The sequence below is a fragment of the Bradyrhizobium sp. SZCCHNS3016 genome (assembly GCF_032484535.1).
GTDB lineage: Bacteria > Pseudomonadota > Alphaproteobacteria > Rhizobiales > Xanthobacteraceae > Bradyrhizobium.
This window is the reverse complement of the sequence record NZ_JAUETE010000005.1, coordinates 56517-112468: the sequence shown is the minus strand read 5'-3', so window position 1 is coordinate 112468 and position 55952 is coordinate 56517. Positions and strand designations below refer to the sequence as shown.

General features: G+C 66.6%; 55 protein-coding genes (2 of these 55 cut by a window edge). 28 read left to right on the top strand and 27 right to left on the bottom strand.

Annotated elements, in window-relative coordinates:
• On the top strand, positions 1-752 hold the 3' portion of the coding sequence (locus QW881_RS12360) for a low temperature requirement protein A (protein WP_315759025.1). It extends 451 nt beyond the left edge of the window; only the last 752 of its 1203 coding nucleotides appear in the window; the start codon falls outside the window, past its left edge; the stop codon is at positions 750-752.
• On the opposite strand, the gene egtD is transcribed toward QW881_RS12360, so the two are convergent.
• Both egtD and egtB read right to left on the bottom strand, forming a co-directional pair.
• Positions 728-1699 carry an L-histidine N(alpha)-methyltransferase gene (gene egtD / locus QW881_RS12355; protein WP_315759024.1) on the bottom strand — a complete coding sequence of 324 codons (972 nt, stop codon included), beginning with the start codon at positions 1697-1699 and terminating at the stop codon, positions 728-730. The genes QW881_RS12360 and egtD overlap by 25 nt on opposite strands.
• A 54-nt stretch (positions 1700-1753) precedes the next feature.
• Entirely contained in the window at positions 1754-3004 is a 1251-nt protein-coding gene (gene egtB, locus QW881_RS12350; RefSeq protein ID WP_315759023.1) for an ergothioneine biosynthesis protein EgtB, read from the bottom strand.
• A 306-nt stretch (positions 3005-3310) separates the two neighbouring features.
• On the opposite strand from egtB, the gene grxD reads away from it, so the two are divergent.
• Positions 3311-3649, top strand: a complete 339-nt coding sequence (grxD, locus tag QW881_RS12345; protein ID WP_006609190.1) for a Grx4 family monothiol glutaredoxin — start codon at positions 3311-3313, stop codon at positions 3647-3649.
• Positions 3650-3763: 114 nt separating this feature from the next.
• Positions 3764-4984: a serine hydrolase domain-containing protein gene (locus QW881_RS12340; protein WP_315759056.1), complete on the top strand. Its 1221-nt coding sequence runs from the start codon at positions 3764-3766 to the stop codon at positions 4982-4984.
• A gap of 3 nt (positions 4985-4987) precedes the next feature.
• Here the strand turns inward: QW881_RS12340 and QW881_RS12335 are convergent, their stop codons facing one another.
• The 6 genes from QW881_RS12335 to murI form a co-directional block, all read right to left on the bottom strand.
• Entirely contained in the window at positions 4988-6055 is a 1068-nt protein-coding gene (locus QW881_RS12335) for a threonine aldolase family protein (protein WP_315759022.1), read from the bottom strand.
• A 76-nt stretch (positions 6056-6131) separates the two neighbouring features.
• A complete protein-coding gene (locus tag QW881_RS12330) occupies positions 6132-6686 on the bottom strand; it encodes a hypothetical protein (protein WP_315759021.1) in 555 nt (184 codons plus the stop codon).
• 204 nt (positions 6687-6890) lie between these two features.
• A complete protein-coding gene (gene rpsD / locus QW881_RS12325; protein ID WP_011925811.1) occupies positions 6891-7508 on the bottom strand; it encodes a 30S ribosomal protein S4 in 618 nt (205 codons plus the stop codon).
• 213 nt (positions 7509-7721) lie between these two features.
• Positions 7722-8546, bottom strand: coding sequence for an acyltransferase (locus QW881_RS12320; protein WP_315759020.1), 825 nt, complete (start codon positions 8544-8546; stop codon positions 7722-7724).
• Between the two features lie 293 nt (positions 8547-8839).
• Entirely contained in the window at positions 8840-9613 is a 774-nt protein-coding gene (locus QW881_RS12315) for an HpcH/HpaI aldolase family protein (protein ID WP_315759019.1), read from the bottom strand.
• Positions 9614-9625: 12 nt separating this feature from the next.
• Complete coding sequence (murI, locus tag QW881_RS12310) at positions 9626-10423, bottom strand: glutamate racemase (RefSeq protein ID WP_315759018.1); 798 nt, start codon at positions 10421-10423, stop codon at positions 9626-9628.
• A 917-nt stretch (positions 10424-11340) separates the two neighbouring features.
• Between murI and QW881_RS12305 the strand changes: the two genes are divergently transcribed.
• The 12 genes from QW881_RS12305 to QW881_RS12250 all read left to right on the top strand — a co-directional run bounded on the left by QW881_RS12305 (position 11341) and on the right by QW881_RS12250 (position 22511).
• Complete coding sequence (locus tag QW881_RS12305; RefSeq protein WP_315759017.1) at positions 11341-12492, top strand: HlyD family type I secretion periplasmic adaptor subunit; 1152 nt, start codon at positions 11341-11343, stop codon at positions 12490-12492.
• A 77-nt stretch (positions 12493-12569) separates the two neighbouring features.
• The gene (locus tag QW881_RS12300) at positions 12570-13004 is read left to right on the top strand and encodes a hypothetical protein (protein ID WP_315759016.1); all 435 of its coding nucleotides are present in this window, start codon (positions 12570-12572) and stop codon (positions 13002-13004) included.
• 46 nt (positions 13005-13050) lie between these two features.
• Complete coding sequence (locus tag QW881_RS12295) at positions 13051-13722, top strand: transposase (RefSeq protein ID WP_315759015.1); 672 nt, start codon at positions 13051-13053, stop codon at positions 13720-13722.
• 486 nt (positions 13723-14208) lie between these two features.
• Positions 14209-14538, top strand: coding sequence for a metalloregulator ArsR/SmtB family transcription factor (locus QW881_RS12290; protein ID WP_315759014.1), 330 nt, complete (start codon positions 14209-14211; stop codon positions 14536-14538).
• Positions 14535-15014: an SRPBCC domain-containing protein gene (locus QW881_RS12285; RefSeq protein WP_315759012.1), complete on the top strand. Its 480-nt coding sequence runs from the start codon at positions 14535-14537 to the stop codon at positions 15012-15014. Before QW881_RS12290 ends, QW881_RS12285 begins: the two co-directional genes overlap by 4 nt.
• Positions 15015-15029: 15 nt before the next feature.
• Positions 15030-15443, top strand: coding sequence for a GFA family protein (locus QW881_RS12280; RefSeq protein WP_315759011.1), 414 nt, complete (start codon positions 15030-15032; stop codon positions 15441-15443).
• 445 nt (positions 15444-15888) lie between these two features.
• The gene (locus QW881_RS12275) at positions 15889-16320 is read left to right on the top strand and encodes a CopG family transcriptional regulator (RefSeq protein ID WP_409999045.1); all 432 of its coding nucleotides are present in this window, start codon (positions 15889-15891) and stop codon (positions 16318-16320) included.
• A gap of 4 nt (positions 16321-16324) precedes the next feature.
• Entirely contained in the window at positions 16325-17557 is a 1233-nt protein-coding gene (locus tag QW881_RS12270) for a PHB depolymerase family esterase (protein WP_315759009.1), read from the top strand.
• A 190-nt stretch (positions 17558-17747) separates the two neighbouring features.
• Positions 17748-18020 (top strand): hypothetical protein, encoded by a 273-nt coding sequence (locus QW881_RS12265; protein ID WP_315759007.1) that lies wholly within the window; start codon positions 17748-17750, stop codon positions 18018-18020.
• 167 nt (positions 18021-18187) lie between these two features.
• On the top strand, positions 18188-18949 hold the full coding sequence (locus tag QW881_RS12260; protein WP_315737374.1) for an ABC transporter ATP-binding protein: 762 nt from the start codon (positions 18188-18190) through the stop codon (positions 18947-18949).
• Entirely contained in the window at positions 18943-21309 is a 2367-nt protein-coding gene (locus QW881_RS12255; protein WP_315759054.1) for an ABC transporter permease, read from the top strand. Before QW881_RS12260 ends, QW881_RS12255 begins: the two co-directional genes overlap by 7 nt.
• A 2-nt stretch (positions 21310-21311) precedes the next feature.
• Positions 21312-22511 (top strand): efflux RND transporter periplasmic adaptor subunit, encoded by a 1200-nt coding sequence (locus QW881_RS12250; protein ID WP_409999044.1) that lies wholly within the window; start codon positions 21312-21314, stop codon positions 22509-22511.
• A 42-nt stretch (positions 22512-22553) separates the two neighbouring features.
• Here the strand turns inward: QW881_RS12250 and QW881_RS12245 are convergent, their stop codons facing one another.
• The 4 genes from QW881_RS12245 to QW881_RS12230 all read right to left on the bottom strand — a co-directional run bounded on the left by QW881_RS12245 (position 22554) and on the right by QW881_RS12230 (position 25218).
• The gene (locus tag QW881_RS12245) at positions 22554-23651 is read right to left on the bottom strand and encodes a D-alanine--D-alanine ligase family protein (RefSeq protein ID WP_315759005.1); all 1098 of its coding nucleotides are present in this window, start codon (positions 23649-23651) and stop codon (positions 22554-22556) included.
• Between the two features lie 116 nt (positions 23652-23767).
• On the bottom strand, positions 23768-24292 hold the full coding sequence (locus tag QW881_RS12240; RefSeq protein ID WP_409999042.1) for a thermonuclease family protein: 525 nt from the start codon (positions 24290-24292) through the stop codon (positions 23768-23770).
• A gap of 159 nt (positions 24293-24451) precedes the next feature.
• Positions 24452-24637 carry a hypothetical protein gene (locus QW881_RS12235; RefSeq protein ID WP_315737722.1) on the bottom strand — a complete coding sequence of 62 codons (186 nt, stop codon included), beginning with the start codon at positions 24635-24637 and terminating at the stop codon, positions 24452-24454.
• Positions 24638-24804: 167 nt separating this feature from the next.
• Positions 24805-25218 carry a hypothetical protein gene (locus QW881_RS12230; protein WP_315759004.1) on the bottom strand — a complete coding sequence of 138 codons (414 nt, stop codon included), beginning with the start codon at positions 25216-25218 and terminating at the stop codon, positions 24805-24807.
• A gap of 450 nt (positions 25219-25668) precedes the next feature.
• Here QW881_RS12230 and QW881_RS12225 point away from each other — a divergent pair, with 450 nt between their 5' ends.
• Both QW881_RS12225 and QW881_RS12220 read left to right on the top strand, forming a co-directional pair.
• Positions 25669-26523, top strand: coding sequence for an HWE histidine kinase domain-containing protein (locus QW881_RS12225; RefSeq protein ID WP_315737378.1), 855 nt, complete (start codon positions 25669-25671; stop codon positions 26521-26523).
• A 183-nt stretch (positions 26524-26706) separates the two neighbouring features.
• Positions 26707-27720 (top strand): NAD(P)-dependent alcohol dehydrogenase, encoded by a 1014-nt coding sequence (locus QW881_RS12220; protein WP_315759003.1) that lies wholly within the window; start codon positions 26707-26709, stop codon positions 27718-27720.
• Between the two features lie 147 nt (positions 27721-27867).
• Here the strand turns inward: QW881_RS12220 and QW881_RS12215 are convergent, their stop codons facing one another.
• The 6 genes from QW881_RS12215 to QW881_RS12190 form a co-directional block, all read right to left on the bottom strand.
• The gene (locus QW881_RS12215) at positions 27868-28785 is read right to left on the bottom strand and encodes a DMT family transporter (protein WP_315759002.1); all 918 of its coding nucleotides are present in this window, start codon (positions 28783-28785) and stop codon (positions 27868-27870) included.
• A 348-nt stretch (positions 28786-29133) separates the two neighbouring features.
• A complete protein-coding gene (locus QW881_RS12210; protein ID WP_315759001.1) occupies positions 29134-30306 on the bottom strand; it encodes a M20 aminoacylase family protein in 1173 nt (390 codons plus the stop codon).
• Between the two features lie 193 nt (positions 30307-30499).
• The gene (locus tag QW881_RS12205; protein ID WP_315737382.1) at positions 30500-30712 is read right to left on the bottom strand and encodes an MJ0042-type zinc finger domain-containing protein; all 213 of its coding nucleotides are present in this window, start codon (positions 30710-30712) and stop codon (positions 30500-30502) included.
• Between the two features lie 83 nt (positions 30713-30795).
• Positions 30796-32541 carry a CHAD domain-containing protein gene (locus tag QW881_RS12200; protein WP_315759000.1) on the bottom strand — a complete coding sequence of 582 codons (1746 nt, stop codon included), beginning with the start codon at positions 32539-32541 and terminating at the stop codon, positions 30796-30798.
• A 242-nt stretch (positions 32542-32783) separates the two neighbouring features.
• Complete coding sequence (locus QW881_RS12195; protein WP_315758999.1) at positions 32784-33737, bottom strand: exopolysaccharide biosynthesis protein; 954 nt, start codon at positions 33735-33737, stop codon at positions 32784-32786.
• Positions 33738-33765: 28 nt separating this feature from the next.
• On the bottom strand, positions 33766-34743 hold the full coding sequence (locus QW881_RS12190; RefSeq protein WP_315758997.1) for a TerC family protein: 978 nt from the start codon (positions 34741-34743) through the stop codon (positions 33766-33768).
• 595 nt (positions 34744-35338) lie between these two features.
• Here QW881_RS12190 and QW881_RS12185 point away from each other — a divergent pair.
• Both QW881_RS12185 and ftsH read left to right on the top strand, forming a co-directional pair.
• A complete protein-coding gene (locus QW881_RS12185; protein WP_315758996.1) occupies positions 35339-36292 on the top strand; it encodes a lipid kinase in 954 nt (317 codons plus the stop codon).
• 66 nt (positions 36293-36358) lie between these two features.
• Positions 36359-38206, top strand: coding sequence for an ATP-dependent zinc metalloprotease FtsH (gene ftsH, locus QW881_RS12180; RefSeq protein WP_315758995.1), 1848 nt, complete (start codon positions 36359-36361; stop codon positions 38204-38206).
• A 258-nt stretch (positions 38207-38464) separates the two neighbouring features.
• On the opposite strand, the gene QW881_RS12175 is transcribed toward ftsH, so the two are convergent.
• On the bottom strand, positions 38465-38998 hold the full coding sequence (locus tag QW881_RS12175; RefSeq protein WP_315758994.1) for a cytochrome b: 534 nt from the start codon (positions 38996-38998) through the stop codon (positions 38465-38467).
• Between the two features lie 380 nt (positions 38999-39378).
• On the opposite strand from QW881_RS12175, the gene QW881_RS12170 reads away from it, so the two are divergent.
• Complete coding sequence (locus QW881_RS12170; protein ID WP_315758993.1) at positions 39379-41814, top strand: DUF2235 domain-containing protein; 2436 nt, start codon at positions 39379-39381, stop codon at positions 41812-41814.
• A 12-nt stretch (positions 41815-41826) separates the two neighbouring features.
• On the opposite strand, the gene purB is transcribed toward QW881_RS12170, so the two are convergent.
• Positions 41827-43137, bottom strand: a complete 1311-nt coding sequence (purB, locus tag QW881_RS12165) for an adenylosuccinate lyase (protein WP_315758992.1) — start codon at positions 43135-43137, stop codon at positions 41827-41829.
• Positions 43138-43417: 280 nt separating this feature from the next.
• Between purB and QW881_RS12160 the strand changes: the two genes are divergently transcribed.
• Positions 43418-43591: a hypothetical protein gene (locus tag QW881_RS12160; RefSeq protein ID WP_315737391.1), complete on the top strand. Its 174-nt coding sequence runs from the start codon at positions 43418-43420 to the stop codon at positions 43589-43591.
• Positions 43588-44175 (top strand): TetR family transcriptional regulator, encoded by a 588-nt coding sequence (locus tag QW881_RS12155; protein WP_315737392.1) that lies wholly within the window; start codon positions 43588-43590, stop codon positions 44173-44175. The genes QW881_RS12160 and QW881_RS12155 overlap by 4 nt, the downstream gene beginning before the upstream one ends.
• Before the next feature lie 213 nt (positions 44176-44388).
• Here QW881_RS12155 and QW881_RS12150 read toward each other — a convergent pair whose 3' ends face one another.
• Both QW881_RS12150 and QW881_RS12145 read right to left on the bottom strand, forming a co-directional pair.
• Complete coding sequence (locus QW881_RS12150; RefSeq protein WP_315758991.1) at positions 44389-45036, bottom strand: response regulator transcription factor; 648 nt, start codon at positions 45034-45036, stop codon at positions 44389-44391.
• 10 nt (positions 45037-45046) lie between these two features.
• Positions 45047-46405, bottom strand: coding sequence for a histidine kinase (locus QW881_RS12145; protein ID WP_315758989.1), 1359 nt, complete (start codon positions 46403-46405; stop codon positions 45047-45049).
• Positions 46406-46599: 194 nt separating this feature from the next.
• On the opposite strand from QW881_RS12145, the gene QW881_RS12140 reads away from it, so the two are divergent.
• The 3 genes from QW881_RS12140 to QW881_RS12130 are packed head-to-tail and all read left to right on the top strand — an operon-like array spanning position 46600 to position 48652.
• Positions 46600-47379, top strand: a complete 780-nt coding sequence (locus QW881_RS12140) for a MotA/TolQ/ExbB proton channel family protein (protein WP_315758988.1) — start codon at positions 46600-46602, stop codon at positions 47377-47379.
• Entirely contained in the window at positions 47376-48047 is a 672-nt protein-coding gene (locus QW881_RS12135) for a hypothetical protein (protein WP_315737396.1), read from the top strand. The genes QW881_RS12140 and QW881_RS12135 overlap by 4 nt, the downstream gene beginning before the upstream one ends.
• On the top strand, positions 48044-48652 hold the full coding sequence (locus QW881_RS12130) for a hypothetical protein (protein WP_315758986.1): 609 nt from the start codon (positions 48044-48046) through the stop codon (positions 48650-48652). Before QW881_RS12135 ends, QW881_RS12130 begins: the two co-directional genes overlap by 4 nt.
• 104 nt (positions 48653-48756) lie before the next feature.
• Here the strand turns inward: QW881_RS12130 and QW881_RS12125 are convergent, their stop codons facing one another.
• From QW881_RS12125 to QW881_RS12110, 4 genes are all read right to left on the bottom strand, one after another.
• Positions 48757-49674 carry an MBL fold metallo-hydrolase gene (locus tag QW881_RS12125; protein ID WP_315758985.1) on the bottom strand — a complete coding sequence of 306 codons (918 nt, stop codon included), beginning with the start codon at positions 49672-49674 and terminating at the stop codon, positions 48757-48759.
• Positions 49675-49871: 197 nt separating this feature from the next.
• Positions 49872-51077: an NAD(P)/FAD-dependent oxidoreductase gene (locus QW881_RS12120; RefSeq protein ID WP_315758984.1), complete on the bottom strand. Its 1206-nt coding sequence runs from the start codon at positions 51075-51077 to the stop codon at positions 49872-49874.
• Between the two features lie 110 nt (positions 51078-51187).
• Positions 51188-51475 (bottom strand): hypothetical protein, encoded by a 288-nt coding sequence (locus tag QW881_RS12115; RefSeq protein WP_315758983.1) that lies wholly within the window; start codon positions 51473-51475, stop codon positions 51188-51190.
• A 93-nt stretch (positions 51476-51568) separates the two neighbouring features.
• Positions 51569-52507, bottom strand: a complete 939-nt coding sequence (locus QW881_RS12110; protein WP_315758982.1) for an AraC family transcriptional regulator — start codon at positions 52505-52507, stop codon at positions 51569-51571.
• A gap of 377 nt (positions 52508-52884) precedes the next feature.
• On the opposite strand from QW881_RS12110, the gene QW881_RS12105 reads away from it, so the two are divergent.
• Positions 52885-53808, top strand: coding sequence for an AraC family transcriptional regulator (locus QW881_RS12105; RefSeq protein WP_315758981.1), 924 nt, complete (start codon positions 52885-52887; stop codon positions 53806-53808).
• A 76-nt stretch (positions 53809-53884) separates the two neighbouring features.
• On the opposite strand, the gene QW881_RS12100 is transcribed toward QW881_RS12105, so the two are convergent.
• Positions 53885-54136, bottom strand: coding sequence for a hypothetical protein (locus QW881_RS12100; RefSeq protein WP_315758980.1), 252 nt, complete (start codon positions 54134-54136; stop codon positions 53885-53887).
• 362 nt (positions 54137-54498) lie between these two features.
• Between QW881_RS12100 and QW881_RS12095 the strand changes: the two genes are divergently transcribed.
• Together QW881_RS12095 and QW881_RS12090 are read left to right on the top strand one after the other, a co-directional pair.
• On the top strand, positions 54499-55239 hold the full coding sequence (locus QW881_RS12095; protein WP_315737398.1) for a metallophosphoesterase family protein: 741 nt from the start codon (positions 54499-54501) through the stop codon (positions 55237-55239).
• 3 nt (positions 55240-55242) lie between these two features.
• Positions 55243-55952: the 5' end (the start) of a bifunctional serine/threonine-protein kinase/universal stress protein gene (locus QW881_RS12090; RefSeq protein ID WP_316158411.1), read on the top strand. Its footprint extends 748 nt past the window's final position; only the first 710 of its 1458 coding nucleotides appear in the window; the start codon lies at positions 55243-55245; its stop codon lies off the right edge, out of view.

Here is a 55952-nt window from a genome sequence, read left to right as displayed (position 1 = left end):
GTGCCTCCGCCGTGCTCTGGCTGCTCGGCGGCCTTGCCGAGGGCCCGGCGCGGATGGGGCTGTGGGGGGCGGCGCTCACCTTGGAATATGTTTCGCCGGCCGTCCGCTTCTGGATCCCCTGGCTGGGTGCATCCACCGTGGAGGACTGGATGGTCGAAGGCGGCCACATGGCGGAGCGCTGTGCGCTGTTCATCATCATCGCGCTCGGCGAATCCATCGTCGTCACCGGCGCGACCTTTGCCGAGCTCGACTGGACCGGAGCCAACATTGCCGCCTTCGCCAGCGCCTTCATCGGCACGGTGGCGATGTGGGCGGTGTATTTCAACCGCGGCGCCGAGGCGGGATCGGAGGTGATTTCGCAGTCGGCGCAATCCGGGCTGATGGCGCGCTCGGCTTACACCTACTTGCACATGCCGATCGTCGCCGGCATCATCGTGTCGGCCGTGTCGGACGAGATCGTCCTGAAGCACCCGCTCGGGCATGCCGACCTGAATACGGCGGCGACAACGATCGGCGGTCCGTTCGTGTTTCTGCTCGGGACCATCCTCTTCAAGTTCAACATCCGCGGTTTCCTGCAGTTGTCGCACGGCGCTGGACTGCTGGCGCTGATTGGGCTCGGCTGGTTCGCGACCGAACTGTCGCCTCTCGTGCTTTCGGCGCTGACGAGCGCGTTGCTGGCAATCGTCGCCTTGTGGGAGACGCTGTCGCTGCGATCGAAGCCAGAGCCTCACGCCTCGGCGACGAGCGCCTGAACCGAGAACATCTTCTCGGCATCCGTCCACACGGTCCGGACTTTCCAGCCAGACCCACGGGCCAGCGCGCCGAAGCGCTCGATGCTGTATTTGTAGCTGTTCTCGGTGTGGATGCTCTCACCGGCGCGGAACGAGAGGGTGGTGCCGAGCAGCCGTACAGTCTGCGGCTTCCGCGCCACCAGATGCATCTCGATGCGGTGCTGCTCGCGATTGTAGATCGCCCGGTGGACGAAGGCGGACAGGTCGAAATTGCCGCCGAGCTCCCGGTTCATCCGCAACAGCAGATTGAGATTGAAGCGCGCGGTCACGCCGGCCGCGTCGTTGTAGGCGGCATGCAGGACGCGCTCGTCCTTCTCCAGGTCGACACCGACGATCATCAGCGCGCCGACGCCCAGGATCTCGCGCGCCGAGCGCAGGAAGCGGCAGGCCTCGTGCGGCTCGAAATTGCCGATCGTCGATCCCGGAAAGAAGCCGACCTTCGGCTTGCCTTCGATGGCCTCGGGTAGTTTGAACGCCGTCGTGAAGTCGGCGACGACCGGGTGCACGGCGAGCTGCGGGAAGTCGCGGCGCAGGCTGTCGGCCTGTGCGGTCAGGAACTCGCCGGAGATGTCGACCGGCACGTAGGCCGCGAAGCGGCAGCTTTCCAGCAGCAGCCGCACCTTGGTGGTGGCGCCAGCGCCGAACTCGACCAAGGCCGCCTCATCGGGAATGATCGCAGCGATCTCGGCGCCGCGATCCCTGAGAATGCCGAGCTCGGTGCGGGTCGGATAGTACTCCGGCAGCCGCGTGATCTGCTCGAACAGATCCGATCCCGCCGCGTCATAGAAATACTTCGGCGACAGCTGCTTGGGCTGCTGCGCGAGGCCTGCGACCGCATCGCGCGCGAATGCCGACGTCTCGGCGTCGGGAAGGTGAGCGTTGGACAACGTGTTGACGTGCACGTTCATGATACTCTCCTGGACGCGCACGGGCGCGACTGTCGGGAAGCGAATGTGGGTTGATCAGGCGTAGTCGGCGAGCCGGAGCCCGGTGAATTGCCAGCGATGATGCGGATAGAAGAAGTTGCGATAGGTGACGCGGCTGTGGCCTGCCGGCGTCGCGAGCGATGAGCCGCGCAGCACCAGCTGATTGACCATGAATTTGCCGTTGTACTCGCCGAGCGCGCCTTCGATGGCACGATAGCCGGGATAGGGGCTGTAGGCGCTGCGGGTCCATTGCCACACGGTGCCGAAGGCATCGTTGAGCTGGTTGCCACGCACGGCGACCTCCCATTCCATCTCGGTCGGTAGGTGCTTGCCGCGCCAGCGCGCGAACGCATCAGCCTCGTAGTAGCTGACGTGGCAGACGGCTGCGTCAGGATCGACGGTCGTCAATCCGCCCAGCGTCATGATGCGCCACTCGCCCTCGACCTTGTACCAATGACCGGGAGCCTGCCAGCCCTCGCGGCTGGCGGCAGCGAAGCCGTCCATGAGCCAGAGCGTGGCGGTCCGGTAGCCGCCGTCATCCATGAAGGCGAGCCACTCGGCATTGGTGACGAGATTGCGCGCGATCCCGACCGGCCCGACGAGCGCCCGATGCGCCGGCCCCTCATTGTCGAAATGGTAACCATCGCCGGCGTGCCCGACGGTGTGGATGCCTTCGGGGAGGTGGACCCAATCCTTGCCTCGGTCCGTTGGGGACGGAAATGTCCACGATGGATCGTAGGCCGGCGCCGTCGGATTCTGCGCGAACGCATGCAGGATGTCGGTCAGCATCAGCTCTTGGTGCTGCTGCTCGTGATTGAGGCCGACCTCCACGAGCGGCGCCACGGCTGCCAAGGTCGCGGCATCGGCTTGGCCCAGGAAGTCGACCATGGCCGCGTCGACATGCCGGCGGTACGCCGTGATCTCGGCCACCCCCGGGCGGGTGATCAGGCCCCGCTCGCCCCGCGTGTGGCGCGGGCCCGCACTGACGTAATAGGAGTTGAACAGGAAGGCATAATCGGGGTGAAAAGGGGCATATCCTCGGCAGTGCGCGCCGAGCACAAATTGCTCGAAGAACCAAGTGGTATGGGCGCGATGCCATTTGGCCGGACTGGCGTCCGGCATCGACTGGATGACCTGATCTTCCGGGCTCAGCGGGGCCGCCCGGGCTTCGGTCTCGTTTCGGACCGCGAGATACGCCTCGATCAGACTGCCGGCCAGGCGACCCGGCCCAGGGGTTTGCGCAGCGGTGATCTGATGCGGGGCCGGGGCGGACGCTGAACTGGTCACGAGGGTCTCCGTTTGCCGGGAGAAAACGATGTTCGACGGAACAAGTTCCTTTTGGGCGGTTCGTCCTAGATAGGGGCTTGGTTACGGGATGAAACCCTCGTGGCGGCTATAATATTGCTGCCATCAGCCTATGGTCCGGCCGGGTGACTGTGTTGCGGACTGATCCTCGGCATTTTACTTTGGCTGAACAACGGTTTGCGCTACATATAAGACAGTGATGGTCGGCTCTGGACGAAATCCGTCCGGCGGCGACCCGCGCGGCACCGAGCCCCAGGCGTTCCTTGAGGCGCCCTAGAGGAAGCGAAGATGAGCATTGAGCAATTCATTGACAACGAAGTGAAGTCGAACGACGTCGTCCTGTTCATGAAGGGGACACCGCAGTTTCCGCAGTGCGGATTTTCCGGCCAGGTCGTGCAGATCCTGGACCACGTCGGCGTCGGCTATAAGGGCCTCAACGTTCTCGAATCTGCCGAGCTGCGCAACGGCATCAAGACGTTCTCGAACTGGCCGACGATTCCGCAGCTCTATGTGAAGGGCGAGTTCGTCGGCGGCTGCGATATCGTCCGCGAGATGTTCCAGAGCGGCGAACTGCAGCAGCTGTTCACCGACAAGGGCATCCCGGTCGGCACGGCGGCCTCGGCCTGAGCTATCCGCGGACATCCCCCAGCGCAGCGCTGACGGGATTGTCGGCGCCGCGTTGATGGCACGGCGCGGCAGCGTGCGATGTCGAGAGTCAGACTGACGGGCGGGGCTGGCGTCATGGACGGCCTCGTCTCGCGACGCGCGTTGCTCGGCGCATTCTTCGCGGCGCCCATGCTGCTGTGCCTTGCCCGCGCAGGCGCACAGTCGCCGCGCGATCTCGACCGGCGGCGCCTCGAGGCGGTCCCGACCTATTTCCGCGACGAAGTCTCCGCCGGCAACATTCCGGGCGCGGTCGTGCTGATTCGGCAGCACGACAGCCCTGTCCTGCTGCAGAGTTTCGGTGTTCGCGATCCCGCGACGCGCGCGCCGATGACGGAGGATGCGATCTTCCGCATCTACTCGATGTCGAAACCGATCACGTCGGTGGCGGCGATGATGCTGGTCGATGACGGCAGGCTGAAGCTCGATGATGCGCTGGCGAGCTACATTCCCGCCTTCGCTGACGTGAGGGTCGGCGCTGCTCCGGTGGCGCGCCCGATCACCATCCGCGATCTGCTGCGCCATACCTCCGGCATCACCTACGGCTTTTATGGCGAGACGGCCGTGCGCCGGCTCTATGCGAAGGCGCCTCTGTTTGACGGCGACATCGATAACGCCACCTTCGTCGAGCGCCTCGCCAGGCTGCCGCTGGCCGAGCAGCCTGGCACGGCGTGGGACTACGGCCACTCGACCGACGTGCTCGGGCGGGTGATCGAAATCGTCTCCGGCCGCTCGCTCTATGAGTTCGAGCAGGAGCGGCTGCTCGGGCCGCTCGGCATGCGCGAGACGGCGTTCTTCCTCGCCGACCCGAGCCAGCGTAGCCGCGTCGCCGAACCGGCGCCGCGCGACTGGTTCGATCGTCCGATCGCCGGCATCGACGATCCCATTCGGCCCAGACGCTGGGAGTCGGGCGGGGCGGGGATGATCAGCACGATCTCCGACTACGCGCGGTTCGCTCAGATGCTGCTGAACGGCGGTGAGCTTGACGGCCGTCATTATCTCAAGCCTGAGACCGTCGCGGTCATGACGCGGGATCATGTCGTTGGGGCGGGGATTCGTCGTGACGACCTCTATTTTCCTGGCGCCGACAGCGGCTTCGGCTTGGGTTTCTCCGTGCGCATCACGGAGACGCCTCCGGTGCCATCAGGCGAATATGGCTGGGACGGCGTCGGCGGGACGTTCTTCTTCATCGATCCCGCCGACGACCTGTTCGTCATCGTCATGATGCAGGCGCCCTCGCAGCGCGGCCGCATCGCGAGCGATGTGCGGCGGCTGGTCTATGCGACGCTCGCACCATGATCCTCATGCTCCGCGCACGATCTCCCGGACATGGCCGATGGTCTCCTCGATCATGGCTGCGGTCACATCGAGATGGGTGCAGGCGCGGATGCGGCCGTCCATCATCGCGAGCAGCACGCCGCGCTTGCGCAGCTCGGCCACCATCTTGTCGCCGGGCACGCCGGCGCCATCAGGCTTGAAGAACACGAGATTGGTCTCTGGCTCCTGGACCTCGACGCCCTGGATCTGCGACAGCCCGCGCGCCAGCGCCCGTGCATTGGCATGGTCCTCGGCGAGCCGGTCGACATGGTGATCGAGCGCGTAGATGCAGGCTGCCGCGACGATTCCGGCCTGGCGCATCGACCCGCCGAGCCGCTGCTTCCAGCGCCACACCTCGTCGATGAAGGCGGCGCTGCCGGCGAGGACGCCGCCGATCGGCGCGCCCAGCCCCTTGGAGAAATCGATCCAGGCCGAATCCCAGCCCGCCGTCATCTCGGCGGCCGGAATGCCGGTGGCAACCGTCGCGTTGAGCAGCCGCGCGCCGTCCATGTGCGTCGCCATGCCGTTCGCCTTGGCGATCTCGACGATCTCGTCGAGATCAGCCTTCTTCCAGATCGTGCCGCCGCCGATATTGGCGGTCTGCTCGACGCTGACGACGGTCTGCGGCGGCTGGTAGCGCGAGCGCGGATGCAGCGCGGCGCGGAGTGTCTCCGGCGTGAACTGGCCGTCGGGCCCCTTCAACTGCGTCACCTGGAAACCGCCGAGCGCGGCATGCGCGCCGCCCTCGCGCGAGATGATGTGCGCGGTCTCATGCGCGAGGATCTCGTCGCCCGGCCGGCAATGCACCAGGGTCGCAGCGACGTTGCACATCGTGCCCGACGGCATCAGCACCGCGGCCTCCTTGCCGAGCAGCGCGGCGACGCGGCCGCACAATTCATGCACGGTCGGATCGTCGCCGATCTGCTCGTCGCCGACCTCGGCGCGCGCGATGGCCTCGCGCATCGCGGCTGTCGGGCGGGTCTGCGTGTCCGACAACAGATTGACGCGCACGGGCGGCGCCTTGGGATCGCGCGGGGGCGGGGTGTAATACATCGGCAGTCCTCGTTCGGCTTATCACGACCCCGACCTTACCCAACTCGCATCGCCCCCGCAAAACGCGCCTCCTCGACTACGCCGCGCGCGGCGGGTTGAGCCAGATGTCCGGCCGCCGCAACGGCCGGGTCTCGATCGGCTCGGCCACCAGCGGCGGCGCCTCGGTGCAATCGAACACCCAGGGTTCGAGCGGGCTCTGCCGCGACGGTGAAAGAAGCAGCGCGGCGCCCGGGCGTTGCCGCTTGATATTCCAGCCCATGTTCACCGCGGCCCAGCCGACCAGCATGGTGTGCCATTCGTCGGCGAGCTCGCGGGAATCGTCGAAACAGTGGAGAAGCTCGAGCGCGAACGGATCATAGCGAAGCTGCGCGTCGGCAAAGGTGAGCCCGGTGCCGAGATGGCGGATCACATGGGCTGTCGCATCGGACTGGACGTGCCAGCAGGAGCGTTCGAGAATGTCGAAGACCGTCGAAGGGTAGAGGCCGTCATTGAATCGGTAACGGATCCCCGAGGGCCGTGCGCGTAACGGTGAAGCGCTGAGGGGCGGCGCCCGCAACGGCGGCAGAGGCGGAGCACCGACCGCATCGGTCGGCAACGCACCGAAGATGATATTGCGCCTGTTGAACTCCATGGCGAACGCCCCGCTACTTTACAACTGCAGACAGTGAATCACGGGACGGATTCGCTGTCAGCCCAGCTTGGGGCGATTTCGTGGCAGGTGTGGCATTCGGGAATCGGTTCGTCCCATCCGAAAAGAAGCCCAAAAAAGAAAGGCCCCGGCGCGTGCCAGGGCCTTCGGATTATCAGATGGGACCGGACCGCGGTCCGGTCAAGATCAGCGCGAGTAGAACTCGACGATCAGATGCGGCTCCATCTGCACCGCGAACGGCACGTCCGACAGCGCGGGGATGCGGATGAACTTCGCGGTCATCTTGGAGTGATCGGCCTCGATGTAGTCGGGCACGTCACGCTCGGCGAGCTGGGTCGCTTCCAGCACCACGGCGAGCTGCTTCGAGGCTTCCTTGACCTCGATCACGTCGCCCGGCTTGACCTGGTAGCTCGCGATGTTGACCTTGCGGCCGTTCACCTTGATGTGGCCGTGGTTGATGAACTGGCGCGCGGCGAACATGGTCGAGACGAACTTGGCGCGGAAAACGACGGTGTCGAGCCGGCGCTCCAGGATGCCGATCAGGTTCTCGCCGGTGTCGCCCTTGAGACGGCCGGCCTCGACATAGATGCCGTGGAACTGGCGCTCGGAGATGTTGGCGTAATAGCCCTTCAGCTTCTGCTTGGCGCGCAGCTGCACGCCGAAGTCCGAGAGCTTGCCCTTGCGGCGCTGGCCGTGCTGGCCGGGGCCGTATTCGCGGCGGTTGACGGGGCTCTTCGGGCGACCCCAGATGTTCTGGCCCATGCGGCGATCGATCTTGTACTTCGCCTCACTGCGCTTAGTCATCGCGTCCTCTTCGATCAAGTTAGGGTTTGAGGAAACGCGCCCTCCTGTGTGTCCGGAAGCCCGGTCCACCGACAGGCCCATCCCCAAAGCATGAAGGGATGAAGGCCACGGGTCGCGAAACGCAACGCGGGCCGAAACCGGCCCGCGAGCAGGCGGGTTCTACGGGAGAACCTGCCGACTTGTCAAACCGCAACCGGCGCTTTTGCCAGCGAATCACCGCTGCGGCTCTCCAGCAACGGTAATTTTCTGCCGCGCAGCCAGGAATCCGGGTACGGCCTCCGCCGGCCCACGGCCGCACGGGGTTCCGGCCTTCAGCTCGGCCGCGATCTCCCCGTTCAGCACCTGCTCGAGCCGGATTGCGGTCCTGGCCATCATGGCGCCGTCGGTGACCCGGTGGTCCCAGCGGATCAGGATGGCCAGGGTATGGTCGGGCTGGATGACGTCGTAATTGACGATGAACGGTCCCGGGCTCAGGGCCAGCAGCTGGCCGCCACCGCAGGCGGCGACGCTGGTCACGGAGAAATTGCCGAACCAGTTGGCCCGCTGCCGGCCGAAGCTGAGCCCGACCCACCAGGCGAACCGGCGCAGCGGCAACGGCAGCCGGGTCGCCCGCATGATCTTGCGGAACATGGCGACGTCCTCGACCGGCGCCTCCTTGCCCTGCCGGATCACGGCATCGATCTCGGCCAGGGTCATGGTCTCCGGCCCGGAGATGCGCTGCGGCAGCACGCAATCCTCACCATGCTCGACCCGGGCGATGGTGACGGTGGCGACGCTGCGCGGCAGCTCGTAGAAGCAGGGCCAGGGCCATTTGACGTAGAGCGTGCGCAGCACCGGCTCGTCGCGGGCGACCAGGGCGAACGCCTTGACGAAGATCGCGGCGAAACCGGGCGGGCGGACGGCCGCGGCGCGGGCCTCGAGCAGCGGGCCGATATGGATCGTGCGCGCCAGCGACACGAACGGCACGTCACGCGAGGCATGCATCAGATCGATGATCAGACGGCGGTGCAGCGAGATCGGCTTGGTTGTTCCGCGCATCGTGAGATCGATCGCTCCCGCTGGTTTCTGTCTTGGCCGTCTCGCGTGGCCGTTGCTTGGTGGCTCCCGGCCTGGGCCGGTGGCGGGCCTCTGTTAGCACCGGGGCGCCGTGCAGCAAACGCCTCGTTTGAGCGTCAGGGCGCCGGCGAGGCGAGCGGCTTGGTCTTGTCGACCACCCCGAGCCCGGGCAGGGCCGGCGACAGGCCGAAAATGGTCTTTTTCATCATGGTGTTCCCCCCAACTCTTGTTCTTTGTTTGGAACGTGAAGGACCGGCCCAAGCCGGCCGCCGACTCTAGCGCTTGACCCCCTCGAAGCTCGCGGCAATGCCGCGCTGGAACAAGGACCAGTCGAAGCCGAGCGCCAGCGCCAGGTAGCCGCGCTCAATCATTGCATTGGCCTGCTCAGCCGAGCGCGCGGCGCCGCCGATCGGCACGCCCGATCTGAGGATGCCGGCCTCGGCGCGGGCGATCAGGGATTTCACTTCGGGGTCATCGAGCTGGCCGCGCTTGTTGATCGAGGTCGCCAAGTCGCCGGGACCGATCACGGCAATGTCGATGCCGGGGGTGGCCATGATCTCGTCGATGCGCTCGACCGCCTCGACGTGCTCGATCGTCACCATGCAGACCATATCGTCGTCGGCGGTCGCCATGTACTCGGCCATCGACACGTTCCAGCGGAATGGCGCATGGAACGGACCCCACAGACGGTCGCCGTGGGGCGGGTAGCGCACGCTGCGCACGGCTTTCTCGGCGTCCGCGCGGCTCGAGATCATCGGGAAGTTGATGCCGAGAGCGCCGAGATCCATTGGCGCCTTGGCGAGATGCGGCTCGTTGGCGGCGATGCGCACCAGCGGCACGCAGGGCGTGCCTGCGGTGGCCGTGATCATCGCATGCGCCGTCGAGAGATCGATCGGCCCATGCTCGAGGTCGACGATGATCCAGTCGAGCGACTGCGCCATGATACGCACGGTCTGGATGCTCGGGATGGTGGCAATGGCGCCGAACGTCGGCTGCCTGTCGCGCCAGGCCTGCTTGAGGCGGTTGAGCGGTTTGGGCGCTGCAGACATCGGCGGTCTCCGTCAGGCCGGGACGCGGCCGCCAAAATAGGGCGTGAGCGCGCGGCCGAGCTGATGTGGCTTGTTCGAGGTGAAGATCATGGTGGCGCCGCCATCGTCGGGGCCGCTGGCCGGCGGACCCAGCAGGTCGGCGACGCGGCGCGCGATGGCCGGTGCCGGATCGATCCAGGTGACCGGCCAGGGCGCCAGGCATTCGAGCCGGTCGAGCAGCAGCGGATAATGCGTGCAGGCGAGCACGACCGTGTCGGTACGGCCTGCCGGATCGGCGGCCTCGCCCACGAAGCAAGGCGCGATCTCGGCGGCAATGGCCGCGTCGCTGACCTGGGTTCCGCTGAGCGCGGCCTCCGCCAATGACGCGAGTTCCGGCGAGCCGACCAGGGTGACGGTGCAGCCTTGCGCGAAGTCGCGGATCAGCGCGTGGGTGTATTCGCGCGCCACCGTGGCCCTGGTGCCGAGCACCGAGACGCGCCTGGTCTGCGACTGCGCGCAGGCCGGCTTGATTGCCGGCACGGTGCCGACGAAGGGCGTTGGGTAGGCGGCCCGCAGCGGCGCCAGCGTCTGCACCGAGGCGGTGTTGCAGGCGATCACGACGAGGTCCGGCTCGTGCGCGGCGATCAGCTCGCCCATCAGCGGCACCACGCGGGCGATCAGGGCCTGCTCGCTGTGATGGCCGTAGGGGAAGAAGGCGTCGTCGGCGACATAGACGTAATGCGCGTCCGGCCGGGCGCGCACCACCTCGCGCAGCACGGACAGGCCGCCGAGGCCTGAGTCGAAGACGAGAATCGTAGGGCGGTGGGTCACGTGGCGAGTCTACCGGATCGGAGACGGTGATTCAGTCGGTTTTTCTGCGGGATTTGGCGGGAGTGAGGCGCCTGGGTGTGTTCGGGCAGCGGGGGCGAAGGTTCAAAACGCGCATGGGTGTCACGGTGCCTGCCGAAATCTCGGTGTCATCCCGGCGAACGCCGGGATCCATAACCACCGGCGGGGTTGGGCGTGCGAGCTGGACGCTCCAGCGTGCGTCACACGACCGCTGCGGAGTATGGGTCCCGGGTCGGCGCCGCGCCAACGCTGACGCGTTGCCGCAGCTTGCCCGGGACGACAGTGGAGCTTGTAGGGCACAGCATCTCATCCTCGCGCCCGCTTCCGCGTCCGAGTGTTGCTCGTCTGATCGCCCTCTCGAGAATGAGGGTGCGGGGAAGGCCGGGTGCCGGTCGCACCCATGGCCCGCCTGCGAAAAAAATGCAGGCGGCAGGAACCACAGGTACGGGCCGGATCATCCCGGCCTTCCCCGCGCAATGGTTGGAACGGCTTATACGTGCTCTCCCCGGGGATCGGCTTTCTTGCCCCCGTCGCCCGCGCGCTCGTCGAACTTGCGCAACGCACTTGGCATCAGCACCGGGATGCCAGGACCACACGATTTCGCCGTGCGCATCGGATCGTTCGTCGGCATGATCGCTCACGCTGCAACCCGACACGCCCACCGCATCCCGCACCAACGCTCGTGACGATCGCGATGCGCCCCTCAAGTGAGGCGGGATGGACGGAGGATAGCATAAAGTTCTGAAAAACGGAAGAAAAACTTTCGTGCGTTCGGCTGGACCATCCATCTGCCTGTAACGATTTGGAAAACCTGATCTTGGAAGACGGTGATCGCGCCTTGCCTCCCGGTGTCCGGGCGTATTTGCTGGCGAAATGGACGAGGGAGGCTGCCGATTTCAGTGCGATTGCAGCGCCGGTCGACGATTCCAGAGGTCGAGCACGACCGCACCGTCACCGAGGCCGAGCGCCGCCGCGTCGCGCAGGGCCTGATGCAGGCGCGGCTCGACGTGGCCAGGTTGAGCGTGCTGCGAGACAGCTTTGCCGATCTCACGGCGCTACTTCCGCACAGCCTGCCCGAAGGCGCCGCGCCCACCGACGTCGCGCGCACCCTCGGCGCCCTGCAGGCGCAGGCCGCCGAGCAGCTGTCGAAGGTCGCATCGAACCAGCAGCAGATCGCGCAGAAGCGCGCCGAGGCGCAGTCGGTCGAGGCCACGACCGTCAAGATCGACGCCACCCTGCCGTTCCTGCAGGAGACCGCCGACATCCGCCGCAACGCCAGGGAGATCCAGTACGACAACCAGATCGCCTTCAGCGACGCGCAGTCGCGGCTGATCGACCAGCAGAACGAGCGCATCGTGCAGACCCGGCGCCTAGTCGAGATCGAGGCCGCGCGCCTGTCGCTGGAGCAGCAGCTGGCGCAGACCCGCACCGGCTTCGAGCGCCAGGTGCTGTCGGATCTCACCGACGCCGAGAAGAAGGCCGAGGAGCTGACCCAGGACCTCGTCAAGGCCGAGCGCAAGATCGCCGAGCAGGTGCTGCGCGCCCCGATCGACGGCACCGTGCAGCAGCTCGCGCTGCACACCGTCGGCGGCGTCGTCACACCAGCGCAACAACTGATGCTCATCGTCCCTGCCGACAGCCAGCTCGAGGCGGAAGCCATGATCACCAACCGCGACATCGGCTTCGTCAATGTCGGCCAGCCAGCCGAGATCAAGATCGACACCTTCAACTTCACCCGCTACGGCCTCGTCCACGGTAAGGTGCTGAGTGTGTCGCAGGACTCGATCGTCCGCGAGAAGCCGGCGGACAAGCAGAACGGCGGCAAGACTGCCGGCGCCCTCGCCGAGACCAGCGAGCCTGCCGGGCAGGAGTTCATCTACTCGGCGCGGGTGTCGCTCGACGAGAAACAGATGCAGGTCGAGGACGAGATGGTGGCGCTGGCGCCGGGGATGGCGGTGACGGTGGAGATCAAGACGGGTACGAGACGGATCATCGAGTATGTGATGTCGCCGCTGCTACGGTATAAGCAGGAGAGCTTGAGGGAGCGATAGGGATGAGCTGCGAGTTAAAGGCAAGACTGGTTGCCCAGATCGATCAGGGAAAGCGGAAGCTTATGAGCTTGCCTTGCATGAACGTTGCAAATGGTGAGCGGCGCACGTTCGAGAGGCGAGCGCCGAAAATTAGCCGGGTAGGTCGCGCTGTCAGTTGGATGACGTTGAGGATTTGCGCTCTTTGTGCCACTCTTTATTTTGCTTCGTTCGATCAGGCAGCAGCTTGCGCGGTGGCCGGCGCGCAAACGGGAGTGCTCTTTGACCATATACCTACGCAGGTCGATGCGCCCGTCATCTTAGAGGTGACGATCGTCGGCATAGAGGCCGATATCAGCTCTCAAAAATACGGCCGGCTGGCTGTGATGAATGCTCGGGTCGAAAGGGTTGTCAAAGGAACACTCGATCGTGACGCAGTGAAGGTCGTTACATCCATCAGCACCTGTACCCGAATTGGCGTCGGACACGGTTACGTTGCCGGTGTGATTGATCACGACGCCCTGAAATTACGGTGACAGTACACTAAATTGACATCCGCCGCCGAGCGGCGCATGATGCTGCATGGCCCGCCTTGCCCGTGTCGTCATCCCTGGTCTGCCGCACCACGTCACCCAGCGCGGCAATGGCCGCGCGCGGACATTCTTCGGCGACGACGACTACGCGCTCTACCGCGACCTGCTGGCGACGCATTGCGCGGCGGCCGACGTCACGGTGTGGGCATGGTGCCTGATGCCGAACCACGTGCATCTGATCCTGGTGCCGTCGGATGCCGACGGTCTGCGCCGGGCGCTGTCGCGGGTGCATCGCATCTATGCCGGCGTCATCCAGGCGCGCCGCAAGCGCAGCGGGCATTTCTGGCAGGGGCGGTTCGGCGCGGTGGCGATGGACGAGGCGCATCTGGCGGCGGCGCTGCGCTACGTCAGTCTCAATCCGGTGCGGGCGCGGCTGGTGACTCGCGCCCAGGACTGGGTCTGGTCGAGCACGCGCGCGCATCTGCGCGGGCGCGACGACGGCCTGACCGCGCGCGAACCCGTGAAGGCGATGTTCCCGGACATCGCCGGACTCCTGACCCGCGCGCCGGAGGACGAGGAGGCTCTGTTCGCGCGTCTACGCGCCGCCGAGAGCGTCGGCCGGCCGATCGGCAGCGACCGCTTCCTCACCCGCATCGAGAAAATGACCGGGCGCGTGCTCAAGCCGGCCAAACGTGGGCCGAAGCCGGCAGCGGAGGATTGAGCGGGGGACGCTGAAACGAGGCTTGCGCAGTTATGTGCACTGTCACCGTAATTGTCCGTAAACGGAAGACGAAATTTCGGATTTTCTGGTGGTCCGAAAGCATCGCCTATTTTCGGGATCATCCGGCAGAACTCTCCAATGCGAGCTTTCGCGCGCGATACCAAGAGGACGCAGCCTCGACTCTGCGCCATCTCGGTGTCCCCGGGCCTCTGATCGCGCTCCTGTACAAGATCGCCGCGGCGTTGGAATGGCTCCGCCGCGTGAAACATTCGTTTAGGTCGAAAGCGAGCTGATCGTTCTCGGCAGCCGAATTCTGAAACGGAAGACGCAATCCTGACTCCTCATCCTACCGCGGGCGGTCATGCCGGCTGTTTTGACGGCAAACTCGCGGCGACCGAAGCGGGGGGCAGGGCAGCCGCTACGGGAACACCCTGCGGATTTTACATTAGTGTTGACTAATGAATTAGTGATGGCTATTCTTTCTCCATGTTCCAGCCTGAAACCATCACCACCGTCATGCGCGCCTTGGCCGACCCAACCCGGCGTGCGGTGTTCGAGCGCATCGTCGAGGCCGACGAGATCACCGTCGTCGAACTCACCCGCGGCAGCACCGTCACGCAGGGCGCGATCTCCCAGCATCTGAAATCCTTGAAACAGGCCGGCCTGGTCTGCGAGCGCCCCGAGGGCCGCAAGGTCTATTACCGCGCCGAGCCACGCGGCCTGGAGCCGCTGGCCGACTGGATGAGCCATTACGGCGCGTTCTGGCGCGACCGCTTTGCCAATCTGAGAAACCTGCTGAAGGACATCGATCCATGAACCAAGCCGTGAATGCGGACACGCAGGCCATTGTGGTCGAAGACACCTTCCCTCATGCGCCCGAGGTCATCTGGAGAGCCCTGACCAGCGGCGAACTGATCGGTCGCTGGCTGATGGCGCCGAAGGGATTTGAGGCCGTCGTCGGCACTCGTTTCACCTTTCAGACCACGCCGGCGGGCGAATGGGATGGCACCATTCATTGCGAGGTGCTGGAGGTCGTGCCGAACGAGCGGCTGTCCTACGCGTGGAAGGGCGGCCACGCCGGCAATGTCGGCTACGGCGCGACGCTGGAGACGGTCGTCACCTTCAGTCTTTCCAAGGCGGACACCGGCACGCGCCTTCGCCTCGTCCATTCCGGCTTCGTGCTTCCGACCAACGACACCGCCTATCGCAAGATGAGCGAAGGCTGGAAGAAGGTCGTCGAGAAGCTCGATCAGGTCGCCGCCGAACAGGCGTCGTCACAACGGCTGCATTGAATGAAGGAGAGCGACATGACGAGGTCCTATGCCGGCGGTTGCGCCTGCGGCGCGGTGCGCTACGAGATCACGGGCGAGCCGGCCGTGATGCTGGACTGCCAATGCCGGCAATGCCAGCGCGACAGCGGCACCGGGCATCAGTCGCACCTGACCTTCGTCGCGGCGGAGGTGAAAGTCGAAGGCGAGGTGTCGCGTTGGCAGACCACGGGCGACGGCGGCACCGTCAAGCGGCGCGCCTTCTGCCCGACCTGCGGCTCGCACGTTCACCTGACATTTCCCGCGATGCCCGATGTGTTCATCGTTCTGCCGGCGAGCCTCGACGATCCCAGCCGCTACAAGCCGCAACTGGTGTCGTGGACATCAGCCGGATACGCCTGGGATCACCTCGATCCGGCGCTGCCGAAATTCGAGAAGATGCCGCCGCGGTGAGTCTTGGTGCTTGGGGCGAACGAGACGAGCATTTCCTGAGAATCGGCAATTGGCCGTGGGATGAGCTCTCGCCGTCTCCAATGCTGTCATGCTCCGCGAAAGCGGAGCATCCAGTATTCCGCGGCAGAAGATATCGAACCGAAAAGTCTCGGCGTACTGGATCGTCCGCCTTCGGGAACGATGGGTCACGGTGACAGTGCACTAAACTAACGACGGCCTGCGCGGCGGTGGGGCGGTGGCGACTGCGCGCTCTATCTTGCCCCTCCGATGTTGGACCAACCCTTTCCTCGGTTGCTGCATCGAGCCGGGCCGCGCTGGCAGGCGATAGGATTCACAGGAAGCTCGCGGCATCACCGGTTCCCTGGCGGAACATTACGCTCGCGCCTTGAATGTCAACGGTGGGCATCCATATGCCATCCAGCCACCATCCCGGTGGATGGTAGAAATGGATGCCGCTGTGCCCGACAACGTCCACCAACTCCGCGGGAAAGTCCCGGACACCGAGAAGATCACGGTCAATCTCGGTTACGTCGATCTCGGTCAGGTCGATCTGATGGTGCGGGAAGGGTTTTATTCCAACCGCACCGATTTCATCCGAACGGCGATCCGCAACCAGCTCGACCGGCACGCCGACGTGGTCAAGCAGTCGACGGTGCGCAACAGCCTGGACCTCGGCCTGCGGAATTACAGCCGCGCGGATCTCGAAGCGGCGCAACGCGCCGGGCACATGCTCGAGATCAATGTCCTCGGGCTCGCGACCATCGCCGCCGACGTGACGCCCGAACTGGCGCGCGCCACCATCGCCCAGGTCTCGGTGCTGGGCGCGCTGCATGCCACCCCCGCGGTCAAGGCCGCTCTCGCCGACAGAATGAGGTAGCGCGATGCTGAACCAAGAGATCATGCGCGAAGCGACGCGCTTGACGCGGGCCGGCCAATTGGTCGAGGCCACGGCGTTGCTGCAACGCATGCTGCGCGGCGACAGCGCGCCGGCGGCAGCGGCCGGTCCAGTGCGATCAGCGCCGGCGCAGCTCGCGCCCCCGACCATCGAGGGAGAGGCGACGCGCGTCGGTGAGCGCGACCGTCCGTCCGCGAAGGCCGCCCCGACGCAAGCGCGCGCCGCTCAGGCCAAGCCATCGCACAAGCCATCGCAAGCCAAACCCGCTCAGGCGCGCCAGCGACCCGTCCGGCGCGAAGATCTCGGCGAGCTGCCGGGGTTCAGCCTGCGAGGTCCGCATCTGCGCGCGCCTTCGACGCGCGAGACCACCCCCGAGGGTGCAAGGTTCATCCAGGCCAGCTTCGGCAATGCGGCGGGACGCCGGAGCTACAAGCTGTTGATCCCCAGCAGTGCCGAGGGCCGTCAGCTTCCGCTCGTCGTCATGCTGCATGGCTGCACACAGTCGGCGGACGATTTCGCGGCCGGCACACGGATGAACTTCCTGGGCGAGGAGCAGAGCTGCTTCGTCGTCTATCCGGAGCAGCCGAGCGGTGCCAATCAGTCGAAATGCTGGAACTGGTTTCGCACCGGCGACCAGCAGCGCGAGGGCGGCGAGCCGTCGCTGATCGCGGGCATCACCCGCCAGGTGATGCGCGACCATGCTGTAGATCCCAGGCGCGTCTTTGTCGCCGGCCTGTCGGCCGGAGGCGCCACGGCCGCCATCATGGCCGCGACCTATCCCGATCTCTACGCCGCAGCCGGCGTCCATTCCGGTCTCGCCTGCGGGGCCGCGCGCGATCTTCCCTCGGCGTTGATGGCCATGCGCCAAGGCGCCGGCCACACGGCGGATCGGAAATCGGCTGTGCCGACGATCGTCTTCCATGGCGATCGCGACACGACCGTGCATCCCGCCAACGGCGACCGGGTCGTTGCGCAGGCGACCGGCGCCATGCGCGGGACATCGTCGGTCGTGCACGGGCGGGTGCCCGGTGGCCATGCCTATACGCGGACGATTCTGACCGAGCCGAGCGGGAAGGTGACGTCGGAGCACTGGACCGTCCACGGCGCCGCGCACGCCTGGTCCGGCGGCAGTCCGGCCGGGTCCTACACCGATCCGAAAGGACCGGATGCGACGCGGGAGATGCTGCGGTTCTTCCTCGCGCATTCATGCGCAGACTAGCAAGACAACGGCGCCAGTGAAAATGCCGGTGGCGCTGCATTCCATCGTGCGGGGGCAATACATCCGCACATCTGCGCGTCGCTGCTACCGGCAACCATGATGCATCTCCCCCGTTAAGCGGGCACGAATATCCTGGCGGGTGTCGTCCTTCGGGGGAATGAACCATGTCACGACGAACGCGGGTGGTCCGATGTCGCGATTTCTGAACTGGTTCTTCCGAAATCGCGCGACCGGCGAGATCACGATCGCCCAGATGCCGAACCCCGCTCTGTGGATCGTGCTGGCGGCCAGCTCTCTGAGCTGGGTCTGGCATCCACCGGGGCCGACAGGCCTCAATCTGGATTGTCTGGTCAAAGCCAGTCTCTTCGTCTGGGCGTTCGACGAACTCCTACGCGGCGTCAATCCCTGGCGGCGCTGCCTCGGCGCAGCCGTGCTGGCGTATGTGATCGCGACCGCGGTCTAATGGACATCAGCGCGTTGGCCACGTGATGATGTGCCCGCTTGACATGCATCAACGGATGACGATGGCTACCGACCGATGGTCGGCGGGATGTCATCCGATGTCGAGGATTCAGGCGTGAGACGTCTCGCACGTTCGATGCGGGACTTTGGTGCAGGAGCCGCAGCCCGATGAGTTCGGCCGTCACCAACGACGGGGGCCCCGCCGCGCCTCCTGATCGGTCCGGCGCCACCCCGGTGTTCCGCGCCCGCAAGCTCTCGAAGACCTATCGGATGGGCGAAGTCGAGGTGCATGCGCTGCGCGACGTCGACCTCGACATCTACGAAGGCGAGCTCGTGGTGCTGCTCGGGCCGTCGGGATCGGGCAAGTCGACCTTGCTCAACATTCTCGGCGGGCTGGATAGCCCGACCTCGGGCGAGGCGCAGTGGCGCGATCATCAACTGGTCGGCGCCGGCGATGCCGAGCTGACGCGCTACCGGCGCGAGCATGTCGGCTTCGTGTTTCAGTTCTACAACCTGATCCCGAGTCTGACGGTGCTCGAGAATGTCGCGCTGGTCACCGAGATCGCCGACAAGCCGCTCGATCCGCTCGAGGTGCTCAAGCTCGTCGGCCTCGAGCGGCGGATCGACCACTTTCCCTCGCAGCTGTCCGGCGGCGAGCAGCAGCGCGTCGCGGTGGCCCGCGCCATGGTCAAGGCGCCCGACGTGCTGTTGTGCGACGAGCCGACCGGTGCGCTGGACTATGAGACGGGGAAGGTCGTGCTCGCCGCGATCGCCCGCGCCAACGCGCAGCTCGGGACGACCACGATCATCATCACGCACAATGCGGCGATCGCCGGCATGGCCGATCGCGTGCTGCGGCTCGGCGGCGGGCGCATCGTCGGCGAGACGCGCAATGCGCGGCGCCTCTCGGCCGATGAGGTGCGCTGGTGAGCCTGCTGGACCGCAAGCTGTGGCGCGACATCGGCGCGATGCGCGGACAGGTGGTCACGATCGCGCTGCTGGTGGCGGCTGGTGTCGCCGTGTTCGTCGGCTCGGTCTCGACCTATTTGTCCCTGCGCGGCGGCTGCGAGCAGTTCTATGCCGACGGCCGGTTTCCGCAGATCTTCGTCACGCTGAAGCGGGCGCCGCTCGCGCTGGTGCCGCGGCTCAATTCCATTCCTGGCGTGGTCGCGGTCGAGCCGCGCATCGTGCGCGAGGTCATCGTCGATTGGCCTGCCGTCTCGCAACCGGTCTCGGCCCGCCTGGTGTCGCTGACCCATGCCGGCGACGAGCCCCTGGCGCGGTTGCATCTGCGCCGCGGCACGGCACCCGAGCCGGGCGCCGCGCGCAGCGCCGCGGTCAACGAGGCGTTTGCCGACGCCAACGGCGTCAGGCCGGGCGGCGAGATCCGCGTGCTGCTCAATGGCCGGGTGCAGGGCTTCCGGATCTCCGGCATCGCCCTGTCGCCGGAATATGTCTACGCGGTGAAGCCCGGATTGCCGATTCCCGACGATCGCCTCTATGCCATTCTGTGGGTCGACCGCAGCGCGGCCGAGGCTGCCTTCGACATGAAGGGCGCATTCAACGACGCCGTGATCGCGCTCGCCCCGGGCGTCGATCCCAAGCCCGTCATCGAGGAGCTCGACCGGCTGCTCGAGCCCTATGGGTCGATCGGCGCGATCGCGCGGCGGGACCAGCCGTCGAACCGCTTTCTCGAGGACGAGCTGAACCAGCAGAAGGTGATGTCGATCACCATTCCCATCATCTTCTTCGGTGTCGCCACGTTCCTGCTCAACGGCGCGCTCGGGCGGCTGGTCGCCGCGCAGCGCGAGCAGATCGCGGCGCTGAAGGCGCTCGGCTTTCCGACGCTGCTGCTCACCTTGCACTATCTCAAGCTGATGCTGGTCATCGTGCTGATCGGATCGGCGCTCGGCATCGCTGGCGGCTTCGGCTTTGGCCGTGCCATGATCACGAGCTATCAAGGGTTCTTCCGTCTGCCCGAGCTGTCATTCCGGCTGGCGCCATGGGCGGCGGTGGCCGGTGTCGCAATCAGCATCGCGGCCGGCGCGTTCGGGGTCATCACGGCGCTTCAGGAGGTCGTCGGCCTTGCGCCGGCGGAAGCCATGCGGCCCGCGATGCCGCTGGGATTCCGCCGCTCCTGGATCGAGCGCATCGTGCCGGGCAGGGCGTTCGGCGCGCGGCGGATGATGATGCTGCGCAACGTCGCGGGGCGGCCGTTCCGCTCGCTGTTCACCATCATCGGCATCGCCTTCGCGGTGCCGATGATGGTGCTCGGGATCTTCTGGCGCGATGCGATCGGCGACATGATCGAGCTGCAGTTCAACCTGGTCGAGCGCGGCAACGCCATGATCACCTTTGTGCATCCGGTCGACCGTGCAGTCCTGCGTGATCTGGCGCGCCAGCCCGGCGTGCTCGCGGTCGAAGGTCAGCGCATCGTTCCGGTGCGCCTGCGCGCCGGGCATCAGAGCTACCTGACCTCGGTGATCGGGCTGGCCGCGACGGACCAACTGCGCCGGCCGCACGATTCCGCGCGCCGTCCGATCGTGGCGGCGCCCGATGGCATTACGCTGACCCGACGCCTTGCGGAGCGCCTGGCGCTGAACGCAGGGCAGATCGTCACGGTGGAGGCGATGGAAGGCCGTCGCCGGCGGCGCGACGTTCCGGTCAGCGCCATCGTCGACGAGGCGGTCGGCATGGCGTCCTACATGGATATCGACACGCTCAATCGCTTCACCGGCGAAGGCGCGGCGGTCTCGGCGGCGAGCCTCCATGTCGAGCCGGCGGCGCTGGCTGCGCTCGGTGCGAGCTTCAAGACCATGCCGGCGATCGAATCGGTGACCATGAAGGCCTATGTCATCGCATCGTTCATGGAGAAGATCGCGGGCCTCGTGTTCGTCGTCGCCGGCATCCTGACCGGCTTCGCCGCGATCATCACCGTGGGCGTGGTCTACAACAGCGCACGCATCAGCCTGCAGGAGCGCGCCTGGGAGCTCGCCAGCCTGCGGGTGCTCGGCTTCACCCGCAGCGAGGTCGCGGGCATCCTGTTCGGCGAGTTTGCGCTGGACATCGCGGTCGGGATTCCGCTCGGCCTGTTGCTGTCGCGCGGCGTCATTGCGCTGATCGCGCAGCTGCATTCCAGCGAAAGCTTCCAGATTCCGGGCGTGATCGCGCTGCGGACCTACCTGATCGCCACCGCGGTGGTCTTGGCCAGCGCCGCGATCAGCGCCATCATCGTCCGCAGGAGGGTCGATCGGCTCGATCTGGTCGCGGCCCTCAAGACCAGGGAATGAGCATGCGTCCCGTGTTGCGCCGCCTCGGCATCGTGTCAGCGTTCCTGGCGGCCGCCGCCGTCATCGCCTGGATGGCGATGCCGGGCGCAGTTCCGGTGGAGACGGCCGTGGTGACCAAGGGGCGGTTCGTTGCCACCGTCGATGACGACGGCAAGACGCGGGTGCGCCAGCGCTACGTCGTGGCCGCGCCGCTCGCCGGCAGGCTGGGGCGCATCCGCTTCAAGGCCGGCGACCAGGTCAAGGCGGACGACGTGGTTGCCACCATCACGCCGGCGCCAGCGCCGCTGCTCGATCCGCGCGCCCGCCGCGAGGCCGAGGAGCTGCTCGGCGCGGCAGAGGCCAACGTCGAGCGGGCCAAGGCGGTCGTGGCCCGAGCGCAGGCGCAGAGCGCGCAGGCGAGCGCCGATCTGGCGCGTACCACGGCCCTGGCCGCCAGCGGAGCTGCAACGGCGCAGGCGCGGGAGCGTGCCGAGCTCGCGATGCGGATCGCCGAGCGTGACCTGCGCGCAGCCGAATATGTCGACCATGCCGCCGAGCACGAGCTCAGCCAGCTCAGGGCGATGCTGGCGCGCTACGGGAGCAAGACCGATGCCGATGCGCCGGCGGATAGTTGGAGCGTGACCGCGCCGGTCGGCGGGCTGGTGCTGAAGGTGACCCAGGAAAGCGAAACGACGGTGCAGCCGGGTGCGGCATTGCTCGACCTTGGCGATCCCCACGATCTCGAAGTGGTCGTCGACGTGCTCAGCACCGATGCGGTCGAGATCCGTCCCGGCGCTGATGTCACGATCGACCGCTGGGGCGGCGCCGGCCGACTCTCTGGGCGGGTTCGCCGGGTCGAGCCGGCGGCGTTCACCAAGATATCGACGCTCGGAATCGAGGAGCAGAGGGTCAACGTGCTGATCGACATCGTCTCGCCGGCCGAGCAATGGCAGCGGCTCGGCGATGCCTATCAGTTCGATGCGCAGATCGTCGTCTTCACGCAGGAGGATGCGACCATCGTTCCGACCGGCGCGCTGTTCAAGCGCGGTGACGACTGGTCGGTGTTCGCGCTGAAGGACGGGCGCGCCGAGTTGCGCACCGTCCGGCTCATCCGGCGCTCAGGCCGGTTGGCCGCCGTGGCCGACGGCGTCGCCAGCGGCGATGTCGTGATCATCTATCCTAGCGACCGAGTGGCCGACGGCGTCAAGGTCGCGCCGCGCTGACCTGCGGCGCCGTCGGGCCCGAGGAGCGGCCGGCGATCGTCGTCAGCGCTGCGACGCCAGTTGCCTGAGCCGCGCATGACGCGCCAGCGCATGCGCGATCAGACTGTCCATCAGCGCCGGCTGGGGCTGGCCGGTGGCCTCCCACATCTTCGGGTACATGCTGATGTTGGTGAAGCCCGGCAGGGTGTTAACCTCGTTGACGTAGACCTCCTCGCCGCGGACGAAGAAATCGACGCGCGCGAGACTCTCGCAGCAGAGCACGCCGAACACCTCGGTCGCCATTTTGCGGATGCGTGCGGCGAGACCCGGCTCGACCTGTGCCGGGACGTGCAGCGAGGCACCCGATGCGTCGGTGTATTTGGCCTCGTAGGAATAGAAGCCGTGGCTGTCGGCCGGCACGATCTCGCCGAGCTCGGAGGCGGCGACCTCGCCGTCGGCATTCTCCAGCACCGCGCATTCGATCTCGCGCACCGGGCTGATGCAGCGCTCGATCAGGATCTTGCGGTCGAAGCGCAGCGCCAGGCGGCAGGCAGCGGCGAACTCCTCGGCGCTGCGCGCCTTGGAGATGCCGACGGAGGAGCCGAGATTGGCCGGCTTGACGAACAGCTCGGATGACCCGACGGCGTCGACTGCCGCCTCATAGGTCACCGGCGACGCTTCCGTCATGGTGACGAACGGCACGATCGGCAGGCCGGCATCGCGGAGCAGGCGCTTGGCGACGTCCTTGTCCATCGCCGCCGCCGATCCCATCACGCGGCCGCCGACATAGGCGACATCGGCGAGCTCCAGCGCGCCCTGCACGGTGCCGTCCTCGCCGTTCGGACCGTGCAGCACCGGAAACACGACGTCGAAGGCGAGCTCGCGCGGGGCGCCGTCGCCGATGACCAGCGCGCGGCCCCGGCCGGCCGGCAGCAGCACGATCTGTGGGCCGTCGGTCGGTACGGTCAGCGCCGCGCCTGTACCGTCATTCGCAGCGTCGGCGAGCACCCAGCGCCCGTCGGTGGTGATGCCGATCAGCGTGACGGCGTAGCGGCCGGCATCGAGCGAGCGGAAGATGTTGGCCGCCGAGGCCCGCGAGACGTCGTGCTCCGCCGAGCGCCCGCCGAACAGGATCGCCACGCGCGTCTTTGTCTCTGTCATCGTCTCGTCCAGCCTGGTCTTTGCGGTGCGCGACCGTACAGCCAGAGGGCGACGCGTGGCAATTGAGGTGTTGTGGCCGGTGTGGTGGACAAGGCGACGCCGTCATGCGGCGGCGCTCACCGCCAGCCGACCCCGCCGTCCGAGCACACCGACGTCGTCCCGCCGGCATGCATGCAGCTCCGATAGAGCGGCGGCTCGATGAAGCGGCCCGACCAGATGCCGCGGCCGGCGTGGCGGGCGGCGCGCTGATCGGCGGCGTAGCGGCCGCGCGAATATTGCGGCTCCTCGACCGCGAGCCCGCGCGACACCATGAACTGGCCGACATCCGTCGCGCCGGCGGCGCAACGCGCGACGATGCGGCCGTAGCGATCGCCATCGACCGGCAGGCAGCGCAGAACCTTGCCGCGCGTGAAGGCGTCCAGCGTGTTGGCGGCCAGCGCGCCGCAGCGATACGGCCTGCGGTCGCGGCCGCGGCAGAGCTGTGCGCTTTCGGGTGCGTCGATGCCCCACAGGCGAATCCGCTCGCCGTGAATGTCCAGCGTGTCGCCGTCCACGATGCTGACGCGGCCAGCGAGCTCAGCCGCTGCGGCGGGGAAAGCGAGGAGAAGCGGCAGAACGAGGCAGGGGAGGAAACGTCGCAAGATCGGCACCTGACGCTGAGAGGGGCGTGATCGCTCGCTGCGCGAATCGATCGCGGATCATCCCGATCTATAGCGAAGTGGAGTTGCGCGATTGTGTGGCGAGCGCAGCGACAGCAGGGGAGCGTGAATCCGCACAGTTCGTCCAGGGAGCTTCGCGGTTCAGCGAAGGCTCGCTTTCTCTGTGCGCCCATCCTGCGCGCGGGCCGCGCGCTCGACCTCGGCGGCGAGCATGCTCAGATGCTCGGCCAGACGCGCGAACAGCTCGCGCTTGTCGCGGTCGGTGGCGAGATCGCGAATGAGGGCGCATTCCGCCGCGTCGGCCCGCAGCTTGTCCGGCTGGGTCATCAACTCTGACATGTTCCGCTTCCCTGCCGCGCCGGCAAGTTTTCGAAACAACGGATCGTCATGATTGTTCCGAGTATCCACGTATTTTTCGAGCGGGGTGCAGTCAGCGCCTGATCGGAGTACCTCTGCACGAATCCGAGGGGACGCGACGCTGGGTATTCGACCGCCTATCGCTCACCGGGCCACCATGTCGAGGCCGGATGCGCGGCCGAGATCTTGGTTTCGCGCAACGCCACCAGCGCGCTGCGCTTGTAGGGATGACCGCGAAGCCGCGAGCAATCCTGGCAGCGCATGTAGCGCTCGAGCTCATGGATTGGCGTCGTCTTGGCGCGCCTGATGATGTCGAGCGCGACGGTCTGATTGGTGTCGCAGCCGAGGCAGCGCACTTCGAGATAGTAATAGCCGGCGTTGAGCGCATCGCCGAGCAGCGGTGACGGCTGCGCCGGCCCCTTGTAGCCGAGCATGCGCTTGTTCCAAGCGTCGCAGGCCAGACGATCCGCTTCCTTACGCGCACGCGCGGCCTGCTCCTGCGCGATGCGGATGCCGGCACCGTAGAGTCTCTCGCGCGATTTCGTCGTCATGGCCGCGATGATCGACGCTGCGGCGCTCAGCGGCAAGCCGCTAGGGTTAGCGCAGCGAGAAGCGCCGGATACAAGCTCTTTCGCGTGCAGCGTTCCGATACCGTTGTCTTTTCAGTTCGTCGGCGAGCCTGCGACGAGCTCATCGTGCAACGTCCGGCATTTGTGCTGGCGCAGACGCGACGCGGAGTGCGTGCCCGTGGCGGCGGAGCGGTGGCTTCTCCCACCGCGCGGCATGATGCGTTCCGTCTGGCGCAACAAAGGGTAGCCAAACGCAACGGCGCGGCAAAAGTTCCTAAAATATTTGCGCCCCGGCGGCAGTTCCTTCAGCTTGTTCCAGCCGGCGTCCGGCGATAGACCTTGCCTTCGGGGTCAATCGTGCGCGCGGGTCGGAGTTTCTCAGATTGGATCGTTCGGAGCAGACGGTGGTCGGCGACCACGTTTCTGCTCACCATGCTCGCCGTCGCGATTTCGACCGCGGGCCGGATCGGGTTGGATTATGCCGGCGCGACGCTGCCCTACGCGACCTTCTACCCGGCGGTGGTGTTCGCCGCGCTGCTCGGCGGCATTCCCGCGGCCATTTTTGCCGCCTGGCTGTCCGCCACCGTGGTGCTCGTCGGCTTCACCGATCGTCCTGATCATGCCGAGGCGATCAACCTCGTTGGATTCCTGAGCACCGCGGCGCTGATCATCTGGCTCGGGCATCTCTGTCGCGGCGCGCTCGTGGAGCTGAAGCGCAGCGAGCATGCGCGCGAATTGCTGCTCGGCGAGCTGAGGCATCGCGTGAACAATCAGCTCGCGTTGTTTCAGGCGATCGTCAGATCGAGCCTGTCGGGCGAGGATCGCGCCAAAGGGGAGGCGATCGCGCTGCGGCTCGACGCCGTCGCGCGCGCCAACAGTCTCGCCTGGTCGGACCACCGCCTGATGACCTTGCGCATGCTGCTCGACGTCGAGCTGCAGCCGTATCGCGCCTCCGGCGCCGTGACGGTAGACGGGCCGGACATGCCGTTGGGGCCGGAAGCGGTGCGCAATCTCGCGCTGGTGTTCCACGAACTCGCGACCAACGCCGTCAAATACGGCGCGCTGCGCGGTCAGGGCGGACGGCTCGAGGTCCAGATCGCGCAGGAAGGCGGCCGCGGCACCGTGGCCTGGCGCGAGCTCTGTCCGCACGCGATCGAGCCGCCTGGGAGCGAGGGATTTGGCGCGCGCATGATCCGGGCGAGCCTCGCAGCGATCGGCGGCAGCATCGAGCAGGATTTTCGCGACGAGGGTCTGGTCTGTCGGATCAGGTTCGAAGCGGCGATGTGACGGCGTGTCGGCGGTCGGTACGCGCGGTCGCGGTGATCTCCGGACTCCAGAGCGGAGCATGCGCGTGTTTGCGTTGTTTGTCCGTCGCATGGAACGACGGTCGGCTTGATCGCCGGCACGAAACGCTTCACCATTCCCGGCAGAAGAACGAAGCGACAGCGCCGCATGGGCGGGAGACATCGGATGCAATGCTACGAGCTGCAGGGGCCCGGCGGAATCGATGCGCTGGCGCTGGTCGACAAGCCCGTGCCGCAGCCCGGCAGGGGCGAGGTGCTGGTGCGGCTGACGGCGGCGAGCATCAACTACCGCGATCTCCTGACCGTGAGGGGCGGCTACGGCTCACGGCAGAAATTTCCGCTGGTGCCGCTGTCCGACGGCGCAGGCGTGGTCGAGGCGGTCGGCGATGGCGTGTCGGCGTTCGCAGCCGGCGATCGTGTCGTCGGCAGCTTCTTCGAGAGCTGGACGGGCGGCGAGCCGAGCGAAGCGAAGATGCGTGGGGCGCTCGGCGGCGGCGTCGACGGCACGTTGACCGAGTATCGTGTCTTTCCGGTGCAGGCGCTGATCAGGACGCCCGCGCATCTCAGCGATGTCGAGGCCGCGACCTTGCCCTGCGCCGGCGTCACCGCCTGGAGTGCCGTGATCAAGCTCGGCGGCATCAGGCCGGGCCACACCGTGCTGACGCAAGGCACCGGCGGCGTCTCGATCTTTGCGCTGCTGATCGCGAAAATCGCGGGCGCGCGGGTGATCGCGACGTCGTCGAGCGAGGCCAAGATCGCGCGGCTGAAGTCGGTGGGTGCGGACGTGACGTTGAACTACAAGACGACGCCGGACTGGGGCAAGAAGGCGCGCGAGATCACGGGGCAGGGCGTCGATCTCGTGGTCGAGGTCGGCGGCGTCGGTACGCTGAATGAATCGATCCGCGCCACCCGGATCGGTGGCACCATTGCCTTCATCGGCGTGCTCGCCGGAGCGCCGGCCTCGGAGCTGCGGCTGCCGTTGATGGTGATGCAGCAGCAGCGGCTGCAGGGCGTCACGGTCGGCTCGGTCGACGATCTGCAGGCGCTGGCGAACGCGCTGACGCTGCATCAGGTGAAGCCGGTGGTCGACCGCGTGTTTCCGTTCAGCGAGGCGCGCGAGGCGTTCCACTACATGGCGAGCGGCGCGCATGTCGGAAAGGTAGCGATCGCGATCGGGTAAGGGCGCTGCATCAATTTTCTCGTCAGTGCGAGGAGCCGAAGGCGACGAAGCAATCCAGACTTGTTTGCCCGCCGCCCTGGATTGCTTCGCTGCGCTCGCAATGACGGCGTGAGTTGCGCTTGTTTTGAGCCCTGCCGGGATATGCGGTCAGCGGACCGTCTCTCTGCCATCCATCATGCCCTTGCGCGAGGGCAGCGTCATCGCGATCACACCAAGGACGACGCAGGCGAGCCCGATCCAGGCGGTCGGCGCGAGGTGCTCGCCGAGCCCGGCCACGGCGATCGCAACGCCGATCGGCACGCGCAGATAGGATTGCGCGGTGGCGCCGATCGAGCCGAGCGTCTGCACCAGGCGGAAATAGATCACCATCGCGGCCGCGGTCGAGACGGTCGCGAGCGCGGCCAGCGCCAGCACCGAGCGCAGCGACGGTGCCAGCGTCCACGGATGGTCGACGACGAGCGCGAGCGGGATCAGGACCAAGGCGCCCGACAGCAGCGATCCCGCCGCCGGCAGCATAGGGTTGAGCCCCTTGAAGCTCTTTCCCATGATCGCGGCGCCAGCATAGCAGATGGTGGCGGCGACGATCGCAATCTGCGCCCACAACTCGCGGCCAAGCCCGCCCAGCGCCTCGGTGCCGACGATGAGGCAGGTGCCGGCGAGTCCGGCGGCGACGCCGACCAGCTTGCGCAGGGTGACGGGTTCGTGGTGCGTCACCAGCGCGGTCAGCAGGAAGGTGAAGATCGGCGAGGTGGCGTTGAGGATCGTCGCAAGGCCCGCCTCGACGGTGCGCTCGGCCCAGGCGATCAGCGTGAACGGCACGACGCTGTTGAGGCCGGCCTGGATCATGAAGCGACGCCATATCGTCCGGTCACGCGGCCAAGCGAGGCCGCGGCTGCGGATGATCGCGGCCAGCAGCAAGCCCGCGATCAGCGTGCGTGCCGCGATCAGGGTCAGCGGCGGGATGGTCTCGACGCCGATCTTGATGAAGGTGTAGGAGGCGCCCCACAAGGTCGAGAGCAGAACCAGGAGGGCGATTTCGCGGCTGAGGTCGGAGCGGCGCTGCATGGGGGACTCGCGGCGGAGAAGGACGCCTTCTCATAGCGGCCCGGCAGCGCTCGACGTTTCGATGCGGAACGAAACGTTCCGGCTCCGAACGAAGTAGCCATTCCGGTTCGTGCGCTGCGCCCCTGGATCGCTTCGCTGGCGCTCGCGATGGCGGAGCTTGGAGGAATTCCGGTGCCCGCCACGCCCGTCATTGCGAGCGAAGCGAACAATCCAGAATGTGGGGTGGGCGAAGGCGCGGCCGCGCCGCATGAGATCGTGATGGCGCCGTGCCCACCATCTCGTTGCGAAGAATGACGCGCTACGGTGGGCACGCTGCCGCTTTGCCCACCCTACGTTTTCATCAGCTCATCAGTTCGCCGGCATGCTCTTCTCGACCAGCTTCACCCAGTACGATGCGCCGGCGCTGAGGATGTTGTCGTTGAAGCGATAGGCCGGGTGGTGGCACTCGTTGCCGGGGCCCATGCCGAGGAACACGAACGCGCCGGGGCGGGCCTCCAACATGAAGGCGAAGTCCTCGCCGCCCATCAGGGGAATGGCGCGGTCGTTGACGCGCTCGTCACCGGCGACGTCGCGGGCGACGTCGGCGGCGAAGGCGGCCTGGGCCGGGTGGTTCATCGTCACCGGATATTTGCGCTCGTAGATCGCCTCGGCCGAGCCGCCATAGGCACGGGCGGTGGCCTCGGTGACCTCGACGATGCGCTTCTCGACGAGGTCGCGGATCTCCGGATCGAGCGTGCGCACGGTGCCGAGCATCTCCACCGTCTCGGGGATCACGTTGAAGGTGGTGCCGCCATGGATCGAGCAGATCGAGATCACCGCGGATTTCAAGGGATCGACGTTGCGCGCGACGATCGACTGCAGTGCGTTGACGATCTGCGAGGCGATCAGGATGCTGTCGACGGCCCGGTGCGGGCCGGCGCCGCCATGGCCGCCCTTGCCGGTGACCTTGATGTGGATCGCATCGGCCGAAGCCAGCATCGCGCCCGGCGAGATTTCGAAATGGCCTTCGGGGACGCCCGGCATGTTGTGCATGCCATAGACCTCCTGGATGCCCCAGCGCGTCATCAGGCCGTCGTCGACCATCGCCTTGCCGCCGGCGCCGCCTTCCTCGGCCGGCTGGAAGATGACGATGGCGGTGCCGTCGAAATTGCGGGTCTCGGCGAGATATTTCGCAGCGCCGAGCAGCATCGCGGTGTGGCCGTCATGACCGCAGGCATGCATCAGGCCCGGCGTCTTCGAGGCATAGGGAACGCCGGAGGTTTCCTCGATCGGCAACGCATCCATGTCGGCGCGCAGGCCGATGGTCCTGCCGGAGCCGGACTTGCGCCCGCGGATCACGCCGACCACGCCGGTGCGGCCGATGCCGGTCACGACCTCGTCGCAGCCGAATTCGCGCAAGCGGTCGGCGACGATGCCGGCGGTGCGATGGACTTCGTACAGCAGCTCGGGATGTTCGTGGAAATCGTGGCGCCAGGCGGCCATTTCGTCGGAGAGCGCGGCGATGCTGTTGAGGATGGGCATGAGGACCGGATGACTCGCTGAAGTGAATCGGAACGCTGCAGTGATGCGGCCAGGCCAGCCGACAGCACCGCGCAACGACCGACTATGACCCGGTCAAAAAAGCGAGGCAAGTTGCGGCCGGCCATGGCGCCATGCGCGGATGCGCGGTCACCTCGACGGACGATGCCGGGCGTTCCGGATTGCGGAACGGGAGTCAGGCGAGCGGGGCGGGGGCGGGCACGCGGGGGTATTTGCGCTCGGGCGGCACCTCCAGGCGGAAGGCCCGCAGCTTCGGCTCGTCCCACGCTGCCAATGGCGTGCCGCAGACGCCGCAGTCGAACCGCCCGGCAGCGCCAACGGCGGATGTCGATTCCGCGATCTCGTAGGCGGCACGGCAATGCGGACACGTCACGCTGGATATCTTCATGAGATCACGCTCCCAAACAGCTCGACCAGACACCTTGAACCGGATCAATGCGCTCCATGAACCGACGTCATCGCGTCCAATCGTCACGCCTCCTCGGCCTGCCACGGCGTCGGCGCCTTGGTGAAGGCGCGCCACGCCTCGCGCAACGGCTGCTCCACGCCGGCCATGGCATGCGTCTGCCAGCCGGTGATCGCGGCGGCCGCGATCGCCGCGTCGGTAGAGGTGGTGCCGAGGGTCTCGATCACGCCGGCGGTGACCGCCATGTCATTGTAGTGGCCAAGCTGTTCCTGGAAACCGGCGAGCGTCCTGGCATATTTCTTCGCCGATTTGCTCGCGCCGTAGAGCGGCAGCAGGAAGTCGATGCTGTAGCGCAGCTTCTTCAGCGCGAGACGCAGCCGGTGGCGCCGCTCGGCCGGCAGCTTCTTGAAGCGGCGGCCGCGCTTGAGCACCTTCTGGTGGCGCTCCGACAGGACAGGCCCGGCGAAATCGATCGCGGGCGCCGCGAGGCGTCGGAGATCGTCGGGGGAGACGTCGTTGCGCCAGCCGCGGGTCTCGATCCATTCGCCGAGGCCGAGCACGAAAGCGGCGCAGCGGCGCTCGGCAAGCGCGATGCGCAGCGTGCGATAGGCGAGTTCGCGCCGCCGCTCGGCGAGCGACCGGAGCGAGTCGAAGCCTGCAACCGTGGGGCACGCCTCGGCGATCTCGGGCAGCGTATCGTTCAGGAACACGTCGAGGTCGCGCGCCGCCGAGAGGCTCTGTGCCAGCCAGCGGGCATCCGCCTCGAGACCGTCGAGCGTCGCCGAGGTCCCGAGCGGCCGCATCAGGTGCAACGCGGCGCGCAGGCGGCGCAGCGCTACCCGCAACTGATGCACGCCTTCCGTATCGCGTCCATCATCTGCTGCAGGCATTGCCTGCAGCAGATGACGCAGGCTGCCGCGCAGGACGACGGCGAAGCTCTCGTCGAGAGACACCGCCGGATCGAGGCGCAGCTTGCGCGGCTTTTCGGCCCCCGGCGCTGCTCCGGCTGCGAGGTCGAAACCGCGCGCTGATTTGCTGCGGATCGAAGGTCTGATAGGTCCGTGATCGGCGATGCGCTGCGCGATCTCGTAGATGGCGGCGGGGTTGCCGCTTTTGAGCTCCAGCTCGATCTCGCTCACGATCTCACGGTGCTCGCCGGCCTTGATGACACCGCTGTCGAACGCGATCTCGATGGTCGCGCCGGGCACGTCGAGCATGCGCGCGTGACGATGCACGTCGGCCGTGAACACCGCCTCGAGCGTTGCATCGGCCAGCGCGGAGCGAAGCTCCTCCGGCAGCAGCGCGGCCGCCAGCACCGGATCGGGCGCCAGCGAGCTGACGCTGGCCTCCCACTCTCCGCGCTTGAGCGGGTCGTCGCTGTGCTGCTCTTTCACGGTCTGCACGAAGCGCGAGCCGCTCTGGCGCACCCGCAAGGTGAAGCCGTTCTTCCACAGCATGCGCTTCGGCGTGTCGTAGTAGACCGATGTCAGATGCTTGCGCGAACCCTTGTTGCGCGCATGCGCGGTAACGACCGGTGCGTTGTTGAAGCCGGCGAGTTGATCGGGCGCGACGAGGAGCTTCAGCTCGATCTCATGGCCGGCGCCGGCCGCGGGATCCGGCAAGGACGGCGTCACGACCTCCACGCCCGGCGCCACGGCATCCCCCCGTGTGACCGCGTGATCGGCAAGGTGCTGTGCAGTCAAGCTATCGGCGGCGCCACCGGGATCGCTGCTCGCCGAGTCACCACTATCCCGCACGCCGACCGCATGGCCACTGCCGTGGATCGACGCCGTTGCGTTCGAATCGGGCATGTGTCGATTCTGTAACCGTTTAGTGACAGTCATCTCTCGTATAGCTGCAGCCGGCACAAAGGGACAGTGGCATTTCTCGCAGGCGGCTGACGATGCTCGACGCGCCAGCGCTTATCGGTCGCATTTTTTGTTGCTACTTCAATGACAAGTGCTCGCGCTTGCGGCCGGCGGGCGCTCACGAAGATATGTCCCTCGTAGCCGCGCAATGCTCCGTCGCGCGGCCGCGCTGCCACAGCGGGAACTCAGATCGAGCCGGTCAGCATGAAACGCGTGGCGATGAAGACGGCGGCTGCGGTGGTCGCAATGCTCGCGGCGGCCACGAGGCCGCGGCCGCGTCGCGCCAGCGCGCGGGAGCGTTCGCGCGGATCCTGCGCCGGATCGAAGGATATGCGCCGGCTGCGCCGGTGGCGCACCGCCTGCACCCAGAAGGCAAGCGCGGCGATGCCCGTTGCGACCGCAAACACGGTCGTTACGCCGGCGGCAAAGCCGAGATCGACACCGACGCTCTCCAGCATGGCCCGCAGACGTACCGCAAAGCGTGCCAGGAGAGTTGCGGCATAATCGGCGGCCGCGGCACCCGTATAGAGCAGAACCGCCGTCCACACGACCGCGGCCATCGCAATCAGGATCGACAGCAGGACTGCGAGCCCGTCGCCGGCCATGAAGCCGATCGAGGCGGCGATCAGCGCCAGCGCCGGCATCACGTTGCCCATGGGGATCGGAAGGATGATGGTGACGGCCATCAGCAGCAGCGGCAGCGCGAGCAGCATCCGCGCCGGCCGGCCGGTCAGCCAGACCAGCCGGTCCTCACGCAGGCCGCGCTCGGCAAAGCCCGCCCAATCGAGTCCGGCACGGATCACCTTGCGCAGCAGCCGCTGCGGCACCGGCCGGCGGCGCAGCGGCTCGGGCAGCCATAGCCGCTCGGCGCCGAGCAGGATCTGCAGTGCGACGAGAGCCACCAAGGTGCCGAACACCATGCCGAACGGGCCGGGCAATGGGATCAACGCCGGCAAGGTCAGCAGCAGCAACGTCAGGCCGAGACCTTCCGACTCCAGCCGGTCGAACAATTCGCCGATGGACGGCTCCTCGGACCGCACCGTGCGGGCGATCGCGAGCAGCCGGCGGCTGATCGGCCCGTTGTGACGGCGCGGCGCCGACGAGTCCTCATCGTTGGATGCGACATCATTCATCACCACGCGGCAACCTCATGTCCTCTGGCCTGCGTCACTTCATCTGCTCGACGGCAGGCCGCGTCTTCCACAGCGAATAGGCGATACCCGCGCCGAGCAGACCGAAGGTGATGCCGAGCGAGAGGGCGGGCGGAAACTTCTCGAGCCCGAGCAGGTCGGCAAGGAAGATCTTCGAGCCGATGAAGATCAGCACTGCCGCCAGCGCCAGCTTCAAATACTGGAAGCGATCGACCATCGCGGCAAGCGCGAAATAGAGCGCGCGCAGGCCGAGGATCGCGAAGATGTTCGAGGTGTAGACCACGAACGGGTCGGTCGAGATCGCGAAGATCGCGGGCACGGAGTCGACGGCGAAGACGACGTCGGCGAACTCGATCAGGATCAGCGCCAGGAACAGCGGCGTCATGAACCAGGTCGGCCTGCCGCTTCCATCCGGCTGGCGAACGAAGAAACGCTCCTCGTGCAGGCGGTCGGTGACGTCGAAGCGACGGCGCACCCAGGCCAGCGCCGGGTTGGAGCCGATGTCGTGCGGCTTGTCCTTGAACACCAGCATCTTGATGCCGGTCGCGACCAGGAACAGCGCGAACAGATACAGCACCCAGCTCGCCTGGGCGACGATCACGGCGCCAAGGCCGATCGTGATCGCGCGCAGCACGATGACGCCGACGATGCCCCAGAACAGCACGCGGTGCTGATAGGCGCGCGGGATCGAAAAGTAGCTGAAGATCATGGCGATGACGAAGACGTTGTCCATCGCCAGCGCCTTCTCGATCGCGAACGCGGTGAGATAGGCGGTGCCGGCCTCGCCGCCGAGCTGCCACCATACCCAGCCGCCGAAGACCAGGGCGAGCATGATGTAGATGGCGCTCATGACGAGGCTCTCGCGCACCGAGATCTCGCGCGTCTTGCGATGGAGGACGCCGAGATCGAAGACGAGGAGGGCGAGCACGATTGCAAGGAAGGCGAGCCACATCCAGACGGGCTTGCCGGCAAACGCGATGAGCAGGAATTCCACGACGGGTCCTCTTATCTAGCCGGTGAAATTGATGTCAGGTCCGACATCGTGAGCGCACCGGCAGCTTCACCAGAGGGGCCCGGACCAGGGGTAGGGAACGGACGTATGTGTGTCCCGATCGGTTTTCAAGAGCCAGCCCCTTGCGTCCACGTTCAGCAAGATGAACGTGGAGGTGCGACAGAGTGTCTGCTGCCGCGGCAGCCGTCTTGCGGGCGTGCGGCTGCAAACTAATTCCAGAGGGCCGGAGATCCGGGCCCCTCTGATAGTCCATGCGACTATGATGTCGGACTCTCTTTTATGACCGATGCCGCTGGCAGTGATCCCGCTGGCGGTATTGCGCGCTTCGGAGCGCTCCTGAGGAGTTTGACCAGATGCGGCCACACGCGTCGCTTGTTGCTATCAGCCCTTGTTGCGATCAAGCCCTTGGGGCTCTCGCCTCCCCACATCACCACCCCAACAATCATGACCCCGCTCATACCTCCCGCAATCCCTCGGATGGCGGCGGTGATCGTGATGGAACCGGAGCGCCTGCTCGCCACTTTGTATGGAACCTGTGCGCTGCGGCGCACGGGCATCTCGTGTACGGGAGACAATCGTGACCACGGGGGGTGACCAGATATCGATCGCGAAGGCGCCGCCGTCGCGCTCGGCCGTCGCAACGCGCCGTCTCTTGATGATCATCAACCGCGGCAGCCGCTCCGGCGGCGAGGCCGCGGGCATTGCCGTGTCGCGGCTGAGTGCGGCCGGCTATGATCTCGTGATCTCGGCGCCGCATAGTCCGCGCGAAGTGGCGCCGTGGATCGAAGCCCATGCCGACGATGCGGAGGCGGTCGTCGTCGCCGGGGGGGACGGCAGCCTGAACGCGGCTGCGCCCGCACTGGTCAGGACCGGCCTGCCGCTCGGCATTATTCCAGCCGGCACCGCCAATGACCTTGCCCGCACGCTCGGCCTGCCTGATGACATGGAGGCCGCAGTCGACGTGATCGCCGCCGGCCACCGCCGCCAGATCGATCTCGGCGAGGTCAATGGTCATCCATTCTTCAACGTCGCAAGCCTCGGCTTGAGCGCCGACCTCGCGCGGCAGCTGACCAAGGAAACCAAGCGGAGGTTCGGCCGGCTCGGCTATGCGCTCACGGCGCTGAAGGTGCTGACCAATGCACGGCCGTTCCGCGCGATGATCGTATCGTCCGACGGCGCGGTGCGGGTGAAGACGCTGCAGATCGCGGTCGGCAATGGCCGCTACTACGGCGGCGGCATGGCGGTCGATCACCGCGCCGAGATCGACGATTCCCATCTCGATCTGTATTCGCTGGAGATCGGCCGCATCTGGAAGCTGTTGGCGATGGCCTATGACTTCCGCAAGGGCCGCCACGGCCTGTGGCAGGAGGTGCGGGCCTCGCGTGATACATCGTTCGAGATCCGCACGCGCCGTCCGCGCCGGATCAATGCCGATGGCGAGCTCGTCACCTTCACGCCGGCGCGCTTCTCCGTGCTGCCGCGTGCGGTCACGGTGTTCGTGCCCGAGGTCGCAGCGCAGGACCGGACCTGACGCGCGGCCGCTTGATCCGCCGTTTGCGGACACTCGTTTTCGACTGATCACCCAATTGAGAGACCCATGACCAAGCAGACCCGCTTCAATCTCTGGTACGCGATCGTCGCGATCTTCGTCGCGATGATGATCCACAATGCGTGGACGAGCTATCGCCAGGTCGCCGTCATTCCCTACAGTCAATTCCAGGACCTGCTCGCAGCCGGCAAGGTGAAGGAGGTCGGCGTCTCCGAGAACTACCTGGAAGGCACGCTGAAGGAGCCGCTGCCCAGCGGCCAGTCGCGCTTCGCGACGACGCGCGTCGACCAGGAGTTCGCCAAGGAGCTCAGCAAGGCCAACGTCACCTTCACCGGCCGCGTCGAGAGCAACATTCTCGGCGACATTCTCTCGCTGGTGATGCCGATCGCGCTGTTCTTCGGCGTCTGGTACTGGCTGTCGCGCCGGATGATGGGCGGCGCGGGCGGGCTCGGCGGCGGCCTGATGCAGATCGGCAAGAGCAAGGCCAAGGTCTACGTCGAATCCAACACGGGCGTTCGCTTCGACGACGTTGCCGGCGTCGACGAGGCCAAGGACGAACTGCGCGAGATCGTCTCGTTCCTGAAGGATCCGAAATCCTATGGCCGGCTCGGCGGCCGCATGCCCAAGGGCGTGCTGCTGGTCGGCCCGCCCGGCACCGGCAAGACGCTGCTCGCCAAGGCGGTCGCGGGCGAGGCCGGCGTGCCATTCTTCTCGATCTCGGGCTCGGAATTCGTCGAGATGTTCGTCGGCGTCGGTGCGGCGCGCGTGCGCGACTTGTTCGAGCAGGCCCGCGCCAAGGCGCCCGCGATCATCTTCATCGACGAGCTCGATGCGCTCGGCCGCGCCCGCGGCATGGGCCCGTTCGCCGGCGGCCATGACGAGAAGGAGCAGACCCTGAACCAGTTGCTGGTCGAGCTCGACGGCTTCGATTCCTCGACCGGTCTCGTGCTGCTCGCGGCGACCAACCGGCCGGAGATTCTCGATCCGGCGCTGCTGCGCGCCGGCCGCTTCGACCGCCAGGTGCTGGTCGACCGGCCCGACAAGCCGGGCCGCATCCAGATCCTGCAGGTGCATCTGAAAAAGGCCAAGCTCGCCGCCGACGTCGATCCGGAGAAGGTGGCCGCGCTGACGCCGGGCTTCACCGGCGCCGATCTCGCCAACCTCGTCAACGAGGCGACCTTGCTGGCAACGCGGCGCGGCGGCGACGAGGTCAGGCTCGACGACTTCAACAACGCGATCGAGCGCATCGTCGCCGGCCTGGAGAAGCGCAACCGGCTGCTCAATCCGAAGGAGCGCGAGATCGTCGCCTATCACGAGATGGGGCATGCGATCGTTGCGATGAGTCTGCCGGGCACCGATCCCGTGCACAAGGTCTCGATCATTCCGCGCGGCGTCGGCGCGCTCGGCTATACCATCCAGCGTCCGACCGAAGATCGCTTCCTGATGACGCGCGAGGAGCTGGAGAACAAGATGGCGGTGCTGCTCGGCGGCCGCGCCGCGGAGCTCGTGGTCTACGGCCATCTGTCGACGGGCGCCGCCGACGATCTGCGCCGCGTCACCGACATCGCGCGCTCGATGGTGACCCGCTACGGCATGTCGGAGCAGTTGGGCTCGGTCGCCTACGAGCGCGACAACCAGTCGTTTCTTGCGCCGGGCGTCTCACGCAGCGCCGAGTATGGCGAGGCCGCAGGGGATGCGATCGACGCCGAGGTGCGTGCGATCGTGACATCAGCGCTGGAGCGCACCCGCAAGCTGCTGCAGGACAAGCGCGACGTACTGGAGCGCGCCGCGCGCCGCCTGCTGGTCAAGGAGACGCTCGACGAGACCGAGCTGGCCTCGCTGATGAAACAGGACCAGCGCGCCGGCGATCTGGTTGCGGCGGCGAAGCCGATGTAGTTGGTGCTGTGTAGGGTGGGCAAAGGCGCAGCCGTGCTCATTCTACGAGCGAGATCGTGAAGGCGCCGTGCCCACCATCTGATCGCTTGCTCTGCCGCACGACGGTGGGCACGCTGCCGCCTGACGGCGACTGCTTTGCCCACCCTACGAAGGCGCAGCGCGTTGACCTCGTAGCCCGGATGAGCGGAGCGATATCCGGGGTCTCCAACGCTGCCTGCGATGAACCCGGATGTCGCTGCGCTCATCCGGGCTACGCGCTCACCGCCGCGGCCACATCCGGGCCAATGTCTCGTCCTTCTTGACGAACTCATGCCAGAGCGTGGCGGCGATGTGCAGGCCGACGACGAGATAGACCACATAGGCCAGCGCGTCGTGCGTGATCTCGCCGGCATGCGCGATCGTCTTGTCGCCGGCGAACAGGCGCGGCCAGCTGAACGTCCAGAAGTAGCGCAGCGAGTAGCCGCCGGCCGACGAGAACATGTAGCCGGTGACGGGCATGACCAGAAGCAGCGCATAGAGCGTCCAATGATTGAGCTGCGACAGCGCGCGGACGATCGGGCCGAAGGCGGCCGGAGCTGCCGGGGCCGTCGTGCGAGCCCGCACGATCAGACGGAGAATGGCGAGCAGAAACAGCGTGACGCCGAGCGACTTGTGGATTTCCAGCAACTCGCGCCGCGGCGATGTCCCAGCCGGCTGCAGGCCGCAATAGAGTCCGATCAGCATGGCTGCAATGAACAGCAGCGCCGTTGCCCAATGGATCCGTCGCAGCAGAGGATCATAGGTCGTCGGCATGTGGGTGTCTCGTCGATGGGGGAGCAGGACGACCTGCATAGGCGCTCGTCTGGTCGGCGTCGAAGGATCAGAGGTCGACGACGAGATGTCGGACAACCGCACAAAGGTATCTGCTGATCATTTTTGAGTGATTCCATGCGTGCCGCTCTGTCAGTCGCGCCTCCGGTGATCCCTCGGGCGCGCCGACCCGGCCTGCGGGGGGCTCGATACGCCGTCCCTCGTTCGATGTCTGCATCGGATCAGGCGACGATGTTGCCTTGCGGATGACGGGCGGTGCTGAGAACTGAGCGGGTGTCCTGCAGGCTCGCGCAGGGATTGCGCCTTGATTTTCTTGCAATTGCGGACCAATCTCCCTGCCGGCATTCTGGTCGGGGGGCCTCGTGTCCAATCCTGTTGCAAAGAACATCGTGCTGTTGTCGGACGGGACCGGCAACAGCGCCAAGGCCGTGTTCAAGACCAATGTCTGGCGGCTGTTCCAGCTGCTGGACCTGCGCGATCCGCGCCGGCAAGTCGCCTTCTACGACGATGGCGTCGGAACGTCCTCCTTCAAGCTGTTCGCAGCCCTCGGCGGCATCTTCGGCTTCGGCCTGAAGCGGAATGCGATTGCGATCTACAGCTTCTGCTGTCGCAACTACAAGCCGGGCGACCGCATTTACTGCTTCGGCTTCAGCCGCGGCGCGTTCACGATCCGCATCGTGGCGGCGATGATCGCGGGGCAGGGCCTCGTCGCTTACAACAACAATGAGGCCGACCTCGCGCGCTTCGCTGCGGACGCCTATCGCCGCTATCGTCGCCGCTACAACACCGGACTTCTCAGATATCTCGGCAAGATCGGCCTGGACCTCCGTAAATGGCGCGATGGGGGGATCAAGCTGCTGCGCAGGCTGCAGGGCGTTGCGCCCGAGGCTCCGCCGGCGATCGAGGTCGAGAGCGTGCATTTCGTCGGCATTTGGGACACCGTTGACGCCTATGGCGGGCCGATCGAGGAGATGACGCGCGCCATCGACTATTGGATCTGGCCGCTGTCGATGCCGGACCAGTTCATGAATTCCAAGATCCATCGCGCCTGCCACGCCCTCGCGATCGAGGAGGAGCGTGACGCCTTCCGCCCAGTGATCTGGGACGAGCGCTATGTGTGGGGACGGGACGATGCGGTCCCGGGCCGGAGTGACAAGAAGGACTGGCTGTTCGGCATCGATCACGATCCGCGCAGCGAAGCTGCGAAACTCGCCGACCCGCCGCCGCATCTGCGCACCGACCTGCCGCCACGTGACCGCGAGCGCATCAGCCAGGTGTGGTTTGCCGGCGTGCATTCCGACATCGGCGGCGGCTATCCGCAGGATGGCCTTTCCTATGTGACGCTCGATTGGATGCTCGACCGCGCCCAGGCCTATGGTCTCGTCTATCTCGACGGGCGGCGCAGGCTGCTCTACGATCCCGAGATCGATCCGCTCGATACGCTGAACGACTCGCGCAAGGGGCTTGCGGCCTACTACCGCTACAAGCCGCGCAATCTGCGCGAGATCTATGACGCGCCGCCCTACAAGCTATCGCTCCGGTACGATGTCAGTCGCATCAAGTGGCTGCTTCATTCGCCGTTCAAGGCCCAGACCGGGCTTCTTGCTGACGATCTGCATCCGAGCCTGCCGCAGCCACCTCTGCCGCCGGTGAAGCCGACCATCCACCGCACCGTGTTCGAACGCATTGGGTCGGGTCCCGATCACTATGCACCGGTGGTCGTACCCGCCGCTTACCGCGTCACGGATGAGACCGATACGCCGGTCGATGCGCTGCATCCGCTCGATCGCGGGCACGCGCGGACGCGGGTGCAGGACGATGTCTGGAATTGGGTCTGGCTGCGCCGCGTGGTCTATTTCGCCACCATGTTCGCGCTGCTGTTCGTCGCGGCGATCCCATATTTCGTCATCTATTGGCCGCGCGTGCTTTATGAGCCCTTGCATGGGCTGGTAAATCCGCTGGTCAACGGAGCGGCAGCCTTCTTGCCAAAATTTCTCGACCCATGGTTCGTCGCGTTTCGGGATTCGCCGGGGTTGCTGGTGGTCGGTGTGGCCGCTGCGCTCGGCTTGACGGCGTGGGGCACCTCACTGCAGCGAACGATCCGCGACGCCGCACGCATCGCCTGGAACGATCCATCCCGGCACAAGCCGGTGACCGGCTGGCGCGCGACGGTTTATTCGCTGCGACGCCAGGGCTGGTACATCGCCGGTTTCTACGTCCTGAAATCGTGGATCTTCCCGACCGGCATCATGTTCTGGCTGTTCTGGTGGTTGGCGTTCGGCGCGGCCAACACGGCCGGTCTGTTCTGCAAGGCAACACTGAGGCCGACCGAGGTCAACGAGACAGAGATCGGAGCATGGCATAATGGAAGTATCCGGCCGTTGTTCGAGACGCGCCACCATTGCTATCCGACAGCGCTTAGCGTGGCGCAGGACGAGACGTATCAGATCACGCTCGATGTCGGAGAGGGATGGAGCGACGGCAGCATCCCTGCATCCCCGGCCGGCTTTGGTTACGGGACCTGGACGCAGCTACCGGGCCTGCCGTTCAAGCGGCTGATCTGGTCGAACTGGTTCGCGCCCATCGTGCGGGTGGGCAGCACGGGATTGGAGGAGCATCTCCCCACCTTCCGACCCGAAGCACCCGGCAGTAGCCGTTGGACGGCCGAGTTCACCGCACGCAGCGATGGGGAGGTGTTCGTCTACGTCAACGACACCTCCATCCTGTTTCCTTGGTTGTTGTATCGATTCTATTTCAACAACAAGGGCAATGCGGCCGTCTCGCTGAAGAAGCTGTAACGGCGCGCGCCGTCACTCGGCGCTGCCGAACACGCGCCGGAAGATCGTGTCGACGTGCTTGAGGTGGTAGCCGAGGTCGAATTGCTCGTCGATCTCGGCGTCGGTGAGATACTTCTTCACCTCGGCGTCCGCCTTGAGCAAAGTGCGGAAGTCGCCTTCGCCGCGCCACACCGGCATCGCGTTGCGCTGGACCAGCTTGTAGGAGTCCTCGCGGCTCGCCCCCTTCTGGGTCAGCGCGATCAGCACGCGCTGCGAGTGCACGAGGCCGCCGAGGCGGTCGAGGTTCTTTCCCATGTTGGCGGGATAGACCAGCAGCTTCTCGACCAGGCCGGCGAGGCGCACCAGCGCGAAGTCGAGCGTCACGGTGGCGTCGGGACCGATCATGCGCTCGACCGAGGAATGCGAGATGTCGCGCTCGTGCCAGAGCACGACATTCTCCATCGCCGGCGTCACATAGGCGCGCACCATGCGGGCGAGGCCGGTGAGGTTTTCCGACAGCACCGGGTTGCGCTTGTGCGGCATTGCGGAGGAGCCCTTCTGTCCCTCCGAGAAGAATTCCTCGGCTTCCAGCACCTCGGTGCGCTGCAGGTGGCGGACTTCGGTCGCAAAGCGTTCGACCGAGGAGGCGATCACGCCGAGGGTGGCAAAGAACATCGCGTGGCGGTCACGCGGAATCACCTGGGTGGAGATCGGCTCGGGCGACAGGCCCATCGCCTTGGCGACGTGCTCCTCCACCCGCGGATCGATCTGGGCGAAGGTGCCGACGGCGCCGGAAATCGCGCAGGTCGCGACCTCCTTCCGAGCGGCGACCAGGCGCTCACGCGCGCGGGAGAATTCCGCATAGGCATAAGCGAGCTTGAGGCCGAACGTCACCGGCTCGGCATGGATGCCGTGCGAGCGGCCGATGGTCGGCGTCATCTTGTGCTCGAAGGCGCGCGTCTTCAGCGCCGCCAGCACGCGGTCGAGATCGGCGAGCAGCAGGTCGGCGGCGCGGGTGAGCTGGACGTTGAGGCAGGTGTCGAGCACGTCCGATGACGTCATGCCCTGGTGCACGAAGCGCGCCTCGGGGCCGACGATCTCGGCGAGATGGGTCAGGAAGGCGATGACGTCGTGCTTGGTCTCGCGCTCGATCTCGTCGATGCGGGCGACGTCGAAGGTGGCGTCCTTGGCTTTGGCCCAGATCGTCTTGGCCGCGTCCTTCGGAATCACGCCGAGCTGCGCCAGCGCGTCCGCCGCATGCGCCTCGATCTCGAACCAGATCTTGAACCGGGTCTGCGGCTCCCAGATCGAGGCCATTTCGGGACGGGTATAGCGGGGGATCATCGACGGCGCTCCGAGGTGGGAGGGAAGGTGGGCGGGACCGGGCGTCCGCGCCAGCATTTTACGCCGCGCTTTACCAGAGCGGCCGGATCGACACAAACGGCGGTCTTTCCGCTCGGCCGGTGCGATCGAGGTGGATTATGATACCGTTCAAAAAAATCGCGCTGACAGATATTGAAATCTGTCAGCGCGATGGTGTATGTCTCTGCCGCTGTCATGCTGAAGATCAACTTGCACTGTCTGACCATGGGTTCAGCGGTTTCAACTGCGAAGGACCGCTTCGATGAAGATTGAAAAGCGATTGTTGCACTCACAATTTCAGGACTGGCTGAATCACCAGGTCGCGCGTCACTTGGAGACCCAGGCAGCCAAATTCCGCGCGCCGTCGTCCGCCGATCGGGCCGAGACGATCCAGATCAAGGCGCATACGTCCGACACCGATATGGTGCATGCATGAATGAGGCCGTGGTTCTGACATCCGAGCGCATCCTCGAAGTCACCGAGGACGTGTTGCGCCGTTACGGGCTCGCCAAAGCGACGGTCGTCGACGTCGCGAGAGCGCTCGATGTCAGCCACGGCTCCGTCTATCGTCACTTCCCCAGCAAGGCGTCGCTGCGCGAGGCGGTTGCCAGGCGCTGGCTCGAGCGGGTCAGCGCGCCGCTGGCGCAGATCGCGGCCGAGCCGGGACCCGCGCCGGCGAAGCTGGAGCGCTGGCTGCGCGAGCTGTTCGGCGCCAAGCAGAAGCGGGTCTGTGAAGATCCGGAGATGTTCGCGACCTATCTCACCCTGGCGCGCGAGGCGTGCTCGGTGGTCAAGGCGCACAAGCAGCACCTGATCGCCCAGGTAGAGGGCATGATCGCGGAGGGGGTCGCGCAGGGGACGTTCCACGTCACTGATCCCAAGACCGCGGCCGCGGCGATCTTCGACGCGACGAGAAGTTTTCACCATCCCGCCCATGCCGACGAGTGGGGCGAGTGCACCTGTCAGGCCCGGGTCGATGCCGTGCTGACCCTGCTGCTCCGTGGACTTCAGGCGCGCTAGGCGCGCCTAGCCCGCATGAGCGCAGCGACATGCGGGTTCACACAGCTCGTAGGGTGGACAAAGGCGCGTTGCACGACATCGGCTTGGGCCGAGATCGCGCGCGCCGTGCCCACCGTCGATCAGCGAACTCATCAGTTTGATGGTGGGCACGGCGCCACTGCTGGCTCGCATGCGGCGACAGCACGGCAGCGCCTTTGCCCACCCTACGGCAGCCTACAGATTCGTCAGCCCGCTGGTCACCGCCAGCCGGACGAGCTGCGCATCCGTCTGCAATCCCGTCTTGGCCTTCACCAGATAATGATAGTTCTGCACCGTCTTGACGCTGAGGTGCAGGTTGGCGGCGATCTGCTCGGTGGTCAGGCCCGACGCGAACTGGCGTAGGATTTCGATCTCACGCTCGCCGAGCCGGTCGAGCACGGTCTGCTGCGGATCGAGACTGTCAGCGGCCAGCACGTGGGCGACGTCGTCGCTGAGCGCGCGCTCGCCGTTGATGACCATGCGGATGGCGCGGACCAGCGCCGACGGCTCGCTGCTTTTGGTGACGAAGCCGCTCGCGCCAGCGGCGAACGCCGCCTTCACCAGCGGCGCCTCGCCATGCATCGAGAACACGAGGATGCAGGCGCGGTTGTCGCGGGCGCGGATGTTGCGGATCGCCTCCAGCCCGCTGGCACCCTTCATCGAGATGTCGAGCACGACCACGTCGGGCGCATGCGCCTTGAACGCGCCATAGGCCGCCGCGGCGCTGTCGGCCTCTGCGATGACTCGAAACCCGTCCTGGCTCTCCAGCACGCGGCGATAGCCTTGCCGGACCACCGGGTGGTCGTCGACCAGCAGGATCGAAATGCCTGTGCGCTCGGGCATCCCGGTTGTCTCAGGCGGCCAGTGGAATTGTCGCGGAGACGCTGAGCCCGCGCGCGGCCGGTCCGATCGATAGCGAGCCGCCGACCGCGGCGATGCGCTCGCGGATTCCGGTCAGGCCGAAGCCGCTCGATTGCGCCAGCAGGGTCGCATCGCCGCCGCCGTCGTCCTCGACCGAGATCACGAGCGCACTGTCTGGACCCTGACGGCGCTCGACCCGCAACGACACCTCGCTCGCACTGGTGTGGCGCAGGGCGTTGGTCAGGCATTCCTGCGCCATCCGATAGGCGGTGACCGCGACCGGGCCCTGGATGTCGGCGAGGTCGCCGTGGAGGTCGAGCCGGATCGCGGGCCGCGCGGCATGCTGATAGTTCTCGGTCAGCGCGATCAGGCCTGCGGCGAGTCCGAGCTCCTCGGTGAGCGGACGGCGCAGCCGGCTCAAGGTGCCGCGCAGGCACGCCATCAGATGGCTGACGGACTGCGTAATCATCCGTGCATCCTGGGCGACCTGATCGTTGCGGCCGCTGCCGGCGCTCTCGATCGTCGAGGCAAAGGCGAGGATCGCCGTGAGGTTCTGCCCGAACTCGTCGTGCAGCTCGCGCGCCAGCGCCCGCCGCTCCTCGTCGCGGATGTCGAGCAGGCGCTCGGTCAGCGCGGCGCGCTGCTCGTTGGCCTGCGCCAGCCGGTCGCCGAGCTCGCCGACGGCGCGGCCGATCATGGCGAGCTCCATCGAGCGGAAGCGCGGCAGCGCGGGGCGGTGGTCGCCCTCGGCCATCCGCTGCAGCGCCTGGACGATGCTGCGCGCCGGCGCCAGCGCATGGGCGATCGCCAGCGAGGCCAGCACGCCGATCGCGACCGCCATCGCCAGCGCCACACCAAAGCTGTCCTGGATGCGCAGCCAGGCGAGCTGAATCGCCGCATCGGGATCGGCGATCGCCGAGACGGTTCCTGCCGTGGTGGCGCGCGCGCTGATCGGCTGCGCGACCGCCGCGTGATCGCCGAGGATGGTTTCCACGGCGCTTGAGAACCAGCGCGGCGGCGCGGCGCCGAGGCCCTTGCTCTGGCCACACAGCGGCTTCTCGAACGCCGCCTCGGGCTTGAACTGTACGCAGATGCCAGGGGCGATCAGCTTCATGGTCTCGGTCGTGCGCCAGTCGGGCAGCGGCAGCAGCCGCTCGCGCGATCGGTTGCCGCGGAGCAGCAGCTCGCGCCAATACAGCGCCTCCAACGCCTGGGAGACACGGTCGGCCGATGCCGCGGTGGCGCGGTCGACGCTGCGATAGGCGTCGACGGTGACCCATACGGCCGCGGCGGCCAGACACAGCAGCACGATCAGCGCGAGGCGCGCAATGAGCTGGAGCACGAGACGCATGCGATCCTCTCCACGGCTTTTGCCGCAGCGTAACAATGGGATGGTGCTCCGCCAAGCAAATGCACTGCAGCAAGCGGCAGGTTGGGAAATTTTCCCGAGAGCCTCGAGGCAGATGTCTTTGGACGCTGTTCCGCCGCTCTGCTTAACTCCTCTGCGAAGCGCCGAACGAAACGGCGCGCATCGGGAGTTCATGCATGAGCGTGGTCAGCAGTGCCGAACGAGTGGAACCTGCGCGCGACGCAGCCGAGCGCGGGCCGCTGCTGCTCTGGATGATCTTCACCGGTCTCACGATATTCGCCGCCGCGGTGCTCGCCCGCTACGGCTATTTCCACCTGATGGTCGCCTCCGACCGCACCTACATCTCCAGCGTCATCGCCGTGCTCTACGTCGCCACGTGCTGCCATTGCTTCTGGCGCACCAGAGCGATCGCGCGCGAGGCGGATGCGGCGCGGCGCTGCCGCGCCGTGCTGATCGGGCCCGATGCGGCGCGCGCGCTCGAACCTGATGCGCAGTTGCTTCCCAAAGGGCTCGTCACCAACCACATCCGCAGCCTCGTCACCAAGGCGCAAACGCAAGGGGCAGGGCGCCTCGACCAGACGCTGCTGCTGCGGACGCTCGCCGACCGCCTGCGCGGCTCCAACGGCTTCGGCGGCTTCGCCTCGGACACGCTGATGAAGCTCGGCCTGCTCGGCACCATCATCGGCTTCATCATCATGCTGGCGCCGATCGCGGGTCTCGACGTCAACGATAAGCTGGCGATGAAATCGTCGATGGGGCTGATGAGCGACGGCATGGCGGTGGCGATGTACACGACGCTCGCCGGCCTCGTCGGCTCGATCCTGGTGCGCATCCAGTACTACATGCTGGATGCGGCGACCGGGCGCGTGTTCTCGGACGCGGTCATGCTCACCGAGACGCGGGTGACGCCGCGGCTCGAGCGCGCGATGGATCGCGCGCCGGAGCAGGGCGCATGATGGACGATTTCGGGCTCTATCCGCGCGAGGAGCAGTTCGACCCGTTCAGCGTGATGCTGTTCAAGGCGCTGCAGATCGTCGCGTTCTTCTTCTTCATCGCGGTGCTCGCGATCTCGCCGGATGCCAAGGACGGCAAGGTCGACTCGAAGGCCGAATTCCTGATCACGATGGACTGGCCGGATAACCATCCCGACGATCTCGATCTGTTCGTGCAGGACCCGGTCGGCAACATCGCCTGGTACCGGCATCGCGAGGCCGGCTTCCTCACGCTCGACCGCGACGACCGCGGCGGCGCCAACGATTTCATCCTGGTCAACGGCTTGAAGATCCCGTCCCCGATCCGCGAGGAGATTGTCACCGTCAGAGGCATCGTCGCCGGCGAATACACCGTCAACATTTCGCATTTCCAGAACGTCAGCGGCGCGCCGGTCGAGGCCACGGTGAAGGTGCAGAAGCTCAACCCGACCGCGCAGGTGATCTTCGACGACAAGGTCGTGCTCGACCATTCCGGCGACGAGAAGACGGCGCTGCGCTTCAAGCTCAATGCCGAGGGCAAGGTGATCGACGTGCAGCGCCGGCCGAAATCGCTCTTGGAGACGTTCCGCAGCAATTGGCGCAACGGCGCCGATATCGATCCCAAGACCGGCGTCAGGATGCTCAGGCCATGACGAGCAATCTGCAGACCGTCATCGTCACGCTGTCCGTGTGCTACGCGCTGATCGGCGCGCTGCTCTTGCTGGTGCTGGTCTATGCAAGGCTGCCTTGGCAGGCCAAGGCGGTCGCCGTGGTCATCACCAGCGCGTTCTATGTCGGCAGCTTCGCCGGCGCCCGCGGCCTGCTCGGCTGGGCCAGCGTCGACCGGCTGCCGAGGAGCTTCAAGGTGCTGCAGGTGCGGATCGTCGATCCGCACTCCGTCGAGGGCGATCCCGGCACGGTCTATCTGTGGGTCGAGGCGCTCGACGACGACAACCGTCCGAGCGGCGTGCCGCGCGCCTACCGTATCCCCTACAGCGACACACTTGCCGACAAGGCCCAGCACGCCGCCGACCAGATCGCGGCCGGCCATCCGCAGGGCGGCCGCGCCGCCGATTTCGGCACCGGCGACGGCGGGGTCATCGATGCCGCGCGCGAATACATTCTGCCGAAGACGATCATCGAGACCGCCGGCGGTGATCCCTCCACCGGCGAGTTCAAGGCCGCCAAGAACGCCGGCGACGGCGTCTCGTTCACACCACTGCTGCCGCCGCGCATGCCGCCGAAGGACGAGCAGTAGGGGCTATTGAGTTTCAGGGACCACACCCCTTCAGATACGTGCCGGTCCCCATGAGGTCGTCATTCCGGGGCATTCGCGCGCCCCGGAACGACCTCGTAGCGTGATCAATAGTCCCAGATCGCCGGCACCCAGCGGAAGACCTCGCCGTCGGCAGCGACGCGGCCGATCGAGGGGAAGGGCAAATGGGTGGCGACCAGCATCTCGCCTGATGCGGCGAGCTCGCGCAGCAGGCGGATGCGCACGCGCGCCGCCTCGTCGGGATCGTGCTCGAAACCGTTGTACCATTCGGGCTGCTCGAAGCCGACGGCAAACACGGCATCGCCGGCGAATGTCAGCGCATCGTCGCCGCCGGTGACGCGGACCACGCTGTGTCCCGGCGTGTGTCCGCCGGTGCGGCGGGCGACGACGCCGGGTGCCACTTCGTGCTGATCGTCGAAGGTCCGCAGCTGGCTCGCGTACTCGTTCAGGAAGCGCGTGGCAGTCGCGCGCAGCGCGTCCGGGAAGCCGGGCGGCATCGCGGTGCGCGAGAAGTCCGGCTGCTTCCAGAACGCGACCTCGCGCGCAGCGACGTGGATGCGCAGATCCTTGCGCAGCTGCTGCTTCACGCCGTCGACCAGCAGCCCGCCGATATGGTCCATGTGCAGATGAGTCAGCACGAGATCGGTGACGGCCCCGAGCTCGATGCCGGCGGCCTCGAGGCGCCGGATCAACTGTCCCGCGCGGGGAAGATGCAGGTCGGGATCGGAGCCGAGGCCGGCGTCGATCAGGATGGTCTGCCCGCCGCTGCGGACCATGACGGCATTCAGCGCCCAGTCGAACGCGTCCTGCGGCAGGTACATGTCGTGCAGCCAGGCGGCGCGCGCGGCCGGCGCGGCGTTGTAGGCGAGCATCTCCGTCGGCAGCGGCAGCACGCCGTCGCTGATCACGAGCACCTCGATGTCGCCGAGATCAAGGGCGTAGCGCGACGGCACGCGCTCGTCGCGGGCCGTTGCGGGGATGTGCGATCGGTTATGCAGATTCATGGTCGTCTCCTGGGGTGTGTTGAGGCACGGCGTCGTAGGCCGTACCGACGAGGGCCTCATGGTTCGAGACGCGCCGCTTGCCGGCGCTCCTCACCATGAGGATTGAAATCTCGCCGCGACTTCAGGCCTCGTCCTGAGGAGCACGCCGCAGGCGTGCGTCTCGAAGGACGGCCGCAACGTCGCCGCTCGGACGGCGCCTAGAGGTCGGTCACGCGTTCCGGATCGGCGGATGCGAGGGCCGCGGCGCGCTCGGCGCGGGGCGGATAGATCCAGACGGTGTTGATCTCGCGCTTGGTGTTCTTGGCGGTGTCGCCGACCATCTCGACCTTGCGCTCCCAGCCCCGCGTGAACAGAGCGCCGGCTTCGCCGAGATCGAGACAGGTGACGTAAGCCTTTTGGTGATAGGCTTTGGTCTTGATACCCAGCAGCGCGGCCGCGGCGTTGTTTCCGGCAAAGGCGCCCATGCGCGTGGCGTGCTGGCACGACATCAGCGCAATGGTGCCGGCATCGTCGCACGCCGCGTGCGCGGCATCGCCGGCGACGAAGATGCCCGCAAGTCCGGGCACGCGCAGATCGCGATCGACCAGCAGGCGGCCGGATCTGTCGCGTTCGGCCGGGATCTGCATCGTCAGCGGCGCGGCGCGCAGGCCGGCGGCCCAGACCACCGTTTGGGTCTCGATGTGCTCCCCGGTCGATAAGGTCACGCCGGAGGCATCGAGCGCAGTGACGCCTGCGCCGAGCCGCGTCCCGATGCCGAGCTTGCGCAGCGCCTCTTCGATGACGGGGCGGGCGTCGTCGCCCATGTCGGGCGCGATGCGGTCGTTGCGCTCGACGATGATGACGCGCGGCGCGGCGCCATCGCCCAGGATCTCACGGAGCCGCGCGGGCAGCTCGGTGGCCGCCTCGATGCCGGTGAAGCCGCCGCCGGCGACGACGACCGTGTCGCGCGCCTTGGTCGCGGGCTGGCGGGCGAGCGCGTGCAGATGCCTGTCGAGGGCCGTGGCATCGTCGAGCGCGTCGACGCTGAAGCCGTGCTCGGCGAGACCAGGGATATCCGGGCGGAACAGGCGGCTGCCGGCGGCGATGACGAGGCTGTCATAGGCCAACGATTCGCGCGTACCATCCGCGCTTCTGATCTGAACTCTGCGCTGAGACGCGTCGATCGTCTCGGCGCAGCCCTGGATGTAGTCCACGTCGATGGCGGCGAGCACGTCGCGCAGCGGCGCGGTCATGCTCTCCGGCTTGGGCTCGTACAGCCTGGGCCGGACCACCAGCGTCGGCTCCGGCGCGATGAGGGCGATCTCGAGCCGATTGGGCGAGGCGCCCTGGATGTCGCGCAGGCGGGCGGCGGAGAGGGCGGCGTACATGCCGGCGAAACCGGCACCGATGATGAGGAGGCGCATGGGGATCGATCCTGTGTTTGGTTGACGAACACGCGCGTCATCGTCGCCACTCGGCGTGAGCACAGTCGGGAACGATCAATGACGCGAAAGGTGACGCGGGGCGCCGGCGCCTAGGACGCGGCGCAGTTCGGCAATGAGGCCAGCAGCGCGGGCTCGCTACAGAAGGCGCGAGGGCTTGGCAGCGACCCCTGGTGCAGGAGCTCCGGCAGCGCCGGCCTGCCAAGCGATGTCCGCTCGACCAGCACAGCTGATGGCAAGAGCTCGCTGCTTCGGACGGCCTGCGCCGCCGCCTCGTCGCCCATCGGCGAGATGAAGTGCATGCTCAGCGATAGTCCATAGATCACCGTGGTCGAGACCACCTGTCGTCGCGGCGCATGCGCAAAACGCTTACAGTTCATCGTCTATCTCCGTCCGTTGTGACCTTGCAATCTCTAGCGGAGGGAACGACCGGCTGCCCCAGCGCGATTGCCGCCATTGTCGCGCGATTGCGGTCAACGCGTGCGTCGGCGCCAATCGCTCGGCGTCTCGCCGGTGAGCTTCTTGAACGCTGCCGCGAAGGCGGTCTGCGACGCATAGCCGAGCGTCGCTGATATCCCGACCACCGGCTCATCGGTGTCGCGCAGCATGGTCATTGCCTGTTCGAGCCGGTGCTGGCGCAGCCAGGCGTGCGGCGACAGCCCGGTGCTCTCCTTGAATGCTCGGCAGAAATGAAAGCGCGACAGGCCCGCGTCGGCGGCCAGCGCTGCGAGCGACACATCGGCATCGCTGTCCGAGCGCAGACGTTCGATCGACCGGCGCAGCACGGTGGGCGAGAGGCCTCCTGCCGCTGGTCGTAGCGGCATTGGCGCGCCGGTATGAGCAGCGAGCAGGCGGGTGGCGAGCAGGTCGGTCAATTGCTGCCTGAACAGCATGTCCAGCGCGGTGCTGCCGTCGAGCGCGTCGGCTGCGCTCAGCAGCAGGCGGGATGTAATGGCGTCGGGATGCGCGGTGCGCTCGATGAGGTCGCCGGGACGGTCCGCCAGGGCCTCGCCGGCGATGCGCAGCAGCGTCCGCTGCGGCAGATAGAGCTGAACGACATGCATGGGACGGTGGATGTCCCAGCGCGACGTGGAGCCGGCCGGAATGATCGTCACGACGCCGGGATGCGCGGTGCCGGTGGCGATCGATCCCCCCGTGCGCCGCTCCAATAGCTGCGAGCCGGCCGGATAGGTCATGAGGACATGGTCGACCATCGGCTCGACGACGTCGTGCAGCGGCTCGTGGGTCCAGAATGCGATGGCGCCGCTGTGCGGATCGGAGGCCATGCGCAGCGGCTTCGTCTTGAGCACGCGCGCCATCTCGACATCGGCGGCGCGCCCGTGAGCGGGAGAGGGGTTGTCCGGCCTTGCGGCCGGCGCGCGTGGCCAGTCGGCGTGCGAGCTGTTGCGCATGAAAGTGCTTTCCGGGTCCAGACCCATCGTGCTCAGCACCGCGATGCGGATAGATGGTCGGCGCGGGTTCTAGGCAGTGCGGGGCCGCGGCGTCTTTCCGGAAACGATCGCGCTTTGCCGAATTCTGCGCCGCGCCGGCGGCGCACTGTTCACAAGCTGATGAGGTCGGCGCGACACCGGTGCTGCGCGCAAGGCGAGGCTTCGATCGGCTTGAATTCGCTTGGGAAGATACATTGGCGCCCGGGGCGTCCGATCGTGACACGCGAAGGTTCCATCCGGCGAAAGCTGGACCAGGGACGGCCGATGGCGGATAATCCGGGACCGAATGGCGGCCGCCGCCGCTGACGCCGCTTCGCTTCACAACCGAGACCCAATCCATGGCACAGGCGCTGACCTTCGCGCAAAGCGTGGGACGTTTCCTGCATCTCAAAGACGCACCGCCGAGCCTCGTCACGCGATCGCTGCGCAGCGCCGAGCTCGCGGTCACCGAGACGCGGAACGACGATCCCGAGCCGCGGCTGTCGGAGTCGATGCCGGCCGAAGACGCCTATCTCGTGAGCCTCAAGCTGCGCGATTTCGATGCCTGCGAGTGCTGGGAGGAGGGTCGTTGCGTGACCAAGCGTGACATTCACGCCGGCGCCACCTATCTCTACGATCTCAAGCGCGACCCGCGCTACGTCATCGACAAGCCCTTCCACTCGCTGTTCTTCTATCTGCCGCGTTCCGCTCTGGACGGTCTGGCGCGACAGGCAGGCAGGCCGCGGCTCGGCGAGCTCGCCTATCGGCCCGGCATCGGCCACGACGATGCGATCGTCCGCCATCTCGGGTCGACGTTTCTCGCGGCATTGCGCCGGCCGGACGAGGCGAACCAACTCGTCATCGACCATCTGATGCTGGCGCTGACGGCGCATGTCGCCGCGACCTATGGCGGGCTGCAGCAGGCTGAACCGGCGCGCGGCGGCCTCGCTCCCTGGCAGGTCAGGCGCGCGTGCGAGCTGTTGGAGTCCGAACTCGGCGGAAAGCTCTCACTGCAGCAGATCGCAGTGGAGTTCGATCTCTCCGTCAGCCACTTCTCGCGCGCCTTCCGCATCTCGACCGGCCGGCCGCCACACCAATGGCTGCTGCACCAGCGGGTCGAGCGCACCAAGCAGCTGATGGCGCAGCGACACCTCTCGCTCTCCGAGATTGCCATGTCAGCGGGCTTCGCCAACCAGAGCCACTTCACGCGCGTGTTCTCGGCGCTGACCGGCACCAGCCCAGGCCGGTGGCGCGCTGCGGCGCAGGATGGCGCAGAAGGTTAAGCTCCGAAGGTGAGCTTCCGGGGAGGGGGGCGCGGAGCTGCCGGTGGATGTAGTCACTTGATCTCAGGGACCAAAGTTAAACTTGGGCGACTTCCCGTTCATCCACATCAGGCCCTGGCACACCGGCTTCTTTGAGAGCGCGCGCTAGTTTGGCGTAAAGATTTGGGTTGCCGCGGATACTGGAAGGGTCATTGGCGACTGTCGAATGAAACCAGCTCGTCCCGGGAATGGTCAGGTGGATGTGACCGGTCTTCTGATCGTACCACGCTCCCATCTTGAGATATGCTGAATTCCCGCCGCGCTGAGATTTGCTGATGCCGTCGGTCATGGCCGAGCCTCCTTTGCCGGGGTCGAGCAACGCCCATTCTGATGCTGCCATCCCGCCCCGAGCAAGGGGGCTTGGGCCGTGATCGTCACGAGACGTGGGGCGTTCGCTGAACTCGTGGTAACTGCCGCCGCTTTTTCTGCAGGTTGGCGACGGGGCAGGCCTCACCAGGCCTTTCCCGTGCCCTCTCGCTTTCTCGATGGGGCGCAGCGATAGCGAATTCGGGCGTGATCCGCTGCGAGAACGGTGGTCGTGCCGCTGGTGAATCGGTCGCGCTCAAAAACCTCTTGCTCCGGCTCGTCTGGTTTGATGTTGCTCAAATTCCGTGCCAAGGCCGCTTGTACGGTGGAACCGGGAGGAAGCGGGTGCTGCTGGCGATTTTGACCGACATCCATGCCAATCGGCAGGCCTTTGCGGCCTGCTTGGAGGCGGCGCGTGCGCGTGGCGCGGATCGTCTCATCTGTCTCGGCGACATCGTCGGCTATGGCGCCGATCCGGAATGGTCGGTCGACACCGTCATGGAGATCGTCGCCGGTGGCGGGCTGGCGGTGCGCGGCAATCATGACAATGCCGTCTCGGTCGCGAGCGAGACCATGAATGCCGAGGCGCAGGCGGCGATGGAGTGGACGCGCGGCCGGCTCAGCGCCGAGCAGCGCCGCTTTCTCGCCGAGCTGCCGATGAGCATCGGTGACGACGACCGGTTGTTCGTGCATGCGGAGGCCTCGAGCCCGCCGCGCTGGCGCTATGTGCAGTCGTCGGCCGACGCGGCCCGCAGCATGATCGCGACCGAGGCGCAGGTGACGTTCTGCGGCCACATCCATCGTCCCGCGCTGTATTCGATGTCCGCGACCGCGAAGATGACGAGCTTCACCCCGACCGCCAACATGCCCATTCAGCTGTTGCGCGGCCGGCAATGGCTGGCCGTGGTCGGCTCGGTCGGCCAGCCGCGCGACGGTGATCCTGCCGCGTCGTTCGTGACCTTCGACACCAAGACCCGCGAGCTGACCTATTGCCGCGTGCCCTACGACGTCGAGGCGGCGGCGCAGCGCATTCGCGACAACGGCCTGCCGCCCTGGCTGGCGCAGCGGCTCTCGATGGGGCGATAGAACATGCCGAGGTCAAAGCTTCAGCCGGGCGTCGTGATCGACGGCTTCACGGTCGGCGAATGCGTGCATTCCGGCGGCATGGCGACGTTGTGGAGCGTCACCCGTCCGGATATCGACCGGCCGATCCTGATGAAGGTGCCGCGCGTCTCCGAGGGCGAGGACCCCGCGGCGATCGTCAGCTTCGAGATGGAGCAGATGATTCTGCCAAGACTGTCGGGACCGCACGTGCCGGCCTGTTTCGGCACCGGCGATTTCGCCACCCAGGCCTATGTCGTGATCGAGCAGATTCCGGGCGAGACGCTGTACAAGCGGCTGCCCGAGCTGCCGCTTGCCTACGAGGAGGCGCGGGTGCTGGTCGCGAAGATCGCGACCGCGCTCGCCGACATTCACCGGCAGCACGTGATCCATCACGACATCAAGCCATCGAGCATCATGTTCCGGCCGTCAGGGGAGGCGGTGCTGATCGACTACGGCCTGTCCTGCCATAAGCACCTGCCGGATCTGTTGCAGGAGGAATTCCGCCTGCCTTACGGCACCGCGCCCTACATGGCGCCCGAGCGCATGATGGGGACGCGCAGCGATCCGCGCAGCGACATTTTTTCGCTCGGCGTGCTGCTCTATTTCTTCACCACCGGCGTGCGGCCGTTCGGCGAGAGCGAGACCCTGCGCGGCATGCGCCGACGCCTATGGCGCGATCCGTATCCGCCGCGGCA

Bases quoted from the DNA above. Each gene is read 5' to 3' on its own strand.
- egtD (WP_315759024.1), bottom strand. From the start codon at position 1,699: ATGAACGTGCACGTCAACACGTTGTCCAACGCTCACCTTCCCGACGCC.
- grxD (WP_006609190.1), top strand. From the start codon at position 3,311: ATGAGCATTGAGCAATTCATTGACAACGAAGTGAAGTCGAACGACGTC.
- QW881_RS12340 (WP_315759056.1), top strand. From the start codon at position 3,764: ATGGACGGCCTCGTCTCGCGACGCGCGTTGCTCGGCGCATTCTTCGCG.
- QW881_RS12335 (WP_315759022.1), bottom strand. From the start codon at position 6,055: ATGTATTACACCCCGCCCCCGCGCGATCCCAAGGCGCCGCCCGTGCGC.
- QW881_RS12330 (WP_315759021.1), bottom strand. From the start codon at position 6,686: ATGGAGTTCAACAGGCGCAATATCATCTTCGGTGCGTTGCCGACCGAT.
- rpsD (WP_011925811.1), bottom strand. From the start codon at position 7,508: ATGACTAAGCGCAGTGAGGCGAAGTACAAGATCGATCGCCGCATGGGC.
- QW881_RS12320 (WP_315759020.1), bottom strand. From the start codon at position 8,546: ATGCGCGGAACAACCAAGCCGATCTCGCTGCACCGCCGTCTGATCATC.
- QW881_RS12315 (WP_315759019.1), bottom strand. From the start codon at position 9,613: ATGTCTGCAGCGCCCAAACCGCTCAACCGCCTCAAGCAGGCCTGGCGC.
- QW881_RS12300 (WP_315759016.1), top strand. From the start codon at position 12,570: ATGAACGTTGCAAATGGTGAGCGGCGCACGTTCGAGAGGCGAGCGCCG.
- QW881_RS12295 (WP_315759015.1), top strand. From the start codon at position 13,051: ATGGCCCGCCTTGCCCGTGTCGTCATCCCTGGTCTGCCGCACCACGTC.
- QW881_RS12290 (WP_315759014.1), top strand. From the start codon at position 14,209: ATGTTCCAGCCTGAAACCATCACCACCGTCATGCGCGCCTTGGCCGAC.
- QW881_RS12285 (WP_315759012.1), top strand. From the start codon at position 14,535: ATGAACCAAGCCGTGAATGCGGACACGCAGGCCATTGTGGTCGAAGAC.
- QW881_RS12280 (WP_315759011.1), top strand. From the start codon at position 15,030: ATGACGAGGTCCTATGCCGGCGGTTGCGCCTGCGGCGCGGTGCGCTAC.
- QW881_RS12275 (WP_409999045.1), top strand. From the start codon at position 15,889: ATGGATGCCGCTGTGCCCGACAACGTCCACCAACTCCGCGGGAAAGTC.
- QW881_RS12270 (WP_315759009.1), top strand. From the start codon at position 16,325: ATGCTGAACCAAGAGATCATGCGCGAAGCGACGCGCTTGACGCGGGCC.
- QW881_RS12265 (WP_315759007.1), top strand. From the start codon at position 17,748: ATGTCGCGATTTCTGAACTGGTTCTTCCGAAATCGCGCGACCGGCGAG.
- QW881_RS12260 (WP_315737374.1), top strand. From the start codon at position 18,188: ATGAGTTCGGCCGTCACCAACGACGGGGGCCCCGCCGCGCCTCCTGAT.
- QW881_RS12250 (WP_409999044.1), top strand. From the start codon at position 21,312: ATGCGTCCCGTGTTGCGCCGCCTCGGCATCGTGTCAGCGTTCCTGGCG.
- QW881_RS12245 (WP_315759005.1), bottom strand. From the start codon at position 23,651: ATGACAGAGACAAAGACGCGCGTGGCGATCCTGTTCGGCGGGCGCTCG.
- QW881_RS12235 (WP_315737722.1), bottom strand. From the start codon at position 24,637: ATGACCCAGCCGGACAAGCTGCGGGCCGACGCGGCGGAATGCGCCCTC.
- QW881_RS12230 (WP_315759004.1), bottom strand. From the start codon at position 25,218: ATGACGACGAAATCGCGCGAGAGACTCTACGGTGCCGGCATCCGCATC.
- QW881_RS12225 (WP_315737378.1), top strand. From the start codon at position 25,669: ATGCTCGCCGTCGCGATTTCGACCGCGGGCCGGATCGGGTTGGATTAT.
- QW881_RS12220 (WP_315759003.1), top strand. From the start codon at position 26,707: ATGCAATGCTACGAGCTGCAGGGGCCCGGCGGAATCGATGCGCTGGCG.
- QW881_RS12215 (WP_315759002.1), bottom strand. From the start codon at position 28,785: ATGCAGCGCCGCTCCGACCTCAGCCGCGAAATCGCCCTCCTGGTTCTG.
- QW881_RS12210 (WP_315759001.1), bottom strand. From the start codon at position 30,306: ATGCCCATCCTCAACAGCATCGCCGCGCTCTCCGACGAAATGGCCGCC.
- QW881_RS12205 (WP_315737382.1), bottom strand. From the start codon at position 30,712: ATGAAGATATCCAGCGTGACGTGTCCGCATTGCCGTGCCGCCTACGAG.
- QW881_RS12200 (WP_315759000.1), bottom strand. From the start codon at position 32,541: ATGCCCGATTCGAACGCAACGGCGTCGATCCACGGCAGTGGCCATGCG.
- ftsH (WP_315758995.1), top strand. From the start codon at position 36,359: ATGACCAAGCAGACCCGCTTCAATCTCTGGTACGCGATCGTCGCGATC.
- QW881_RS12175 (WP_315758994.1), bottom strand. From the start codon at position 38,998: ATGCCGACGACCTATGATCCTCTGCTGCGACGGATCCATTGGGCAACG.
- purB (WP_315758992.1), bottom strand. From the start codon at position 43,137: ATGATCCCCCGCTATACCCGTCCCGAAATGGCCTCGATCTGGGAGCCG.
- QW881_RS12160 (WP_315737391.1), top strand. From the start codon at position 43,418: ATGAAGATTGAAAAGCGATTGTTGCACTCACAATTTCAGGACTGGCTG.
- QW881_RS12155 (WP_315737392.1), top strand. From the start codon at position 43,588: ATGAATGAGGCCGTGGTTCTGACATCCGAGCGCATCCTCGAAGTCACC.
- QW881_RS12150 (WP_315758991.1), bottom strand. From the start codon at position 45,036: ATGCCCGAGCGCACAGGCATTTCGATCCTGCTGGTCGACGACCACCCG.
- QW881_RS12145 (WP_315758989.1), bottom strand. From the start codon at position 46,405: ATGCGTCTCGTGCTCCAGCTCATTGCGCGCCTCGCGCTGATCGTGCTG.
- QW881_RS12140 (WP_315758988.1), top strand. From the start codon at position 46,600: ATGAGCGTGGTCAGCAGTGCCGAACGAGTGGAACCTGCGCGCGACGCA.
- QW881_RS12135 (WP_315737396.1), top strand. From the start codon at position 47,376: ATGATGGACGATTTCGGGCTCTATCCGCGCGAGGAGCAGTTCGACCCG.
- QW881_RS12130 (WP_315758986.1), top strand. From the start codon at position 48,044: ATGACGAGCAATCTGCAGACCGTCATCGTCACGCTGTCCGTGTGCTAC.
- QW881_RS12125 (WP_315758985.1), bottom strand. From the start codon at position 49,674: ATGAATCTGCATAACCGATCGCACATCCCCGCAACGGCCCGCGACGAG.
- QW881_RS12120 (WP_315758984.1), bottom strand. From the start codon at position 51,077: ATGCGCCTCCTCATCATCGGTGCCGGTTTCGCCGGCATGTACGCCGCC.
- QW881_RS12115 (WP_315758983.1), bottom strand. From the start codon at position 51,475: ATGAACTGTAAGCGTTTTGCGCATGCGCCGCGACGACAGGTGGTCTCG.
- QW881_RS12110 (WP_315758982.1), bottom strand. From the start codon at position 52,507: ATGCGCAACAGCTCGCACGCCGACTGGCCACGCGCGCCGGCCGCAAGG.
- QW881_RS12105 (WP_315758981.1), top strand. From the start codon at position 52,885: ATGGCACAGGCGCTGACCTTCGCGCAAAGCGTGGGACGTTTCCTGCAT.
- QW881_RS12100 (WP_315758980.1), bottom strand. From the start codon at position 54,136: ATGACCGACGGCATCAGCAAATCTCAGCGCGGCGGGAATTCAGCATAT.